50 protein-coding genes and 2 pseudogenes (1 of these 52 running past the window's edge) are annotated in these 57671 nt (G+C 59.5%); 26 read left to right on the top strand and 26 right to left on the bottom strand.

The annotated features are described in order from the left end of the window. The 3 genes in view from NBG89_RS24530 to NBG89_RS24520 are tightly spaced (at most 20 nt apart) and all read left to right on the top strand, a layout consistent with a single transcriptional unit that may run on beyond the window. On the top strand, positions 1-459 hold the 3' portion of the coding sequence (locus NBG89_RS24530; protein ID WP_431322934.1) for an amino acid ABC transporter ATP-binding protein. Its footprint begins 276 nt before the window's first position; the window shows 459 of its 735 coding nt (coding positions 277-735); its start codon lies off the left edge, out of view; its stop codon occupies positions 457-459. A gap of 9 nt (positions 460-468) precedes the next feature. Further along, positions 469-1386, top strand: coding sequence for a N(4)-(beta-N-acetylglucosaminyl)-L-asparaginase (locus tag NBG89_RS24525; RefSeq protein ID WP_431322933.1), 918 nt, complete (start codon positions 469-471; stop codon positions 1384-1386). A gap of 20 nt (positions 1387-1406) precedes the next feature. Continuing rightward, the gene (locus NBG89_RS24520; RefSeq protein WP_431322932.1) at positions 1407-2198 is read left to right on the top strand and encodes a transporter substrate-binding domain-containing protein; all 792 of its coding nucleotides are present in this window, start codon (positions 1407-1409) and stop codon (positions 2196-2198) included. A 35-nt stretch (positions 2199-2233) separates the two neighbouring features. Here NBG89_RS24520 and NBG89_RS24515 read toward each other — a convergent pair whose 3' ends face one another. Further along, entirely contained in the window at positions 2234-3235 is a 1002-nt protein-coding gene (locus NBG89_RS24515) for a LacI family DNA-binding transcriptional regulator (protein WP_431322931.1), read from the bottom strand. 150 nt (positions 3236-3385) lie between these two features. Between NBG89_RS24515 and NBG89_RS24510 the strand changes: the two are divergent. Then, a pseudogene (locus NBG89_RS24510) lies at positions 3386-4749 on the top strand (Xaa-Pro aminopeptidase). A 48-nt stretch (positions 4750-4797) separates the two neighbouring features. On the opposite strand, the gene NBG89_RS24505 reads toward NBG89_RS24510, so the two are convergent. From NBG89_RS24505 to istB, 5 genes and pseudogenes are all read right to left on the bottom strand, one after another. Beyond that, on the bottom strand, positions 4798-5052 hold the full coding sequence (locus NBG89_RS24505; RefSeq protein ID WP_431322930.1) for a DUF2934 domain-containing protein: 255 nt from the start codon (positions 5050-5052) through the stop codon (positions 4798-4800). 107 nt (positions 5053-5159) lie between these two features. Then, a complete protein-coding gene (locus NBG89_RS24500; RefSeq protein ID WP_431322929.1) occupies positions 5160-5573 on the bottom strand; it encodes a VOC family protein in 414 nt (137 codons plus the stop codon). A gap of 3 nt (positions 5574-5576) precedes the next feature. Continuing rightward, the gene (locus NBG89_RS24495) at positions 5577-6674 is read right to left on the bottom strand and encodes a Gfo/Idh/MocA family protein (protein WP_431322928.1); all 1098 of its coding nucleotides are present in this window, start codon (positions 6672-6674) and stop codon (positions 5577-5579) included. Positions 6675-6684: 10 nt separating this feature from the next. Further along, positions 6685-7695: a Gfo/Idh/MocA family protein gene (locus NBG89_RS24490; RefSeq protein ID WP_431322927.1), complete on the bottom strand. Its 1011-nt coding sequence runs from the start codon at positions 7693-7695 to the stop codon at positions 6685-6687. A 376-nt stretch (positions 7696-8071) separates the two neighbouring features. Beyond that, a pseudogene (gene istB / locus NBG89_RS24485) lies at positions 8072-8407 on the bottom strand (IS21-like element ISRel16 family helper ATPase IstB); the annotation flags it as partial. 93 nt (positions 8408-8500) lie between these two features. Here istB and NBG89_RS24480 point away from each other — a divergent pair. From NBG89_RS24480 to NBG89_RS24430, 11 genes are all read left to right on the top strand, one after another. Beyond that, a complete protein-coding gene (locus NBG89_RS24480; protein ID WP_431322926.1) occupies positions 8501-8725 on the top strand; it encodes an antitoxin VbhA family protein in 225 nt (74 codons plus the stop codon). A gap of 201 nt (positions 8726-8926) precedes the next feature. Continuing rightward, positions 8927-9460 (top strand): Fic family protein, encoded by a 534-nt coding sequence (locus NBG89_RS24475; protein ID WP_431322925.1) that lies wholly within the window; start codon positions 8927-8929, stop codon positions 9458-9460. A gap of 20 nt (positions 9461-9480) precedes the next feature. Further along, entirely contained in the window at positions 9481-9774 is a 294-nt protein-coding gene (locus tag NBG89_RS24470; RefSeq protein WP_431322924.1) for a hypothetical protein, read from the top strand. A gap of 801 nt (positions 9775-10575) precedes the next feature. Next, the gene (locus NBG89_RS24465) at positions 10576-11364 is read left to right on the top strand and encodes a hypothetical protein (protein WP_431322923.1); all 789 of its coding nucleotides are present in this window, start codon (positions 10576-10578) and stop codon (positions 11362-11364) included. Between the two features lie 42 nt (positions 11365-11406). Continuing rightward, positions 11407-11592 (top strand): hypothetical protein, encoded by a 186-nt coding sequence (locus tag NBG89_RS24460; protein ID WP_431322922.1) that lies wholly within the window; start codon positions 11407-11409, stop codon positions 11590-11592. A 17-nt stretch (positions 11593-11609) separates the two neighbouring features. Continuing rightward, positions 11610-12035 carry a helix-turn-helix domain-containing protein gene (locus NBG89_RS24455; protein ID WP_431322921.1) on the top strand — a complete coding sequence of 142 codons (426 nt, stop codon included), beginning with the start codon at positions 11610-11612 and terminating at the stop codon, positions 12033-12035. After that, positions 11959-12561, top strand: a complete 603-nt coding sequence (locus tag NBG89_RS24450; protein ID WP_431322920.1) for an IS630 family transposase — start codon at positions 11959-11961, stop codon at positions 12559-12561. The genes NBG89_RS24455 and NBG89_RS24450 overlap by 77 nt, the downstream gene beginning before the upstream one ends. Before the next feature lie 101 nt (positions 12562-12662). Beyond that, complete coding sequence (locus NBG89_RS24445; RefSeq protein ID WP_431322919.1) at positions 12663-14165, top strand: arylsulfatase B; 1503 nt, start codon at positions 12663-12665, stop codon at positions 14163-14165. A 461-nt stretch (positions 14166-14626) separates the two neighbouring features. Next, complete coding sequence (locus tag NBG89_RS24440; protein WP_431322918.1) at positions 14627-15289, top strand: hypothetical protein; 663 nt, start codon at positions 14627-14629, stop codon at positions 15287-15289. 49 nt (positions 15290-15338) lie between these two features. Next, positions 15339-16145, top strand: coding sequence for a hypothetical protein (locus NBG89_RS24435; RefSeq protein ID WP_431322917.1), 807 nt, complete (start codon positions 15339-15341; stop codon positions 16143-16145). A gap of 353 nt (positions 16146-16498) precedes the next feature. Then, positions 16499-18472: a mechanosensitive ion channel family protein gene (locus tag NBG89_RS24430; RefSeq protein ID WP_431322916.1), complete on the top strand. Its 1974-nt coding sequence runs from the start codon at positions 16499-16501 to the stop codon at positions 18470-18472. 519 nt (positions 18473-18991) lie between these two features. Here NBG89_RS24430 and NBG89_RS24425 read toward each other — a convergent pair. Next, positions 18992-20254: an alpha/beta hydrolase gene (locus tag NBG89_RS24425; protein ID WP_431324541.1), complete on the bottom strand. Its 1263-nt coding sequence runs from the start codon at positions 20252-20254 to the stop codon at positions 18992-18994. A 925-nt stretch (positions 20255-21179) separates the two neighbouring features. Here NBG89_RS24425 and NBG89_RS24420 point away from each other — a divergent pair. Further along, the gene (locus NBG89_RS24420; protein ID WP_431324540.1) at positions 21180-21620 is read left to right on the top strand and encodes a hypothetical protein; all 441 of its coding nucleotides are present in this window, start codon (positions 21180-21182) and stop codon (positions 21618-21620) included. 304 nt (positions 21621-21924) lie between these two features. Here NBG89_RS24420 and NBG89_RS24415 read toward each other — a convergent pair whose 3' ends face one another. Beyond that, positions 21925-24864 (bottom strand): DEAD/DEAH box helicase, encoded by a 2940-nt coding sequence (locus NBG89_RS24415; protein ID WP_431322915.1) that lies wholly within the window; start codon positions 24862-24864, stop codon positions 21925-21927. Between the two features lie 876 nt (positions 24865-25740). Between NBG89_RS24415 and NBG89_RS24410 the strand changes: the two genes are divergently transcribed. After that, the gene (locus tag NBG89_RS24410) at positions 25741-26052 is read left to right on the top strand and encodes a hypothetical protein (RefSeq protein WP_431322914.1); all 312 of its coding nucleotides are present in this window, start codon (positions 25741-25743) and stop codon (positions 26050-26052) included. Positions 26053-26082: 30 nt separating this feature from the next. Here the strand turns inward: NBG89_RS24410 and NBG89_RS24405 are convergent, their stop codons facing one another. The 6 genes from NBG89_RS24405 to NBG89_RS24380 all read right to left on the bottom strand — a co-directional run bounded on the left by NBG89_RS24405 (position 26083) and on the right by NBG89_RS24380 (position 32788). Then, entirely contained in the window at positions 26083-26421 is a 339-nt protein-coding gene (locus NBG89_RS24405) for a DUF2147 domain-containing protein (protein WP_431322913.1), read from the bottom strand. 171 nt (positions 26422-26592) lie between these two features. After that, a complete protein-coding gene (locus NBG89_RS24400) occupies positions 26593-28596 on the bottom strand; it encodes an aldo/keto reductase (protein WP_431322912.1) in 2004 nt (667 codons plus the stop codon). Positions 28597-28640: 44 nt separating this feature from the next. Then, positions 28641-29726, bottom strand: a complete 1086-nt coding sequence (locus NBG89_RS24395; RefSeq protein ID WP_431322911.1) for an ABC transporter ATP-binding protein — start codon at positions 29724-29726, stop codon at positions 28641-28643. Positions 29727-29740: 14 nt separating this feature from the next. Continuing rightward, on the bottom strand, positions 29741-30577 hold the full coding sequence (locus tag NBG89_RS24390) for a carbohydrate ABC transporter permease (RefSeq protein ID WP_431322910.1): 837 nt from the start codon (positions 30575-30577) through the stop codon (positions 29741-29743). Further along, positions 30574-31434, bottom strand: coding sequence for a carbohydrate ABC transporter permease (locus NBG89_RS24385; protein ID WP_431322909.1), 861 nt, complete (start codon positions 31432-31434; stop codon positions 30574-30576). The genes NBG89_RS24390 and NBG89_RS24385 overlap by 4 nt, the downstream gene beginning before the upstream one ends. 76 nt (positions 31435-31510) lie before the next feature. Then, the gene (locus tag NBG89_RS24380; protein WP_431322908.1) at positions 31511-32788 is read right to left on the bottom strand and encodes an ABC transporter substrate-binding protein; all 1278 of its coding nucleotides are present in this window, start codon (positions 32786-32788) and stop codon (positions 31511-31513) included. Between the two features lie 86 nt (positions 32789-32874). On the opposite strand from NBG89_RS24380, the gene NBG89_RS24375 reads away from it, so the two are divergent. Further along, entirely contained in the window at positions 32875-33783 is a 909-nt protein-coding gene (locus NBG89_RS24375; RefSeq protein WP_431322907.1) for a helix-turn-helix domain-containing protein, read from the top strand. A gap of 21 nt (positions 33784-33804) precedes the next feature. Here NBG89_RS24375 and NBG89_RS24370 read toward each other — a convergent pair whose 3' ends face one another. Then, the gene (locus NBG89_RS24370) at positions 33805-34713 is read right to left on the bottom strand and encodes a LysR family transcriptional regulator (protein WP_431322906.1); all 909 of its coding nucleotides are present in this window, start codon (positions 34711-34713) and stop codon (positions 33805-33807) included. 116 nt (positions 34714-34829) lie between these two features. Here NBG89_RS24370 and NBG89_RS24365 point away from each other — a divergent pair, with 116 nt between their 5' ends. The 4 genes from NBG89_RS24365 to NBG89_RS24350 all read left to right on the top strand — a co-directional run bounded on the left by NBG89_RS24365 (position 34830) and on the right by NBG89_RS24350 (position 39071). Beyond that, positions 34830-36665: an IlvD/Edd family dehydratase gene (locus NBG89_RS24365; RefSeq protein ID WP_431322905.1), complete on the top strand. Its 1836-nt coding sequence runs from the start codon at positions 34830-34832 to the stop codon at positions 36663-36665. A gap of 239 nt (positions 36666-36904) precedes the next feature. Further along, positions 36905-38065 (top strand): fumarylacetoacetate hydrolase family protein, encoded by a 1161-nt coding sequence (locus NBG89_RS24360; RefSeq protein WP_431322904.1) that lies wholly within the window; start codon positions 36905-36907, stop codon positions 38063-38065. Positions 38066-38181: 116 nt separating this feature from the next. Then, entirely contained in the window at positions 38182-38454 is a 273-nt protein-coding gene (locus tag NBG89_RS24355) for a hypothetical protein (protein WP_431322903.1), read from the top strand. Between the two features lie 164 nt (positions 38455-38618). Beyond that, on the top strand, positions 38619-39071 hold the full coding sequence (locus tag NBG89_RS24350) for a helix-turn-helix domain-containing protein (protein ID WP_431324539.1): 453 nt from the start codon (positions 38619-38621) through the stop codon (positions 39069-39071). Between the two features lie 61 nt (positions 39072-39132). On the opposite strand, the gene pepT is transcribed toward NBG89_RS24350, so the two are convergent. Further along, a complete protein-coding gene (pepT, locus tag NBG89_RS24345) occupies positions 39133-40365 on the bottom strand; it encodes a peptidase T (protein ID WP_431322902.1) in 1233 nt (410 codons plus the stop codon). 241 nt (positions 40366-40606) lie between these two features. Here pepT and NBG89_RS24340 point away from each other — a divergent pair, with 241 nt between their 5' ends. Continuing rightward, complete coding sequence (locus NBG89_RS24340) at positions 40607-40858, top strand: YMGG-like glycine zipper-containing protein (RefSeq protein WP_088702725.1); 252 nt, start codon at positions 40607-40609, stop codon at positions 40856-40858. 61 nt (positions 40859-40919) lie between these two features. Here NBG89_RS24340 and NBG89_RS24335 read toward each other — a convergent pair whose 3' ends face one another. The 4 genes from NBG89_RS24335 to NBG89_RS24320 are packed head-to-tail and all read right to left on the bottom strand — an operon-like array spanning position 40920 to position 44973. Next, on the bottom strand, positions 40920-41762 hold the full coding sequence (locus tag NBG89_RS24335) for an ABC transporter permease (protein ID WP_431322901.1): 843 nt from the start codon (positions 41760-41762) through the stop codon (positions 40920-40922). A gap of 2 nt (positions 41763-41764) precedes the next feature. Further along, positions 41765-42643: an ABC transporter permease gene (locus NBG89_RS24330; RefSeq protein ID WP_431322900.1), complete on the bottom strand. Its 879-nt coding sequence runs from the start codon at positions 42641-42643 to the stop codon at positions 41765-41767. Then, entirely contained in the window at positions 42640-43740 is a 1101-nt protein-coding gene (locus NBG89_RS24325) for an ABC transporter ATP-binding protein (protein ID WP_431324538.1), read from the bottom strand. Before NBG89_RS24325 ends, NBG89_RS24330 begins: the two co-directional genes overlap by 4 nt. A gap of 57 nt (positions 43741-43797) precedes the next feature. After that, positions 43798-44973, bottom strand: a complete 1176-nt coding sequence (locus tag NBG89_RS24320; protein WP_431322899.1) for an extracellular solute-binding protein — start codon at positions 44971-44973, stop codon at positions 43798-43800. A 209-nt stretch (positions 44974-45182) separates the two neighbouring features. Here NBG89_RS24320 and NBG89_RS24315 point away from each other — a divergent pair, with 209 nt between their 5' ends. The 3 genes from NBG89_RS24315 (at position 45183) to NBG89_RS24305 (ending at position 48427) form a co-directional block, all read left to right on the top strand. Then, positions 45183-45905 carry a GntR family transcriptional regulator gene (locus NBG89_RS24315; protein WP_431322898.1) on the top strand — a complete coding sequence of 241 codons (723 nt, stop codon included), beginning with the start codon at positions 45183-45185 and terminating at the stop codon, positions 45903-45905. Between the two features lie 41 nt (positions 45906-45946). Beyond that, positions 45947-47134 carry a mannonate dehydratase gene (gene uxuA, locus NBG89_RS24310; protein ID WP_431322897.1) on the top strand — a complete coding sequence of 396 codons (1188 nt, stop codon included), beginning with the start codon at positions 45947-45949 and terminating at the stop codon, positions 47132-47134. Between the two features lie 627 nt (positions 47135-47761). After that, positions 47762-48427, top strand: coding sequence for a GGDEF domain-containing protein (locus NBG89_RS24305; protein ID WP_431322896.1), 666 nt, complete (start codon positions 47762-47764; stop codon positions 48425-48427). A gap of 73 nt (positions 48428-48500) precedes the next feature. Here the strand turns inward: NBG89_RS24305 and NBG89_RS24300 are convergent, their stop codons facing one another. The 6 genes from NBG89_RS24300 to NBG89_RS24275 form a co-directional block, all read right to left on the bottom strand. Continuing rightward, positions 48501-49613, bottom strand: coding sequence for a glycoside hydrolase (locus NBG89_RS24300; RefSeq protein ID WP_431322895.1), 1113 nt, complete (start codon positions 49611-49613; stop codon positions 48501-48503). Positions 49614-49634: 21 nt separating this feature from the next. Then, a complete protein-coding gene (locus NBG89_RS24295) occupies positions 49635-50807 on the bottom strand; it encodes a polysaccharide pyruvyl transferase family protein (protein ID WP_431322894.1) in 1173 nt (390 codons plus the stop codon). Between the two features lie 39 nt (positions 50808-50846). Further along, positions 50847-52025, bottom strand: a complete 1179-nt coding sequence (locus NBG89_RS24290) for a polysaccharide pyruvyl transferase family protein (protein ID WP_431322893.1) — start codon at positions 52023-52025, stop codon at positions 50847-50849. Positions 52026-52064: 39 nt separating this feature from the next. After that, positions 52065-54743: a glycosyltransferase gene (locus NBG89_RS24285; RefSeq protein WP_431322892.1), complete on the bottom strand. Its 2679-nt coding sequence runs from the start codon at positions 54741-54743 to the stop codon at positions 52065-52067. Then, the gene (locus NBG89_RS24280) at positions 54733-56202 is read right to left on the bottom strand and encodes a DUF6212 domain-containing protein (protein ID WP_431322891.1); all 1470 of its coding nucleotides are present in this window, start codon (positions 56200-56202) and stop codon (positions 54733-54735) included. Before NBG89_RS24280 ends, NBG89_RS24285 begins: the two co-directional genes overlap by 11 nt. A gap of 204 nt (positions 56203-56406) precedes the next feature. Continuing rightward, positions 56407-57642, bottom strand: a complete 1236-nt coding sequence (locus NBG89_RS24275; RefSeq protein ID WP_431322890.1) for a glycosyltransferase family 4 protein — start codon at positions 57640-57642, stop codon at positions 56407-56409. Positions 57643-57671 lie beyond the last annotated feature (29 nt).

Below are 57671 nucleotides of genomic sequence, written 5' to 3'. Positions count from 1 at the left end.
GTTCTCGGCAACATCACGCTGGCGCCGATCGAGGTATTGAAACAGCCCCGCAGCGAGGCGGAGACTGTGGCCCGCGCCTTGCTGGAATCGGTCGGCCTGGGTGCCAGGGCGCACGCCTACCCGGCGCAACTGTCAGGCGGCCAACGCCAGCGCGTCGGAATCTGCCGCGCGCTTGCAATGCAGCCGCGTTACCTGTTGCTGGATGAAGTGACAAGCGCGCTTGATCCGGAGATGACGGCGGAGGTGCTGACAATCCTTGCCAAGCTCGCGCAGCAAGGCACGACAATGCTATTCGTCACGCACGAGGTCGAGTTCGCCAGGCAGATTTCCGATCGCATCGTCTTTCTCGATAAAGGCAGCTTGCTGGTCGACTTGCCGACCAAAGAGTTCTTCGCCGCCGACGGCGGCATGGGGCAGCCGCGGGTTGCCCAGTTTCTTTCCAGGATGCGCAAGGATTAGAGGTTCAAGATGCTCCTTTTGGCCAATAAAGAAGCCTGGCCGGGTTTTCCGACATCTGTCGAAATGCTGCGTGACGGTGCAAGCAGCCTCGATGCGATGGTCGCGGGGATCAGCAAGGTGGAAAGCGAAGTCAAGGTGCGCAGCGTCGGGTACGGCGGCTGGCCCAACATGCTCGGCAATATGGAGCTTGATGCCGCGGTCATGGACGGCAACACGCGCGAAGTCGGGGCGGTTGGCGCCGTTCCAAATACGCTTGCCGTGGCGCGCCTTGCGCATGAGGTCATGAGGCGCCTACCGCACGTCATGCTGACTGGCGAAGGCGCGCGCCGCTTTGCCAGTGAAATCGGTTTCGCAGAGGACGACGTCTTGTTCGAGGACAGCAAGCGGGTCTGGTGGGAGCGACTGGAAAGGGAACTCTCGCCCGAGGATCTGGCGAAATTTCCAAACATCCCGTTAGCCCCTCTCAGCCGCGCTATCACCGATCCAGAGCGCGTTCGCGACACGACCGTCTTCCTGTCGGCCGATCCCAAGCGTGGCATCCACGCGGCGACGTCGACCTCCGGCTGGGCGTGGAAATATCCCGGTCGGCTTGGCGATAGCCCCATCCCCGGCGCTGGCTTCTACGCCGACAGCCGCTACGGCGCGGCCGCGTGCACGCATACCGGCGAAATGACGATGCGCTGTTCGACGGCGCGCACGGTCGTTCTTGCGATGAAGCTTGGCTATGCGCTCTCAGACGCCGTGAAGCTCGCCGTCGATGAGCTCAATGAACTCTCCTGCGGATTTCTCGCCGGCGTCGTGATCCACGCTGTCGATGCCAAGGGGAACCACGAGGTCGTGAATTTCAGATGCGAGGGCGAAATTCGCTACTGGCTCTGGGAGGACCAGATGCCCGAACCGGAACTGCGGGCAGCGAAACTGGCATAATCAAAAGAGGGAATGAAACCATGAAACGCATTCTGACTGCCCTTGCCGCTTTGGCCATCACAGCCGGTTCGGCACTTCCGTCCTTTGCGGGAATGATCGACGACATCCGCTCACGCGGCACTGTTCGCATCGGAGTGTCGCTCGGTGGTGAGCCGATCGGTTTCCGCGATGCGCAGAACAACCCGGTCGGTTATGATGTCGATGTCGCAACGCAACTCGCCCAGAAGCTCGGCGTGCCGGTGGAATTCGTCGACGTCTCGGGCGATGCTCGTATCTCGATGCTCGTTTCGGGCCAGATTGACGTCGCTGTTGCCAATACTTCCGCAACGCTCGAGCGCGCCAAGACAGTAAACTTCACGATCCCCTACAATCGCGCTGGTCTGCGCGTCATCGTTCAGAAGGACGCGGGCATCAAGGAGCTGAAGGACCTCGCCGGCAAGAAGGTGGTCGTTGGTCGCGGTACGACGGGCGAGAGCTTCCTGAAGACCGCCGTTCCTGAGGCGCAACTCGTCTATGTCGATCAGTTTGCACCTGATGGTGTTCTTCAACTGCAACAGCAGCGAGTCGATGCGGCAATCGAGGATTCGTCGCTGCTTGATTATCTCGCGACAAAGACCCCATCTCTCGTGACATTGCCGGGCCTTTATTCCAACGATCCGATCGGGATCGCCGTCGCCAAGGGAGATCCGGAGTTCGTGCGCTGGCTCGACATGTTCGTTTCCGACTACATCCAGTCGGGCGCTTATGCGGCAAACTACAAGAAGTGGTGGGGATCAGAATCCAATCCCCCTGCCCTTAACCCTGAGTGGTAGGCTATTCGGGCCGTCTTCGGGCGGCCCGTTTCTCGTCAGGCGGTCAGACGTGGCACGAAACGGGTCGGCACCGTCACGGACGGCTGGCCCGGCCTGAAATTGCCGGGATTGGCAACTGAATCGACGATATGACGGACATAAAGTGCCTTGTCATAGCCGATCGACGAGATCGGATAGGCATCGAAATCGGTCAGCGACAGATTGTCGAAACCATAAAGCCGGAAGCATGAGGGACGGCCATCGGGAAAGTCGGCCCGGCAGACGTCCAGAATGCCCATCGCCATTGCATCGGATGTGCAAAATACTGCGTCGGGAAGACCAGCGCCCCTGAGTTCCGTGGCCGCAGCATGTCCGCTTTCATAGGAGTAGTCGCCCTGGATCGTTCGAAGGAGATTGATCCCGTAGTGCGCAAGGGCGGCCTGGTAGGAGCCAATACGTGCCTGCTCGACCGGAGAAGATGCGCGTCCGGTCATCAGAACCGCGCTGCGCACATCTTTCGATGCGGCATGAGCGACGGCTTCGGCAATGCCGGCGTGCTCGTCCGGAATGATCACGGGAGAAAACTGGTCATGAAGGCCGTTCAGCATGATGACATGGTCGGAGCGGAACATGCGGCGAACGGTCGGCGCGTCCGCAAAATCGGAAAACACCAGCGCAGCGTCGACATGGTAGGCGACGCCATTGCGCAGGAATTCCTCGACGCGCGCGACAGATCCGATGCGGATCAGGATGACCTGCTTGCCGATCATTTGGACCTGATCGATGAGGCGGTCAAAGAGATCGAGGTCGGAGAGATCATGGATGTGATTGACGACGACAGCGACGAGATTGACGGTCTTGGTCGTCAGGCTCTGGGCCAAGAGGTTCGGCTTGTAGCCCAAGCTTGCAGCGGCGGCGATGACGCGCTCTCGCTTCTCGGAAGACACCGGTCGCGGCTCGTTGGACAGCGCCCGGCTCGCAACCGCACGCGAGACACCCGCCATGCGCGCGACATCGGCAATCGTGGGGGGAGCTTCGCGGCTATTGTCGTGATTCATGATCGAGAGCTTTCCACATTTGCAACGTGATAACGCAACGTCGCGTGCTTCGGCTATGTTAATCTTTCGCCCCTTGAGGGTTTGCGAGCCGCTTCACACGGCTTTTCGTCTTTTATCCTTGCCTGACTTGCATCTGATTGGAGGAACTTCATGTCGATCAGTCTGGCACCTGTTGCATTACCGGATTTCGGGGGGCCGGTGCGCAACCGCAAATCCCTTCGGCGACCTATGCTGCGCGAGCCGACGCCGTCTTGAAAGACGCTCGCACCGACTGGCTGGTGGTCTATGCCGATCGCGAACACTTCGGAAACATCATGCATCTCTCCGGTTTCGAGCCGCGTTTCGAAGAAGCACTGTTGCTCCTTGGTCCCGGCGGTCGTCGTATCATCATCACGGGAAACGAATCCGTAAGCTATACGGCAATTGCCGGTCTTCCCGAAATAGAAGTGTTGCGGGCGCGGACCTTCAGCCTCATGGGACAGGACCGCAGCCAAAACCCACGGCTGAGCGATCGGCTGCGCGACGCAGGACTAAGGGCTGGGGATTGCGTCGGGCTGGTCGGATGGAAATATCTCGCGGCCGAAGAGGACGACGAATACGCTCAGAGTTTCTTCGTTCCACATTTCATCGTGAACGCGCTGCGCCGGGTGATCGGTCAGTCGGGCATACTGGTCGATGCGACACCAATCCTTATGCATCCGGAAACCGGCCATCGCGCGATCGTCGATGTCGATCAACTCGCGGCCTTCGAGTGGGCAGCGGTGCGGTGCTCGCAGGCACTCTTTAAGGTGGTCGCCGGCGCACGGGAAGGCGACACGGAGTTCGACGCACTTGCTCGTCTCGGTTACGAGGGGGATCCGGTAAACGTCCACACGATGTTTGCCTCCGGGGGCGCCGGCGAGACCATCATTGGTCTGAGAAGCCCGACCGCACGCCGCCTGAAAAAGGGAGATGGCGTGACGACAGCACTTGGCTACTGGGGAGCGTTATCGTCTCGCGCTGGCCTGCTCACCGACCAAGACGAGGCATTCCTGGCGCCGGCAAAAACCTATTTCGAGGCCTTGATCACATGGTACGAGACGGCGGATATCGGCGTGACCGGCGGCGATCTGTTGTCCGTTGTCACCGAGAATCTGCAGTCCGCGGGTCTCGACTCGGCGCTGAACCCCGGCCACCTTGGCGGCCACGAGGAATGGCTGCATTCGCCTGTGCGGCCCGGCTCGACCGAGCGCCTGCGATCGGGCATGCCGTTCCAGGTCGACGTCATACCGGTGCCGATGCCTGCCGGCTGGGCGCTCAACTGCGAAGACATGGTGGTCTTCGCTGATGCCAGGCTGCGCGAAGAGATACAGCAACGCTATCCCGACATGCATGGCCGCATTGCCGCACGGCGTGCCTTCTTGGCGGACAAGCTCGGCGTGACATTCGCAGACAGCATTTTGCCGCTCTCGTCGACGCCACTCTATCTGCCGCCGTTCTGGCTGCAGCCGGGCAGCGTTCTGGTGGGGGAGTAATGGGGCGGTCGGCGCCCAGGAAACCATCATCGAACGTCGACCTGTCGGTCACGCAGATGCCTTTTGCTCCTGCGCGCCGACATCGATGCCGTTTTCAGTGTCCTTCGCACGCATCAGGCGGCCCACTGCCCGCAGGCGCTCGATAAGATCGCTGCCGTCGGCGGAAGCGCGGGTCAGTTCGAGTTGTTGATATTCCCGTGTGGCCTGCTGCCAGTGCTCGCCACTGCGACCATCCGGCCGTCCCTCGGCTTCCCAAAGCGCGTAAGCGCGCTGATTGATCCAGTCGTCCTTGCAGCGTGACATGCCAACCCCCAGCCATGAAGGAATGTATCGTCACCTTCAACCTGGCAAATGGGCATTACAAAGTCGTTACCGCAGTGCAAAAAATCTGCGGCCGCTATGTTTTGCGATCAGTCGCGTTTCAGTTCATGGCGGCGTTCCGCGAGCTCGACGATGATACCGTCGGGGTCGCGAACAAAGGCTACCTGGTCAAGCACTTCAGAATTGACGGCAGGACGCGGCCTCTCCTTGATTACCACGCCGGCCGCTTCGAGCCTTGCGAAGCTTTCGGCGACGTTGTCGACAAGGAAGGTAATATGCAGCACGCCCGACGTTGCGGGTGGCAGATCCGAGGCAGATCCGGCGCCGCCGGGAGGCGTGAAGATCTCCAGCATGCCATTGCCGGTATCGAGGAATGCCACTTGCGTGCCGTTGGCCATGGTTTTGCGCAAATGAAGGCGCAGGCCCAAGAGGTCGCGGTAAAAGCCAAGCGACCGGTCCAGATCACCAGTCACCATGCCGACATGCTCGAAGCTCTTGATCATGGTTCAGGCTCCGGCGGCCAGCCGTCGCTCTTCTTCCGGCAACCAGGAATGATAGAGCGGATGATCGGGGAGGATCGGCAGTGGCGTCGGCTTGCCCGTGCGCTGCGAATGGTAGGCCGCCGTGACGAGCTCCAGCGAATTGCGTGCATCTTCCAACGTCACCGGCGGCTCGCCGCCGGTGGTCAGCGCATGGTGGAAGAGTTCGAACTGTCTGGTGTAACCGTCTTCCTTGACGACATAACCGGCCAGCGCCGCATCCACGCGCGTCTGGTGCTCCTCAGTCCCGGCAATAAAGCTCCAGGGGTCTCGACCCATTGTGTAGGGCTCGAGAATGCTTTCTGCGACGAGATCGGAGAAGCAGAAGCGCAGGCGAGAGATTTCCTTGCGCGAACCGAGTGTCATCGACAGCGTTGCCAGCGAACCGTTCTTCATTCTTACCGAGAGAGCTGCCGTATCCTCGACCTGGATCGGATTTACCAGCGTCGCGCCATAGGAGAAGATCTCAGCGCATGCGCCATGCACGTAGTTCAGCATATCGTGCGCGTGTATGGCATGTCCCAGCAGTCCGCCGCCTAGCTCCGTCACCCACTTTCCGCGCCACGGCACGGCATAGTAGTCCGGCCCGCGCCACCAGTGGGTCTCGATTGTGGTCAGGAATGGCATGCCCGTAAGCCCGAGATCAATCAGCATTTTGAGTTTCTGAAGGCCCGAGCCGTAGCGATACTGAAAGATCGGCATCAGTTGCGGACCTGCGGCGCGCGCAACGATGCGGGCCATCTCGTCGACTTCAGCTATGGAGCCGAACAGCGGCTTTTCGCAAATGACGTGCTTTCCGGTTTCGATCGCCAGACGGCACAGCTCGAAATGCGAACTCGGCGGGGTGCAGATGTCGATGATATCGAGATCGGAGCGAGCAATCATCGTCTCGGCATCCTGGGTATATTCGGGAATGCCGAATTCCTCGCAAAGCGCCCGGCCGCGGTCCTCGTCAAGCGAGCAAAGGACCACGACGTCAAATAGCTCCCTGTTCCAGGCAAAACCTGTCAAATGGCGCGAGGCGATGCCGGCTCCGATGACGCCGACGCGAAACGTCTTGGACATGATGGCTTCCTTAGCGATGACCCAGGCGCGCGGCCCTTGATTGTGCTTCCAGCGAAAGGCGGCAGACCTCGTAGACATGAGCCTGAGACATCGCCGTCTCGCTACGGTCGCGCACATCTGCGCAGAAGGCATCGAAATAGTCGAGCTTCTCGCTGCTGCAATCGATATGCGTCATCTCCTTGCCATTGACGAGGAAGAGGTGGTCCTTGCCAGGGCGCCCGGCGATGTCGATATATTTGCGTAGTTCGATATAGCCCTCCGTGCCAAGGATAGTCAGGCGGCCATCGCCCCAGGTCGGCAATGCCTCCGGCGTAAACCAGTCGACACGGACATAGCCTGAGGCCTTGTGCGAGCGCAGCAGAACCTCGCCGAAGTCCTGGAAGGCAGGCTTGTCGGGCATGCCGAAATTGCCGACCGAACTTGCCACGACTTCACCGCTCGTCGAGCCCGTATAAAAAAGGAACTGATCGACCTGGTGCGAGGCGATATCGACAATGATGCCGCCAAATTGCTCCGGATCGAAGAACCAATTCGGCCGTGTCGGCAGTTGCAGCCTGTGCGGCCCCATGCCGATCGTCTGGATCACCGTACCGATCGCCCCTTCCTTGACGAGCTTTCCCGCCTTGACGGCGCAACGAACGCAATGGCGTTCTGAAAAGCAGATCGAAAAAATGCGGCCGGTCTCGGCAGCCGTGCGTTTGACCTCTTCGAGCTGAGCGAATGTCGTCACCCCGGGCTTGTCGGTCATGACGTCCTTGCCGGCCTTCATGGCGCGGACCGCCAATCCTGCACGCTCGCTCGGGATCGCGGCGATGCAGATGACGTCGATCGACGGATCGGCGAAGATCGCGTCGCGATCGATCTGCGGGGCATTTGGATAAGTCTTCGTGAAGGTTTCCAACAGCGCAGGCACTGAGGTCTGCGGGCAATATCCGACGAACTCGGCACCCGCGGCAAGCAGGCCCTTCACGTGATCGAACGTGTGCCCATGATCGATCCCGACGACGGCAAATCTCAACATAACAGCAATGTCCTCCTGGAACTTCACGACGCCCCCAGTGACTCAAGCCTGGGCGGTCTCCTCAGCCTGAAACAGACAGTGAAACCCACGCACTGTCAAGGTTGGATAGATGGCGAGATTCCAGATAGCACCTATTAACATACGGAAATTACACGGGATTTTTGTATCTAAACAGTTATTTATTTATCCAACTCGCCTCTGCCAGGCTGACCACCGTCCTGGTCGAATGGTTAAACGTCAATGTTATTATTGCCGATTCCGATGAAGCCGCCCCTTTGTTCCGAGATGATTGCGCCCCCGGATTCTGGGATGATCTCGCCCCCTCGAGGCTGGGGTCCTGCTGGCTGTGATTGTTGTCAGTTGACGTCGTTAGGAGTCAAGATTTCCGGCGCTGATTTCGCCGCAAGCTTTCCCCGGATAGGTCTATGCGATGGGCATTGTGAACGAGCCTGTCGAGAATGGCATCGGCATAGGTCGGATTGCCGATGATCTCGTGCCAGGCCGATACTGGAAGCTGACTGGTAATGATTGTCGAGCGGCGGCCGTAACGATCCTCAAGGATCTCCAGAAGGTCGTGGCGCGCCTGTTCGTTGAGCGGCTCCAGACCCCAATCATCGAGGATCAAGAGCTGGACGTGCCCGAGGGTGCGTTGCAGCCTTGCATAGCGTCCGTCGCCATGGGCAAGAGCGAGATTGGCAAACAGCCGTGGCACCATATTTTCCCTGGCTAACGGTGTAAAATTGCTCGCTTCAATCGACCACAGACACCAATTCTGCTATCCCTACTGAGCATTGGAGTAATCTCTATGGCCCGAGCCGCTGAAGCACTGCGCATCGATACACTTCCCCTGCTGTCGGAGGTTGAAATGGATCGACGCCGTTTGATGGTCCGCAAGGCCCACCACACGAACCAACTCGAAGGCATAGAGCCCGATCCCGATATGGATCATGTATTTGAATCCTTCATCCGCGGGGAGATTGAGGTAACGGATCTCATACCGCGCATCCGGGCGCTTCAGGCACTTCGGTAGGAATGCCGGGCTACACTCTCGACGATTTCTTCACACTCAAGAACAGGCTAGGCGCTGGATCTCATAAAGAGCTGGAACGCCTCGAAGCTCCTCTTGTGGCGGCGCGCGACCTTGAGATCGCTTTTGGTGCCGGCCGGAAGGCCGTTTTGACACTGAACATCTTAAGGCGTTTCATCGGCATCTCTTTCAGGATGTGTTCGAATGGGCAGGGCATACGCGCGACGAGCCGGTTCTATTGGCAGATGGCACCATCGCCATCGAACAGACGTTGCGCAAGGTCGACGGGCAGCCCTTTGCCGTCGGCTCCATGATCTCCAGTCGGCTCGATGCTGCCTTTCGTCACCTTATCGAACAGGACTATTTTGTGGGCTCAACGACCAGGAATTTGCCGAACGAGTTGGTCTGCTCTTTGCGGAAATCAATTCGATCCATGCTTTCCGGGAAGGCAACGGACGCACACAACGTGCTTTCTTCACAGAGCTCGCGAAGGTTTCCGGGCATCGGCTCGAATTCGATGTCGTCTCGCGTGAGCGAATGACCAGCGTCAGCATCGCCGCACACGAACATGGCGACGCTTCCAGTCTTCAGAGGCTATTTCGGGAGATTTCCGATCCGGAGCGAGTGGCTGCCCTCCGCCATGCCCAAGGCTTCCTGGATCGCCATCGCGACGCCCTGGACTGGCGCGACCACTATATGACGACCACGTGGCCAGCAGTACAGCCTGACCCTTCGTAGGCCGGGCGGGCACTCGTTTTATGGCCCGGACCAGCAACAGCATTCTTATCGGTCACGCAGCGGATCTGCCCGACCCAACTCCCGACGCGGGTGAAAGTTTTCAGATGACAGCGGTGCATCCGGATTCCACGATCAGTGCCGAACGCATCGAACAGGCCGCTCTCACAATGATGGAGGCCACGGGCCGCCTCCGCAACAATCTTCAAGGAGAGCAAGCTGCACGCTTCAAAGAATTCTCTTCTCAGATTATCGAGCGCGAATTTGAACGTGCCTTCCATCGGAAGCTCAAAGAGAAAAGCGATCGCGGCGCATAACGCCTATTAGAAGCGCGGTCTTGCTGTTTCTTCTTTTCATTCTCAGGACGGCGGGAGGCCTCATCGCTTTCCAGCGACTTACCATAAAGAACTTCCCGACAATGACTTTCCTCGGCTTAGATTGCGGCCGCGTTGGAGTCTCAACGCCCTGCCTATAACGACGCCACCCGGCGCCGGGGCGCCATTCCCGCCTGTTTTTTAGGCTATTTTATCAGCGAAATTTCTTGCGGGGTTCCAGCGTGCGCGCCTTCGAAAAGCCCGAATTTCTGGGGCGTCCGGCGAACAACCTCAAAAAAGTTATCATCGAACTCCATGGTAAACCCGCGACGGTACTTTCCTGCAGGAGCAGGTGGTGCGTATGACCGCGTAAGAAATTTCGTTGACCCGAAATCCTTCATTTTTGTCACTTGCGACCATTAAACGGACGCTCTCTTCGAAGAGAGGACATAGATGCTTTGGTATCGATCTGAGCCTGGTGTGCTTCAGACACCCTGTTGCGCGCCTCGTGGTCGCGCCTGCGGATGCGCAAGCCCAAAATATGACGACCTGATCAGGCGGGCACCATTAACCGCAAAGCGGGGAGTCAGCGCTAGACAGCGGGAGTTCACACTAGGATTTCCGGTATATGGCCGGCAGCGTCGTGCGAAACCTGTGTTTTCCAACTACACGCTCTGCATGCGGACGTAACTCTAAGTTACTTATCGAACCAAGTGGTTTTGGGCATATTTCGGCATAGGGGAATCGGAGGCGGGATATCTGAGAGTTATTCCATCGCCGACGGATGAGGGAACCGAAGCGATCATGAAGACTATTCTGGTAAGTGCAGCCGTACTTTGCCTTGGCCTTGCGGCCGCATCGCCTGGCCGAACTGCGGATCTGACGCCGCTGGCGCCAGACGCAAAACCAGTCGAGAGTCCGAGCGGGTGGACGTTCACCTTTGCACCATATTTCTGGGCTGCCGGGATGTCAGGAGATATCGCCCAGTTTGGTTTGCCAGAGGTGCACGTCGACGCTGATTTCGGCAATCTCCTGGAGAACCTGGACTTCGCTTTCATGGGTGCCGGCGAGGCACGATATGACCGCTTCAGCATCTTCGGCGACGTCATTTACACCAAGCTCGGTGCCAGCGGTAACACGCCCCGCGGCATCGTCGTTGACAGCATTGACGTGACTTCGAAGACCTTTGCCGGACTGATGGGGGTCGGCTATTCGGTACTCGAAGACCAGTCGGGGCATCTCGACGTCGTTGGCGGCGTCAGGGTGTGGTCGGTCGAAACGGACTTGTCTTTTAATGGTGGAATTCTTGACGGAGTCGAGCGGAGCGATAGCGCCACCTGGGTCGACGGGTTGGTCGGCGTCAGAGGAAATTACTTCTTTTCGCCCGAAGTCTATCTCACCGGGTGGGGGTTAGTTGGCGGCGGCGGCGCCGATGTCGATTGGGATGTGGCGTTAGGGCTCGGTTACAAGTTCACCGACACCATCTCGGCCGTCGCGGGATATCGCGCATTGGGTGTGAACTACGACAGCGGCGGATTTGTCTTCGATGTCGTCCAGCAAGGTCCGATACTTGGCGTGGCCTTCCATTTCTAAGCAGTAAACGGCGAATACCGGCTCAGATACCAAGATTTTCAAGTGGCAGCGGCATGGGCGAAAGGAAAACGGCCCGGCCGCCAGCCGCTCGACATCACGAAAATGGAGGCCGCAATCAAACTCGTCGAAACCAACGTGCTGCCGGGCGAAGCTGCAAGGCAACTTAAAGCGCGTCGCCCGTTTTTTGATTCAGGTTCTCGAATCGACCGATTTGTGATTCCTTCGTAGCTGGAAGGAGACCGATCATGGGCAAATCACATCCGATCGAGTTGCGTTCCCGTGTTATTGCATTCGTTGAAGAGGGCAACACCCATCGCGAGGCGTCTCGTCATTTCCGGGTGTCGCCTCGATTTGTGAATAACCTTGTTATCTTGAAGCGTGAGACGGGCTCCCTGTCGCCGAGGCGACAGGGTCATATTGGCGGCGGCAAGTTAAGCGACCACGGTGCGTGGTTCCGTGAACGTATGGCTGAGAAGGGTGATTTGACGCTTGACGAATTGTGCCTCGAGCTTGCGGAGCGCGGCGTCATTGTGCATCGCTCGAGCGTCGGGCGCATGTTGCACCGGCTCGGGTTAAGCCACAAAAAAAAGCCTCATGGCAAGCGAGCAGCTTCGTCCGGAAATCGCTCGGGCGAGAAGTCTATGGATCGAAAGACGCAAGCCGTTTTTTGATAAGGCTCTGGCACGCCTTACTTTTATCGATGAGACGTCGACGAACACAAAGCTGACAAAACGCTCCGGTTGGTCGTTACGGGGCCACCGTTACCGCAGTCATGCGCCTTTCGGATCCTGGAAGACGCAGACGTTTATCGCTGGCCTCAGATCACATTCCATGGTCGCGCCATGGATCGTCAACGCACCAATGAATGCCGAGATATTCGAGACTTGGATCGAAACGCAACTCGTCCCAACTCTATCAAAGGGCGACATCGTCATTGCCGACAATGTCCGTTTCCACAAAAGCCAAAAGGCCGAAAAACTCATCAGACAAACCGGTGCCAGGCTGCTGTTCCTACCGGCCTATTCGCCCGACCTGAACCCGATCGAAATGGCCTTCTCGAAACTCAAGTCGCTCCTACGAAAGAAAGCCGCAAGGAGCTTCGACGCAATATCGAATGCCCTCAGTGACATCTGCGCACTGTTCTCCGTTGAGGAATGTCGAAACTACTTCAAGGCCGCAGGGTATGAGGCGATTTAGATGCGACAAGCTTTAGTTTCGGCCGCTCCACGGTTTATCGAGAAATGAGGCGATTGGGCATTAATTGCCCGGCATAGCCGGCAAGTCAACCAGGGGGAGAAATGAGCAATACCGACGCGGCTCCAACCCATGACAGCAAAGGCATGACCCGCCGCGAAGCGCTGGCGAGCGGCACCACGCTGGCTGTCTCCCGGCTTGCCGCACAGGTCAGTATTCCCGGAGCTCTAGCCGCTCTGGCAGCCGTCGGGGATGCCCGCGCCCAAGGCGCGGCCCCCAATATTGTCTACATCATATCGGACGATCTGGGTTGGAAAGATGTCGGTTACCATGGCTCCGACATCAAGACGCCAAACATCGACAGGCTAGCGGCCGGGGGGACTCGCCTGGAGCAGTTCTATGCGCAGCCCATGTGCACGCCAACCCGAGCGGCGCTTCTGACCGGACGCTACCCCTTCCGGTATGGCCTGCAAACCGCAGTTATTCCCCAATCCGGAACTTACGGCCTGGCGCTGGACGAATATCCCTTGCCACAAATGCTCAAGGACGCAGGGTACTACACCGCGATGAGCGGCAAGTGGCACCTCGGTCACTCAAAGACCGCATACTGGCCGCGCCAGCGCGGGTTCGATTCGTTCTATGGCGCGCTGCTCGGCGAGATCGACCATTTCACGCATAAAGCGGCAACCGGCAACAAGGATTGGTATCGGAACAACAAGGCTCTCAAGGAGGAGGGATTCGACAACATCCTGTTTGGCACCGAAGCGGTGCGGGTGATTAACAATCACGACCAGAAACAACCCTTGTTCCTCTATCTCGCCTTTACGGCACCGCATACACCATACCAAGGACCCCAGGAATATCTCGACCGCAACAGCCACATCGCCGACGAGAACCGGCGGAAGTATGCAGCGATGATTTCGGTGATGGACGACGAGATCGGCAAGGTCGTCGAGGCCCTCGAAAAGCGCGGCATGCGCGACAATACGCTGATCGTCTTCCAGAGTGACAATGGCGGCGTGGTCAACCCGTTTTTTGCGGGAGAAAGCGAAGTCAAGGGCAAGCTTCCCCCCGACAACGGTCCCTACCGTGAGGGCAAGGGAACGACCTACGAGGGAGGCACGCGTGTCGTCTGCCTCGTTAACTGGCCGGGAAAAATCAAGCCAGGCACGATCGATGGAGCAATGCACGTCGTCGACATGTATCCGACGCTCGCCGGATTGGCAGGCGCCAAGACGGCCAAGAACAAACCACTGGACGGAATGGATATGTGGCCGACACTGAGCGAAGGAAAGCCCTCACCGCGAACCGAAGTCGTCTACAATTTGGAACCGATGGTGGGTACAGTACGCGAAGGGGATTGGAAGCTCGTCTGGAAGGCCGCGCTGCCGCAGAAAATCGAGCTTTTCGATCTTTCCAAGGATGAATCGGAGACCATCAATCTGGCGGGCCAGAATCCCGAAATGGTCAGGAAGCTTCAAGCACGAATTACAGAACTCGCCACTGAGATGGCACCTCCCCTGATCATGCAGGATGCTGTGAAATTGCTGTTGCACGCGCCGACCTTGCTGCCTGACCCTTCCGAAATGTTCAATGTTCGAGACTGAGCAGACGGATCGCAACCCCTCCCCCGAAAGAGCCGTCCATAAATGGCGCTCCCTTGCTCGTAGCGGACGTCGTTGACTGCGTGTGGCCAGGTACCGTTAACAGCGCCCCCCAGAATCACCGTTTGTTCGCCCTCAGGCGTTGTCTTTGTACTTTCAACGCCATGCTCTCTCGCTGAGGCCGCCGAGCACCTACTTTGTGCTTAATTGCGCCAGGTCAAAGCGCGCGACTAGAATAATCGATAGTAGAGGATCGCGCGGCGGTTGAAGATAGCCGTGGCGTGTTTGGGAGAACGGCATGCCCTACTCCCGTGTGAACCGAAAGATGGGATCGGTGGACGGGTCAACTTCGCCCGCCGTGGTCCGTATTTGCGCACGAAGCTCGATCAGACTTTCCAACGCCTAGCAACTATCTCGCGACAGCCGCCACGGCCATTGCGTGAATCCAAGGGAGAAAGGACAGGATGTTTATCGGAGTTAAATCGCGAATTGCGCTGGCCGTGATTGTCGCCAGCCTCCTCGGCGCGGCAGCGTCGGCCGTTGCCGAAAATGCCATCAAGGCGCCCGCCCAGAAATCGATCGGCACGGCCAAGCAGGAGATCGTTCCGTCCCTGATCGTAATGAACTCCGATGGCGCAAGCCTGAAAGGGACGACCCTGACGCTAAACGGCATTTCACCCAACTCGATCATGTTCGCCGATCGTCCGGTGCGGTCGGCCGGTCACGGGTTGACCGCACATCTTTTGCAGGAGTGGGCGCCGGGTGGAAGCTTTGAGAAGGATCCGCCGAACGCGACAATTTCGGTCTTCGACAAGGAGGCGTCGGCCGTCGAAGACGCAGTCGTGGTCCTCAAGGATCCGAAGCTTTCCGGAGACACGCTGACCTTCACCGTCGACGTTCTCGAAAGCAACATCGAGAAAGCCGACGGCCCGGCTTCGATCTTCATCGACATCATCGGGCTGCCGCGCACCCCGCTATCGTTCGCGGGCGCGGCCCGCCGCACCGCCTATCGCGGCGCCTGGTATGCGGGTGCGGCTGCCGGTGCCGCCTACGGAGCTGCCCCCTACTATCGCCCGCCCTACCCGCCGCCAGCCTGCGGCTACTATCCCTATCCGCCCTGCTACTAGGACGGAGCGGCTGAGGTTGCGCATTCTCTGGATCATACGGGAGGAGAAAATGACCCTACGTAGAGGTACTCAGAACGCAACAATTGGGATCGTCGCTTCTGTTGCCGCGTTCCTGTCCAACACAGTTGTGGCTTCCTCACAGGAGGTCACCGGCACGCTCGGCGCGCCGAGCGCAACGACAACGATCGATGGACGGTATCTGCCCAACCCGCTGGCGTCGTTCGGCGGCGAGATCGGACTGAGCGCGAAGGATTCGAGGCCCTACCGGCAGCCGAACATCGTGCCGCCCAAGGGTGCACCATTCGATCAGTGGCCCGTCGGCATGGGCTTGGAATGCTTCTACGGGTTCATGGGAGGCGAAGCGGACCAACATCGTCCATTCCCGATACGAAACACCAGCCAGATTACGCCCCTGTCAAGCAATCCACCCAACGTTCTGGCGAGAGACTTCACGATTACCGCCGACATCGAGGCGCCAGCCGATGGTAGCGGGATGATCGTAACCAACGGCGGGAAGTTCGGAGGCTTTGGGCGCTACCTCGTGAACGGCAAGCCGATTTTCACGTACAATCTCCTGAGCCTGGCCAAATTCCGATGGGAAGGTGGCGCGGCAGTGAAGTATGATGGTCCGGGAATTGGGAAAGGCGGGACCGAAACACTGAGCGTCGATGGCCAGAGGTTGCCATGCAACAGATTCTGCACACCATTCCGGCCATCATGTACTTTGACGAGACCTTCGATGTTGGGGGTGGACACGCGCACGAGTGTGGATGACGGCGACTACCAGCTGCCGTTCCACTTCAACGGCAAGCTCGAAAAGGTCGCCGTCAAACTCGGGCAGTCACAGATGCAGTAAGCCGCAAGCCGCGGCTGCCTCCCTCCCGGCAGGGGTGGCCGTCGCTTTGCCGGAGGGATAATGATCCGAAATGCCTCTGGAGAAAAATACCAATGAGGACAGGCCTTCTAGAGAAGATAGCGCTTTGCCTATGCTTGTTGCCGCTGGTCGCACCAGTAGGCAGTTTGGCGCAGACTGTGCAGGACAATCCACCTTCCTCAACGGTCACACTCTCGAAAGAGCAGCTAGATCAGCTCGTCGACGAAGTTAGCAGCGCTGTGATCCGCCAGCTGGCAGAGAAGCCAGTTGCTCGGGCGCCGGAATCCCACCCTCCATCTGCCCTGCCGAAATCTGCAGGTGCTCTGGAGCAAGAATTGGGCACAGGAACAAGCCGGTTCTTCCACCGCCTGGTTGCGGTTGTCACCGCGCTTCCGCAACTGCCTCAGGCGTTTTCCAGCACTTTTGATCAACTCGATGAGGCGAACTGGGGTGGCCGTGATGCCGGGGACTTCGTGCTGCTGGTCCTGTTCACTGCAACGGCTGCCATCTTCCTGCAATTCGTGGTCATCAGGTTCGGTAATCGGATCTTGGGCCGCAGACTTGCCGCGGACGAAACTCCGACGCTTGCGACCATCGGCTTGGGTGCGCTCGTCAATATTTTGGCGTTTGGCACTGCATGGGTCGTCTGCGACCTTGCGAAGGGCATCTGGTTTGCACGACCGGGAGCTCAGGCGAACGTGGGTAGTCTCCTTCTCAACGTACTGCTCGAAGTGAGCTTCTATGTGCAGGCGATAACGATCTGGTTTCGGCCGCGAAGACCGGCGCTGCGGATCGTTGAACTTGATGACGAAACGAACCGCGCGGCATATCGCTTTCTGGTTATAAACATCACGGCGAACGCGCTGCGCAACTGGATCTTGGTGCCCACGGCCGCCGTGGGCGTTTCTCCCGACGCCATTGCGGCCGGTCTTCTGATCAACTCGCTGCTGTTTTCCGTGATCCTCATATGGTCGGCGATCCATTGGCGTCGGGCGATCGGGAAATTGATCGTGACGAGCCTTGGATGGTGGAAGAGCGGTCAGGAGCAGGAACGGGTCGTCGACGGCTGGCTGATTGTCGGTCTGCCACTGGTCGTCCTGCGGACCCTGATGGATATCTACGGTGCCGTGCAAGGCCACCATGTCGAGATGACCGCCATCAATGTGGTCGTCGGGGTCATTCTTGCCGAGTCCTTGTTCAAGTTTTCCCATCACGGCTTCGCGACGAGAACGGCTGCCGGCTCCAGGGAGGCGCCGTCACCGCGCATTTCCGGCATTCTGATGCGCGCCGCACGTCTTGTTATCATCACCAGTGCGATCATCTATCTCTTGCACATATGGTTCGGGGAGGCGCTCGGCATCTTTACGACGGCGCAGTGGGACAGTTGGAAGAATGCATTGGTCAGGGCCGGTGTCGTCGCGCTCGGTGCATATATCACCTGGGAGGTGATCAAGTACATTATCGGCAGATACATGGATACGGCAACGCTTCCCGCACAGACAGCGGACGCCAACATTTCGGCTTCGGAGCGCTCAAGGGCATCCCGCATACGCACGCTTATGCCTGTCGCGCGGGTGAGCCTGAGCGTGTTGATGATCGTTGTTACGGCGCTGATGATCCTTTCAGAACTTGGGATCAACACGGCGCCTCTTATTGCCAGCGCGTCGATCTTTGGTCTCGCACTTTCATTCGGGAGCCAGTCCCTGGTGCGCGATGTCGTTTCAGGCATTTTCTACCTTGCTGACGACGCTTTCCGAGTTGGGGAATATATCGATTGCAATAAGGTACGCGGGACCGTCGAGGGCTTCACCCTGCGCTCGGTTCGTCTCAGGCATCAAAGCGGCCAGCTCCATACCGTCCCCTTCGGGCAGCTTGGCCAGATCACCAATTTCAGCCGCGACTGGTCGACGGTCAAATTCCAGCTCAGTTTCGCCCGGCACACGGACCTGGAAAGACTGCGGAAGATCACCAAGAGCGTGGGCGTCGAACTGATGGACAGTCCTGACTACAAGGATGCCATCCTTGAACCCCTCAAGTTGAAAGGCATCTCCGACATTACCGAGAACGCCCTCGTCGTTAGTTTCAAACTTGTCATTCGCGTCGACACCGCGAGTGGTATCGATGCTGACGCCAAGTGGCGCATCCTCGAGGCCTGCCGCAGAGAGGGAATAGAACTATCCTCTGCTCTGCCGAGTTCGGCTCAACTCAAGCTCGATGTACTCGATGGCCGATCAACGGCTGCCGCGATCCAGCAGTCGGGCGAAACCGATGTGACCTCTGTGTCGGACCGACCGCGCGCGGCATCATAATCCCTCCTCGGAGGTTCTGTCTGTTTGAGCGTGAAAGGCGTTTGCCATCGCCTCTTCGCCAAGCAATTCTCGGCACATTGCCGGACCGAGTTGTGGGAGAGGAGGCGCGGGGGAAGAGACGAATCAACCGAAAGCCCGGCGACAACGCAAAGCGCGGCGCACACACCGCGCTTCCCCGGCGCCATCCTCGGAGTTGTCGGCTGTCAGCACAGCGGGCAGATGGAAGATCGCGATTGCGGCCACAGCAGCACTGATCGTCATCGCCGGCGGATTCACCTCCGGCTGGCGACGGGCGCCTCGACCACTTCGGCGTCCACTCTCGCGCAAAGACGGAAAGTTCATCGTCGAAACAGACGGCGCGGACGGCAAACTTGCCGAGGCTTTGAATTCTGCATCAGGAGAGCCGATAGCGCGCCCCCCGTACCCATTGGACGCCAATATCGCCAAGCTCCGCGAAAACTACGTTTCAGGTGCGTCTGCGCCATCGTCATCAACTCTTGGCCTGACCCTCAGCCATCATCACTGCGTCGCGGCACAGGCTTGTCCCTGCGATGCGGCTCGGTGCGAAACGCATCTTTGTGTCCCCTGCTGCTGGACGCTGGTCTGCCCGGTTATGCTAGCCAAGTGATCGGCGTAGTGGGCACGGGTGTCCGGGTCCACTGCCGCGACCGGCGCTGCGAGAATCAGACCCGCCGCACTGCCAGCAGCCGCGGCAACTCCAGTCGTTCCAGCAATAAGCTGGTCCCCGAACCCCATTCTGCTGTCGGTCAGTGTCTGACCTTCCGAAATGCGCGCACCGATGAGCCGGACGATCTCTGGCGATTCTGCGAACTTGCTATGGTGCAGACTGTCGCCGGCCTTCACCTTGGTCATGTCGATCACGGCGATCCTGTTGGCCTCGAGCTCCTCCTTATAGGGAGCCTGCTCCGGATCGATCGATCCAAGCCGTGGGATGTCGCCCCAGATCCTACGTGAGAAGGCAAGCGCGCGATCATCGCGCGACACGAACAATGTAAAGCGGGGATACTGCTTGCCCATATCGGCAATCTCAGAGCGGAACACGTCCACGTCGACGTCCGGAGCCGCAAGCATCACATTCTTGAATTTCGCCGGCAGACCGCCATTGCGTATCGCCATTTGGCGCAAGCCTTCGATGGCCAACCAGTTGCCCATCGAATGTGCAAGGATGGAAACTTCCTTTATCTCTTTATCGTTCGCCAGATACTGAAACAGTTTCTCAAGCGCATTGCGCGTATAATTGGTGCTTTCGCGATCGTATCCATAGGCGAGCAGGCTGCCCCGCGATGGCCATGTCACCAGGATGGGTGCGCTGTGGACGCCCGAATCGTGGACGATCTGCGCAAAGCGATAGACGGAGTCCTCAAATCGGTTGTTGAACCCGTGAATGAACACGAACGCGCTGCGGTCGGGACTCTTGCGGACCGCGGCGTTGAGCCAGGCCTTTGCCTGCTCCTGGCCGATCTCATCCGCCTTAAGGGTGGCGAAATCCGTCGCCGGGTTTGACGGCAGCCGTTTCGGCCACGCGACGTCGCCGACCTTGCGCGCGCTCGCAGGCGGTATTGAAACGGTAATGTCGGCAAAGGCTGGAGCGAGGGCTCTTTCGCCTGTGAACATCTCGCCACGATTGGCGGAGCGCCCACGCGTCGTCGCAATCAGCATGTCCACGCGGCTGGAGGCGGGCGAGGTGTCCGCGACAGGCAGCAGCACGTCCTTCGGATGTCCGCCGCATCCGGAAGGCAAAACCAGCGCGACGCATAGAATGAGCCGACGGCACCCATGGAATAACGGACGTAGACGATAGTTACTGACGCTTTGCGGAAAGTTCACTGCGCTTCCTCTCGCGGCCCCGGAAGCACATCTAAACCGTTCAACCCAATGTTTGCAAATGTCCGATAAGATTATATGCAATTGTGAACGACGCTCCCTAATATAAATCCTATTTATGCGGTAGACGTTCCTGCCAACTTTAGGGAATTGTGACGATAGTAGTATTCGTTTTTTTCCGATTTCTCGGCTATATTGTTTTGATTGGGCCCCGGTTACCGTTCCCGTTCCCACCCGTGCTCATTGTTGTGCCGCTGCTACCAAGGAGAGTTGGTCTCCTCCAAAAGTTATTGGGAGCGGCGATCCGAAATGGTGATGTGCCCGAAACCCACATCGAGGCTGTGCCATAACGGATGACATTTCCATGCCTTCCGCCTCGCCAGGCATCGAACTTTCCAACAAGCTGATTGTTCTTGGCGTCAATCTTGATAACACGGGCCACTCATGCGAGGTGACCCATGTATAGCCGCCGCCAACCGCGATATCTCCACCGCCGCCTGCTGCGCCGATTTCAATCGTCGTATCAGTTCATTGCCCTTGGCGTCGATCCGCTGCACCGTGCCGTCACCCTGGTTGAAGACCCAGACTGACCCCGCTTTGCGACCTCCTCAAGCATCATTGTCACGTTGTGGAGAGGGGACGACAGATGGTCTCGCATATCCCGCGCCGCCTCTCTCGATAATTACCCAAGAGCCCACTAGGCTTCACGTAGCGCCACATCCGCCTCGTTTCGTGCCGGTCTTTTCACTAAGTGCGCATGCCTTGGAACCAATGACGTGCGAGACTGTTCAGCTATAGATTCGATACGATGCTGACACACCTGTCCGGTTGGGCAAGCGGCGATCTTGAGGAGTCTCTCGTCATGAAGGTTTCGTCCAGATTTCGTTCAATTGTGGTTGCCGTCATCGCCGTCGCGGGAGTTAGCTTTGCCAGCGCCGCGCATGCAGACAGCGGCACGATCCGCTTTGCCATCTACAAGGCGGCCTTCTTCGTTGGTGGCGCCGGAGGCGACGGCACACTGACTTTCCACGGTCGCCGATATCCCATCTCGGTCGGCGGCATCTCGGGCGGCCTCGCCTTCGGTGCCTCCAAGACCTATTTCCATGGTACCGTGCGCCACATACGCCGGGCCCAAGATGTGACAGGGGTGTACGGTGCTGCGGGCGGTGGCGGCGCCGTCGGCGAAGGAGCCCAGGTGATCGTCATGACCAACGGCAAGGGCGCCCAACTCGAGCTCTCAGGCAGGCAGGTAGGCCTGCAGATAAACGCCGATATCAGCGGCATGAGCATCACGGTGCAGTAAGGGCCCTCACTCGGTTCGTGGAGGTCCGACTTCCTTCTACCGAGCTTGAACTGGTAGGCCAGCCATTTTCGTTAAAGGCAGCCGTGTTTCGAGGGATCTGTTCGGCTCCCGATGCGCCATGCCCCAAGTGCTCCAAACACGCGCAGGGCGTCCGGCATACGGGATCGTACCTTGGTCGAAGGGGGCTCGGTCGGCTTCGTTGGGACTATCGGCGCACAATCAGCAGTGCTTGAGTGGACATTTCCCGTCGCCGCCACCTTCAACACGGCCCGCCGGGTAGGAGTTTGACATTTGCCAATGCCTGTCATTTGACGACGCGAAGCATTGGTTTTCGGCTCGCGCTGGAGTCGAACATCTGCCTCGCCTCACCTTCCTCCATCAACCAGTCGACCTCGGTTCCGAGCATCCATGCGTCGCGAACGGGGTCGCGGTACCAATTGGCCCGGTTGCCGATGATGTAGAGGCGCCTGCGGGCGCGGGTGACGGCGACGTTCATGATGTTCGGTTTGGCAAGCACCCAATCAATGCTATCGGGGCGCGTCGCCCCCAGGATCAAAATAACTGTGTCAGCTTCCTTCCCCTGAAAGCTGTGCACCGTCCCCACGGATCGCTCGATCCATTCCTCAGCTGTCCCTGCAGCTGTTTCGCCAAACACGGCAGGAGCATTATCGCGCAAGTGTTGCTTGAAGCCTTCGGCAACCTTTCTGAAAGGAGAGATGATAAGAATGTCGGGTAATTCGATCGCCGGTTGTAACGGGCTCGTACGTGCGACGCATCGCGACATTATGTGCGCTGCTACCGCACCCTCCTGCGGAATGTAGAAATCATTTGCTGTTTCGGCAGCGCCGACAACATTGATCCATGCACTGGGTCCGAAGCTCGGCCGCCGAACATCTTTCGATGCATTGTGGAGGATTTCGTCTGCCAGGATCATCGAGCGATCATAGGCAAGGCCGTTTGAAATCGAAAACATCGGTTCGAGACAACGACGATGGACACGCAAGGGAGCGCCGACCCACGTCCCTTTTCGCTTCGCACCAAACGGGTTGATCCGATCCGCGAGTGTCTGCAGAGAGGTGTGTTTCGTCCGGAATTGCGGCGCGATGCCAAATTTGGTCGCCAGCGCAGTTTCGACCGCGTGGCTGATCGTGGAGATCGGTTCGAGCTGAAATGGATCACCGACGACGATTGCGCGCTTGGCTCGTGACAAAGCGTCAATCGCGTGCTGGCTGGAAGCCTGTCCTGCCTCGTCGACAATCAGCCACGGAATCGAGCCACGTCCCATGCTCCCGAAGACATTCGAAAAAGAGCAGAAGGTCGAAGATACGACCGGGACGAGGAGGCTGAATGTGCTCCACAGATCGCGAGCGGCTGCCTCTGACCAAGCTCGCGCTTTTGCCGATATGAGGTCGATCCAGGCCACGAGGTTGGGTCTAATTGATGCCCAGGCATGAGCCACAAATGACTGGTGCAACCGCATCGCTGCGATGAACATATCGCAACGTGCACGTTCGAACGCTGTTGATGTACCAGGAAGCATTTGAGCCTGGGCTTGATGGTCCGCTTCTGCGAACTCGCCAGGGAGAACGACGTCGCCAAGCTCTTCTCTCAGCCGCTCGATCTGTTCTCGCGCTTGGATAAGGACAGGATGCGTTGCCGAAAGGCCCGGTTCAAGTGCAATCGCGGCTGTGCCGGTTGTCGAGCGCACCGGCAGCGTCCATTTCTGATTTAAACTCGGGTAGAGAGCCTCGAAGTTCTTTGTCGCGTTCACGAGTTCGGACAGGCTCAGGTGCTTTGCCCTTATCTCATCCAACCTCGCTTTTGCCGCTCTATAATCCGTTTTGGCATCGTCCCAACTATCGGTTCCGCCTTCAAACAGCGTGTCATCGTCAATCGCTTCCGCCATTGCCGTCGAACAGCGGTCTCGATTTTGCCGATTTCCCAACGGAACTGATATTGCCCCCCAGGACTGAGAGGTAAGCTGATGCTGGGCCATCAGGCGCTCGGCAAGCTTCGGGAGGAAATTCACCGTATCGGAGTAAGCACGTCCTATCTTCGATCGCTTCGGAAGCTCGAGTGTCAGATTGGCCACAGCGCCGTTATTGGAGCTGGCGACAGCCACGAGGAAATCGTCGAGCTGCCGGTCGATCCTGAAATGCGTACAACCTTCTTCACCATAGACGGGGGTAAAAGCTGACAGGGGATCGTCATAATCCAGCAAGACTTCGGCACGACGGCCAAGAATTCCAGCGACAACATCCAGCAGGAGGGTCGTTTTCCCGGTTCCAGGCGGTCCATTGATCGAAAAGACCCCCTCCTTCGACAACCTGGCGAAAAGTTCGTTCACAGCGACTTGCTGTTGGGGGGACAAGGAAAAGTCCGACGGCCACCGGGCCGAGGGATAGCGGTCTGTTTCGAGGCTATTTAAAACGGCTGCGTCACTCGTGGCATCGAAGTCGGATGCTGCCGACGGTAGCGTCAGCAGATCCCAGGCCGCTCCGATAACCACACCATTCACAACGTCGCTACGCAACTCACGCAACAGGCCCGGGTAGACGTTGTTGAACGGTTTTGCGTCCCTGGGCTTGCGGCTTGCCTTGCCCTTTATGATCGGCTTGCCAGACGTGACGACGACACACTTCACCTTGGCTCGAACCTTTGCAGGCAGCCCCAGAGTGGAAAAAGCCAAGTCGGCCAGGGCTTCTGCAATAGCGACAGGTTTTAAACGTGCCTTCACTCGCGCTTTGTATTCCGTCGCCAACGCTTCTGCGTAGTCGGCGAAGCTTATCTGCGTGCGCTCGGTCGCTACCGCAAGATCGTAGAGAAAGCGGTTGATGACCAGCGAGCCAGGTTCCGCGGTTTTCTTGTCGGACACAGCGAATGCGCCTGCGAAGGTAAACTGTGTCTCCTCGCAAGTCCGATCATCAGGGGCGTTCGCGCCAGTAGACCAGCGACGGATCAGGAGATCGTCGCATTCCCGGACGGGCGCCACGCCAAAGCGTATGAAATGGCGAATTGCGTTGCCGTTTTCTTCGGTTTGCGGCCAGGGATCATGGTCGTTGACGATGTGTGCAACTGAAACGGAAGCGCTTTTATCGCCATCGCTTTCCAGAATAGGTGGACTGTAGTGCTCAATGTGTTCCCAATAGCTGAGGATACGCGCGACCTGTTGGTGCATTTCGCTGCCGTGCAAGGGAACATCAGGTGGTCGCTTGATATCCGAAGGAGACGGGGTGGCTTTCATTTACAAAAATGCCTTCGCGATTGCTGCGGTGGTCCCGACCCTGACTGTCTTCTGCTGTCCGTTGAGACGCGAGAATCGTTAACAGTGCCTCAACAGCAAGGCTCGGCCACAATGGTTAACAAATCGTTAACGCGATCCCGTCCGCCCTGACCTCGAGTACCTTCGTCCGGCATGGCGCGGCCGGATTGGCCTGATTGTCAGCTTGACTGCCCGCCGCCTTCCTGCTGTGTCCGCAACGGCCAAGCTCGCCGCAGCCGGCACGCTGGCGGGAGGTGTCACCGCCCTCCGTGGCGACGGTACTAAGAGGTATGGAGCAACAGCGCTCGACGGCGCCTTGCTCGTGGACTGTTCCTGGCCCTTAGCGAAGATAGCGCAGGCCGATGATTACGGCTGCGGCGGGTCTCTCGAAGGCCCGCGGCTCTCGACGGCTTGCATCCGAACATGCTTGAGCCAAGCAGCGCACCTGAGATTTAATAGCTACAGGGGCGATCATTGCCGAACCCACCGCTGCACGCCGGCCGCAGCGCAAAGTCGGCGTTATGGGCGCCGTATCCAACCGACCCCGTTGTTCGAGGGGCGCCCGAGTTTGTCGAACACGCCGTTGCGATACCCACGAATGCAACAACCATCCCGAGGCAGATCGTCTTTCCCACCGTTTTCATTTCGTCCTCCCAACAAAGCCAGCCGCTCACTACGACTGAAACTAGTTCGCGGTGGCACGGGGAGAATATCGTTCGCCATCAAGACTTCGTCATCGATCGCTGCCAGGAGAACTCTTCTGCTGCCAACCAACTTTGGTCACCAGAGTGACTGCTCACCAGTTTGGCACGAGGAATGCATGGCATCTTCCAGGGGTTCCTTTGTCAGGAGGGAAGAGTGACGGCCTTGGTTACCGATATCGTCAGCGCCACTGGACAGCTCGAAGCAGCCATTCTCGATGTTACTGCTGCAGATCCCAGCGTCCTCATATGCTCCAAGTCTATGAAGGAGAAGGCAAAACTACTTCCGCATGTGCTCGTAGAGCGATACCCGGAACTCTCGTCGATCGAGCGTGAACTGCGCGGTGTATTCGAAGCCTGCTCGCACGCCATTGACCGCAAATCAGTCAATCCGGTGGTCGCAAAAGCGGCAATCTCCATCGCCGAGGAATATCGGCAGGTGATCGACGGGCTGAAACGCAGGAACTAGCCGCCAACCCAACATGGTTCGGCACGATTGTCACAACCGGGTCCAGATCAGCGAAACGCAGATCACCTTCATCGTGCAGCCGCGCATGTGCACCGTGTCGCCGCTGAGCGTGAGCACGCCCGTGAAGGTCTTCCTGCTCTCCGGCTCAACGATGGTTCCGGTGAAATTGCCGTTGCTGCCCTGGAACGAGCCGATGCGCTTGCCCGCACTGTTGCCCGTCTTCATCGTGATGCAGTAACCTTGGGCGCATTCGTCGATCGCGGCGGTGGTGCCGACTTGTGTCTTCCAGGTGCCGACGACAGGCTCTTGAGCCAAAACAGAGAAGGCCACGAGCGCCATCGACGCCGCGGTCAATACCAGCCGTTTCATGGTTTTCGCTCCCCTATTGACACTCAGGGTGAGGCCGCTGGTCCGACCTAAAGCGTTGAACTATACGCCCCGGGGGCGTCGTCTTCCAGCGCTCAGTGTCCCTTGGCGCTGGAAGACGTGTCAGGCACCCGGGACTGTCACCTCACAGCCCCGGGCGGTCGGGCCACCGCGTCACGCTTCCAGCCACGTCACCTGTTCCGGCGTCAGGCGGATGTCGAGCGCCGAAAGGCTGTCTTCGAGTTCGGCGATGGTGCGCGGTCCGATCAGCGGAATAACGGGGAACGGCTGAGCGATGACATAGGCGAGTGCTATGTGAATAGGGCTGCGGCCGAGCTTGTTTGCCAACTCGATTGCCCGGTCACGACGCTCGAAATTGCGATCCGAATACCAGCAACGAACAATTTCCTCATCGTCACGCTTGTCGCGTCCGGCGCGGTCGGTAAAGAAGCCGCGTCCCTGACTAGACCATGCAAAGTTCGGGACCTGCTTGGCATTCAGCCAATTCTTCCAGTCGCCGTCGGACGCCGCAACGCATCCAGCCCAGATCGGCTCGAGCATCTCGGCAAGCGAGAAGTTGTTGGAAAGGGCGGCCGGCGCCGTCTTGCCGTTCCTGGCGGCGTAGGCTGCAGCTTCGTCCATGCGCTCGCGCGTCCAGTTCGACCCGCCGAAAATGCCACGGATTCGACCACGCTTGACCTCTGCGTCCATGGCATCGACGAACTCGCCGACCGGAATATCGGTGTTGTCGCGATGCATGAAGTAGATGTCGACATAGTCGGTCTTCAGCCGGTTCAGTGACTGATCGAGCTGCTTGGCGATGACATCGGGGTAGCAAAGTGGCGAATGGACGCCCTTGCCGATCAGCACGATTTCCTCGCGCGGCACATTTCGGCTGGTATGCCAGTCGCCGAAGATGCTCTCGGTCTTGCCACCGCCGTAGACAAAGGCCGTATCGAAGACATTGCCGCCGGCCTCATAGAACGCGTCGAGGGTAAGGGATGCAGCAGCGAAATTCGGGAAGAATTCGAAGCCGAGCGTCACGACCGAGGCCGGCTTGGAAATGCCGGGGATCTGGCGCTGCGGAATGCTGTCACCGCGACGGACTGTAGCGCCTGCAAGATTTGCGGTTCGCTTTTCCGCCTTCTCGACCCCATATTCCAGACCAATCGAGGCACGCCACTGATCGAGAACCCGGAGGTTTCCAACAGAATCAGCCCAGCTCATGCCGGGTGAGCGGAATTCCTTCTCGCCGGCGCGCATTGCATCGCCTGCGGCATCGACCTCGAAGGAGTAGAGCCAGCGATCTTCCTTGACCTCGATCGTTTGCTGCTCATTGCCCTTGAAGATCTCGATTTTGCCGACACCGCCCTTATGGCCGGAGGCAAACCAGAAATCCTTGACCTCGATGCGTCCTTCCGAACCGATGATGCGCAGCGTATTGTCCTGCTGCGCCATGATCGAGCATGACACTTCGGCGATGATGCCGTTCGGAAATTTCAAAACGGCAGAAGCCCACTCGTCGACACCCGATTGACCGAGGTGACCGACGCCGGAGACCTTTTCCGGTTCGAGGAACGGCTTACCTTCGCCAGCCCCGGCGATCAACCGCGCCATGGAGACCGGATAACCACCGACATCGAGGATACCGCCGCCGGCCGTCTCGTTGGCAAAGAGCCGATGCTCCGGCTTGAACGAGCCCATGTTGAAGCCGAAGCTCGAACGGATGATGCGCACGCTGCCAATGACACCGCCTTTGACAAGTTCGACGATCTTGGCAGTTTGCGGGTGAAGGCGATACATGAAGGCCTCTCCGGCAAAGACACCGGCCTTCTTCGCTTCATGATAAATTGCATCGGCGTCGAAAGCGGAAAGCGCGATCGGTTTTTCGACAAGAACGTGCTTGCCGGCGCGGATAGCCTTGATTGCCCATTCGGCATGACCGGTATGAGGGGTTGCGATATAGATCGCGTCAACCTCTGCATCCGCCAGCAGCGCGTCATATCCCTTGACGATGCGGGCGCCGGGAAAGTTGTCGCCGAGCCCTGGCTTTTGCGGGTTGCGGGTGGCAATGGCCACGAGCTTCCCAGTGCGCGAATGCGCGATGCCGTCCGCAAAGGTGCGGGCGATCGTGCCCGGGCCGATGATGCCCCAACGGATCGGTTGGTCTGTGCTCATAGGGAATTCCTCTTCATTGCATAAGTCTTGGGATGAAGGTGCAGTCAGCGCAGCCGCTTGCCGTCGCTGTCGAACAGAAAAATGTGGCTGACGCTCAGACCGACGCTCAGCGTGTCGCGGTTACCGGCAGCGCGCGATTCCGGGCGCTCGATAATGAGCGGCTCGCCGCCCGCCATTGTCGCGTAGACGTAGCTGGTGTTGCCGAGGTGCTCTGCGACATCGATCGTGACGGTGAGATCCGCCTGCCCCTGCCCGGCGTCGACAAAATGCTCCGGCCGAATGCCGAGCGTGACCTCAGCACCAGGCACGATCGGGCCGCTGATCGGCATGCTCAGGCGGACGTTGCGGTCGCCGGCAAGTGCAACGGTTGCGCTCGCACCATCCTTCTCGATGATCTCGGCCCTGAGGAAGTTCATCTTCGGTGAGCCGACGAAGCCGGCAACGAACTGGTTGGCAGGATCGTCATAAAGGTCGAGCGGTGCGCCGACCTGCTCGATATTACCGGCGCGCAAGACGACAATCTTGTCGGCCAGCGTCATCGCTTCGGTCTGGTCGTGGGTGACATAGATCATCGTCGTGCCAAGCTGCTTGTGCAGCCGCGAGATCTCGACGCGCATCTGTACGCGCAGTTCCGCATCGAGGTTCGACAACGGCTCATCGAAGAGGAAGACCTGTGGCTCGCGCACGATGGCGCGACCAATGGCGACGCGCTGGCGCTGGCCGCCCGAAAGCTGTTTGGGACGGCGCTGCATCAGTTCGTTGATCTGCAGGATATTGGCGGCGTGCTTGACGCGCTTTTCGGTGTCCTGTTTCGGGTTGCCGTTCATGCGCAGACCGAAACTCAGGTTCTCCTCGACCGTCATGTGCGGGTAGAGCGCGTAGGATTGGAAGACCATCGCAATGCCGCGGTCGGCAGGTTCCACGTCGTTGACGACCTTGCCACCGATATTGATCTCGCCGCCCGAAATATCCTCGAGACCGGCGATCATGCGAAGCAGTGTCGACTTGCCACAGCCGGACGGACCGACGAAGACGACAAACTCGCCGTCCCTGACTTCAAGATTGGCGCCATGGATGATTTCCAGCGCGCCGAAGCGCTTGACGACATTTTTCAACGAAAGTTCGGACATCAGGCGTTCCCCGATTATTTGACGGCGCCGGCCGAAATGCCGGCGATGAAGTGGCGCTGCAGGAACACGAAGACAACCAGGATCGGCGCCGTCAGCATGATCGCGCCCGCCATGATTCCTCCCCAGGATACCTTGGTGAGACCGATCAGCGTGCCAAGCGCCACCGGTGCTGTCATCATCCCCGGCTTGGAGTTGATAAGCAGCGGCCAGAGGTAATTGTTCCACGAGTGCAGGAAGAGAATGATGGCCAGCGCCGCCATCGTCGGCCTTGCAAGTGGCAGGGCGATCCGAAGGAAGATCTGCCATTCCTTGACGCCTTCCACACGCGCCGCATCAAAAAGCTCTCCGGGCATCATCGAGAAGGCCTGGCGCATGAACAGCACGCCGAGCGAGTTGAAGAGCGGCGGGACGATCAAGGCGATCCAGGTGTTTGCCAGCTTGAACTCGCGGGCCACCATGATGAACTGCGGGATGACGACGACAGCAAAGGGCAGCGTAATCGTGCCGAGGATGATGGCGATGACGATCGAGCGTCCGACGAAGCGGTAGCGGGCCAGCGCCCAACCGGCCATCGAGGTGAGCAGCACCGACAGGAACGTGTAGATCACCGCAACGCCGATGGAGATGAACATCGCGCGAATGAAGTCGGTATCAGCCTGCAGGTTCTTGAAATTCTCGACGAAGTTGGTCGAGGGCCAGAGCACGATCTCGGGGCTGAAAATGCCGAAGTCCGACATTGTCGAGAAGACGAACATCATCCACAGCGGGAACAGCCAGATGATGGCCAGCGGCGTCAGGATTGCGTGGAGGGCAATCTGCCTGAGCAGCAGCGATTGAGACTTCGATCTCATTTTGGCTCCCTTCCGATCCAGAGGTTGAAGAGCGAGATCGCGACCGCCAGCGCCGCCATCGTATAGGCTACAGCCGAGGCATAGCCGAAATTGAGCGAGCGGAAGCCTTCGCGATAAAGCAGAAGGCCAAGCGTTTCTGTTCCACCGCCCGGACCGCCGCGATTGGTGATGAGAAATGGCTCGGTGAAGAGCTGCATCGTGCCGATGACCGACAAGATGACGCAAAACAGGATGATCGGTTTCAAGAGCGGCAGGGTGATATGGAAGAATTGCTGTGTCTTGCTGACGCGATCGAGCGTTGCCGCCTCGTAGACATCGTCGGGAATGGACTGCAGGCCCGCGAGAATGATGATCGCGTTGTAGCCGGCCCAGCGCCATGTCACGGCGATGATGATCAGGGTCATGGCAGCATTGGCATTGTCGAACCAGGAAACGGCTGGAAGGCCGGCCAGGGTAATGATCTTGTTGACGATCCCGAAATCGAAGCTGAACATCAGGCGGAAAACCGCAGAATAGGCCACCTCGCCGACGACGACAGGCGCGAAGAAGGCAAAGCGGAACAGCGGCCGCACCCTTAGAAGCGGCGAGTTCAAGAGCACCGCCATCACAGTGGCGATGGCGATCATCACCGGGACCTGGATGACCAGGATGATCAGCGTGTTGTAGAGCGCGTTGTAGAAGGCCGGATCGCCGATGAGACGACCCCAGTTGACGGAAAGGCTGAATTTCCATGGATTGACGCGGGTATTCTGAAACGAGGTCAGAAACGAACTGATGATCGGCCATATCCAGAAGGTGGCAAAGATCAGAAGATAGGGCGCAAGAAAAGCGTAGGCGTTCCGGTTCCGGATCGGCATTCTATTCTCCTCACAGACGAGACGAGCCATCTCTCAAGATGGAGGCCGGGCGCAACATGACGCCCGGCACCGTTACTCATTTCGCAAGCGGAAGGCCTGTCGCCGTGGCGATCTGGTTTGCGGCGTCATCGAGCGCTGCCTTCGCGTCAGGATAACCGCCGGCAAAGTACTTGGTCTGCGCTGCCCTGTAGATGGAGTCGGCATCCGTCTGGAAAGCCGTGCCGCGGCTCGGAACGATCTTCGGCAGGGTCGAAAGGATGTCGACCCAGACCTTCTGCCCGCCCCAGAAGGGTTGCGGTTCGTTGACGAACGGATCCTGAACGGCACTCAAAAGCGACGGAACGAGACCAAAGGACTTCAGCATCGTCACCTGGCCCTCATTGGTGCCAAGAGCATAGTTGATGTAGGTCCAGGCGGCTTCCTTGTTCTGCGAGTTGGCGGCGATTGCGAGCGACGAACCGCCGAGGTTTGCCGCATGCGGGCCATCGGCCGTCAGGCTTGGCATCGTATAGACGCCCCACTTGCCGGCAAGATCGGGCGAGCCGGATCTGATCGTGCCTTCGTACCAGCCGCCATACATCTGGCTGGCGACCTTGCCTGCGGTATTGGCCTGGATCTTTTCATCCCAGATGGCTGCCGTCAGCGTGCCGGCGTCCTTCATCTGCTTGACCTTTTCGAGCGTCGCAACGCAGGCCGGCTGATTGATGGTGATCGTCTGGCCATCCGTCGAGAAGTAGCCGCAGCCCTGCTCGTTGGAAATCATACGGAACCATTCGCTGTCGCCGTTGAAGTCGGCTTGCGCCATGACGACGCCCGGATTGGCCGCCGAAATCTTCTTGCCGGCCGCAATGAAGTCGTCCCAGGTCTTGATGGTCGAGGGATCAACGCCGGCCTTCTCATAAAAGTCGCGACGATAGAAGACGGCGACCGGGCCGGAGTCCCAGGGCATGGCATAGGCGACATCGCCGACCTCAAGCTCGGTGCGCTTGAAGTCCGGGAATTTTGCCTGGATTTCCGGCGTGTAGCCGAGCTCTTTGAGGTTGGCGAAGCAGTCCGGGAAGCGGCTCCAGAAGATTTCCGCCTCGAAATTCTCGACGCTGACGATGTCAGGCAGACCCTCGCCGCCGGCCGCACAAGCTGCCAGCATCTTGTCGAAGACCTGCTGGTTGCCGAGATCCTCGACCGTGACCTTGATATCCGGATGCTGTTTGTTGAAGCCCTCGAGCGTGGACTTCAGCGCCGATGCAGCGATGTTCCAGCTCCAGATGGTGAGATTGCCCGACTGCTGCGCGAATGCAGAACCGGAAGCAAGCAGTGCGACTGCAAAGGTCGCACCGATAAGTTTGAAGCGCATTGAAAATCCTCCCTTTTCAATTGCCGTCCCTTAGCGAACGCGGCTAGACTATCTGGAAGGGAGCCGCTGTCTCCTAAAAAGGGAACATGGATTTGGCGGAAAGTAAGATCGTAAAGCGGGCAGTCTACCAGCCGGGAGCGAGCAGTATCGAAGGGTTGCCGACGGCCCTTCAGATGTTTCATAACCACCCGCCAGTAATGCTGATGCCACATTGGCATGTGCAGGTTGAAGTCAACTATATCATGCAAGGTAGCGTGCACTACCGCGTGAATGGTTGCGAAATCACCATGCGGGCGGGCGACATGTGCCTGTTCTGGGGCGGACAGCCCCACCAGATGGACGATTGTTCCGAGGACGCGATCTATGCCGGCGGACACCTTCCGCTCGTCTACTTCTTCCGCATGCGCCTGCCGATCAATATCTCCAGCCGCCTGATGAAAGGCGAGATCCTGTTCACCTCGGCAACGGACGCTGCCGACCGGGAGAACTTTCCCCGCTGGGTGCGCTATGCCAGGTCGGGTGATCCGGCCAAGGCACAGCACGCCGTCGACGAGATGCTGTTGCGGGTGGAGCGAATCGCGCTTGAACCCTATTCGATGCTGCCGACACTCGGGCCGACAGACGCTGACGATATCGAGCAGTGCTATCCGCAATCGTCGCGCAGCGTTGCGCGCATGTGCGACTTCATCGCCGTCAACTTCCTGCAGGAGATTGATTCGGTCGATATAGCGCGCGCCGCTGACCTTCATCCGAAATATGCGATGAACCTCTTTAAGAAGACGACCGGCATGACACTCAACAAATATGTCAATCTGCTACGTCTGTCGCGCGCCCAGGCCATGCTGATGAACGATGAGGCAAACGTGTTGCAGGTCGCCATGGACAGCGGATTCGGCTCGATCAGCGCCTTCAACAAGTCGTTTCGTCATATCGCCGGCATGTCGCCTTCCGACTTTCGCCGCGACGCACGCATGGTCACGCAATATGCGCCTTAAGCGGTCGGCAACGGCGCTGTCTCACGGGTTTCGGGTTGTGGCGAAGACATTGTAGACAAGCTCGGCGGAGGCAGACAGCTCGCGGTCCTTGAGTTTGATGAGACCGAAACCCGGGACAGAGATGTCTCCCTCGATCTGCAATGCCTTGACGAGACCATGTCGTTCGAGAAGCGCGGCCACTGGCTCTGCGAAGATACCGAGCCGTTGGCTCTGTAGCATCAGCAGCATGGTGAGCAGCGCATCGGAGGTTGAAACGACACTTGCCGGAACGATGCCGTGGCGGCGTATGAAGTCATCGACGACCTGGCGCAGGAACGAACCGTGGGGTTGGAGCACCCAGCTCTGGTGTCTGAGGTCATCCTCGGTGACCACTGGCTTGGCCGATAGAGGATGGTCCACGGCCACGATGACGCGCAGCGTCTCCTGGCCGACGGGCAGATAGTCAAACCAGAGCGGGTTCATGCCGCTTGGGACGCGGCACACGGCGAAGTCGAGCCTTCGGCTCAAGACGTCTTCCAGAAGCACGTCGCTGCTGCCGACGGAGATGCTGATGTCGATCGTCGGGTGGGTTTCGAAGATCCGTTTCAGCGCAGGGGCAACGTAATCGGCTGCCGGCGTCATGATCGTCCCGAACGCAACGCTGCCGCCCTGCCCGGCGGCAGCAACCACCATTTCATATTCTGCGCGCTGCGCTTCGGAAATCAGCATCTTCGCATGGCGAACGATCACCTCGCCCTCGGGGGTCGGTATGAGACCCCGATTGTGGCGCTCAAAGAGCTGGTGGCCGGACATCTGCTCCAACTCGTTCAAGGTTCTGGACAGCGCCGGTTGCGAGACGCCAAACATTTCCGCAACCACCCCAAGCTTTCCGTGTTCGCTGAGCGCCACAAGCATCTTCAAGTGCCGCAGTCTGAAGCCGTCCAATCCCATATTGCCTCACCCGATATAAGAGTTTTGCATATCAAAATGCGAAAGACTGATTATACATTCCTGTATCGATCAGCTAAGTGCATGACAACAACCGCGTCAACGCAAGGAAATTCATCGTGGCAGAGAAGACCCCCTCCCCGAATCAGAACGCAGTTCAAGCGCAGGACGGTTCGCGCCAGCTTCGCTCCAAGGCGTGGTTCGACAATCTCGCAAACCCTGACATGACCGCGCTCTACCTCGAGCGTTACATGAACTTCGGTCTCAGTCAGGAAGAGCTGCAATCGGGACGGCCGATCATTGGCATCGCACAAACCGGTTCGGATCTGTCGCCGTGCAACCGTCACCACATTGAGCTCGCCAAGCGCGTCCGCGAAGGTATCCGTGACGCTGGCGGTATTGCGATCGAATTTCCGGTGCATCCGATCCAGGAAACCGGCAAGCGCCCGACCGCGGGTCTCGACCGCAACCTGTCCTATCTTGGGCTTGTCGAGGTCCTCTACGGCTATCCGCTGGACGGCGTTGTCCTGACGATCGGTTGCGACAAGACGACACCGGCCTGTCTGATGGCCGCGGCAACCGTCAACATTCCGGCAATCGCGCTTTCGGTCGGCCCGATGCTGAACGGCTGGTTCCGTGGTGAACGCACGGGCTCCGGCACGATTGTGTGGAAGGCTCGCGAGATGATGGCGCGCGGCGAAATCGACTATCAGGGCTTCGTCAAGCTCGTCGCATCGTCCGCACCCTCGACCGGTTATTGCAATACCATGGGGACTGCGACCACGATGAACTCGCTTGCCGAAGCGCTTGGCATGCAGCTGCCGGGCGGCGCGGCAATTCCGGCGCCCTACCGCGACCGTCAGGAAGTTTCCTACGAGACCGGCCTGCGTATCGTCGAAATGGTTCGCGAAGACCTGAAGCCTTCCGACATCTTGACCAAGGAAGCCTTCATCAACGCGATCAAGGTCAACTCTGCGATCGGCGGCTCCACCAATGCGCCGATCCATCTCAACGCGCTTGCGCGCCATGTCGGTGTCGAGCTGACAGTCGACGACTGGCAGACCTACGGTGAAGAAATCCCGCTGCTCGTCAACCTGCAGCCGGCCGGCGAATATCTCGGCGAGGACTATTATCATGCCGGTGGCGTTCCCGCCGTCATGGGCGAACTGATCAAGCATGACCTCCTCCATACTGGTGCGATGACCGTCAACGGCAAGACCGTCGGCGAGAACTACACCACGGCAACGATCGAAGACGACAAGGTCATCCGCCCGTTCGAGCGTCCGCTCAAGGAGCGCGCCGGGTTCCGCGTGCTGCGCGGCAACCTCTTCTCGTCGGCAATCATGAAGACCAGCGTGATCTCGCCGGAGTTCCGCGAGCGTTATCTCTCGAACCCGAACGACCCGGAAGCCTTCGTCGGCCGCGCGGTCGTCTTCGACGGACCGGAAGATTACCATCATCGCATCGACGATCCGTCGCTGGCGATCGACGCTTCAACGGTCCTGTTCATGCGCGGTGCCGGCCCGATCGGCTATCCGGGTGCTGCCGAGGTCGTCAACATGCGCGCGCCGGATTACCTGTTGAAGCAGGGCATCAGCTCCCTGCCCTGCATCGGCGACGGTCGCCAGTCCGGCACGTCTGGTTCCCCCTCGATCCTCAACGCTTCGCCGGAAGCGGCAGCCGGCGGCGGGCTTGCGTTGCTGAGGACCGGTGACCAGGTTCGTATCGACCTCAAGAAGGGCACTGCCGACATCCTTATCAGCGACGAGGAGCTTGCAGAACGACGCAAGGCGCTCGAGGCAGCCGGCGGGTATGTCTATCCGGAGAGCCAGACGCCCTGGCAGGAAATCCAGCGCACCTATGTCGGCCAGATGGAAACAGGCGCCGTGCTCGAGCCTGCCGTCAAATACCAGCGCATTGCCCAGACCAAGGGCATTCCGCGCGACAACCACTAAGTCATTGGCACGCTGGCAGCAGCGAGCGTTCGCCAAGATAGTCTGATGACCTACCATGGGCGCGATGCCATCTGCAGCATCGCGCCCTTTTTCGGTTTCGAAACAAGGGCGAGATTGCCTGGATTTGACCTTGCCGACCCGCGTCTATTGTGGTCGATTTTGCCGTGCCGCCGGGTTGGAGGGCGGCCGGTTCGTTTTGATTTTGAGCGCCTCCATCGCTCGCGTGACGGAAGATATCGATGTCTTACACTCTTCTGGATTTTGCCGCCGGCGGCGGATTGTTCGTCGGTCGTGCCTGGAACCCCGCTGTAAAGGGCCCGAGCGTCGTGGTGGTTCGGGACGATCAGCTGGTCGACATCACCTCCAAAGCTGTGCCGACGCTGAGTGCGCTCCTCGAGCAAGCCGACCCCGCTGGTTTCGTGCGCGCCGCCCAGGGTCCTGCGCTCGCCACGCTTAAGGATGTCGGGGCAATCGGGATGGGAACGGCTGACCCATCCCGCGTCCATCTGCTTGCTCCCGCCGACCTTCAGGTGATCAAGGCCTGTGGCGTGACGTTTGCCCAGTCGATGATCGAACGCGTGATCGAAGAGAAGGCTGCAGGCAATCCGGATCGCGCTGCCGCGATCCGCGAACGCGTCAGCACCCTGATTGGCGGTAGCCTCAACAATCTGAAGGCAGGTTCGCCGGAAGCCTCGAAGGTCAAGCAGGCGCTGATCGAAGAAGGCATGTGGTCCCAATATCTCGAGGTCGGCATCGGGCCGGACGCCGAGGTGTTCACGAAGTCGCCGGTGCTGTCGTCCGTCGGCTGGGGTAGAGATGTCGGCCTCCACCCGATCTCGACCTGGAACAACCCGGAACCGGAGATCGTGCTTGCCGTCAACAGCCGTGGCGAGATCAAGGGCGCGACACTCGGCAACGACGTCAATCTGCGCGACGTCGAAGGCCGCTCTGCACTCTTGCTCGGCAAGGCAAAGGATAACAATGCGTCCTGCTCGATAGGTCCATTCATCCGCCTCTTTGACGAAGGCTATGGCCTCGATCACATGCGCAGGGCCGAACTCGATCTAAAAGTCACGGGGACAGACGGTTTCGTTCTTCGCGGGAAGAGTTCGATGTCGAAGATCAGCCGTGATCCGACGGATCTCGTCAAGCAGACCTGCGGACCCCACCACCAGTACCCGGATGGTTTCATGCTGTTCCTCGGGACGCTGTTTGCGCCGACACAGGATCGTGACGCCCCGAACCAGGGTTTCACTCACAAGGTGGGCGATGTCGTCGAAATTTCGTCGGCCGGCCTCGGCTCGCTCGTCAATACCGTGCGGCTTTCGACCGAGTGCCCTCCCTGGACGTTCGGTATCACCGCCCTGATGGCAAATCTTGCAAAGCGCGGCCTCATATAGGCGTTGGCGGGCAATGGGGAGGACCTGCTTAATTCTTGTGCCGGACCGCAGCATCTTTTCCGGCGCAATTGATCGCATATATGCCTTTGTGAATGAAGCGGAACGGTTTGGGTGCCATGAAAAAGGCCCTTGCATTGATAGGTGTGCTCGCGCTTGTCGGGTGCACCACGAAGGACTTTTCCTCGCCAGGTCTCGATCCGATCCCCGGCAGCGTCACTTATGGCGGCCAGCCGCGCACCAAGCTGACAAAATCCCCGCCCGGGTCGACCTTCCCTCACAACTTCATCGACGAGTGGGGCCGGCAAGTCGATGAGACCTACATGATCCAACCCGATCGGTCGCTGAAGATCGTGCACAGGGAAATCCGGCCAATTCGCTTCAACCGCTGACCGCCGCGCTGTTCTTCGTCAACGTCTTGTCAGATGATATTATTTGAGCCGTACGAACTAACAATTGAATTTGGTCGACGGCTAATACACATTTCACAGGAGTGCTGTATACCGGAGGTCGAGCGATGACCGCGACGCCAGCCCGGCACATGGAAACATTGACGATGAATGCAAAGACGCCGAATGCCATCGATACCTATGTCGGTTCTCGCGTGAGGATGCGCAGACAACTGCTCGGTCTTAGCCAAGAACGACTGGCCGATCAGATAGGTGTTACATTCCAGCAGGTGCAGAAATATGAGAAGGGCCTGAACCGGATCGGTGCCAGCCGACTGCAACGGATTGCCGACGTGCTGAGCACGTCTCCAAGCTTCTTCTTTCAACAGGACGACTCCGAGCCACAAAGCTTGGCTGGATCCGAGATGACGGTCGCGGCCGACCCTGTTGCCGAATTCCTGCATTCGAAGGAAGGCCTCGCCCTCAACCGCGCCTTCCTGCAAATCACCGATACGCAACTGCGCGAGAAGATCGTCGCCTTGATCAAGGCGATGGCCCAGGCCCAGGAGGGACGTGACGTTGTGACCGGGCGATCGAAGCCGGGCGAGACGTTCGCCTGAGTGAATACTGCCGCAATGCGCGAGACGAACACGCGCCCCGGTCGTGGCAAGCGGACCCTGCCTAGGCTCGCTCTTCCCATACCTTTGCCAGTTCGACGAGGGTGGCGACGGCCTTTTCCATGTCCTGCCTGCTGATCCATTCGCGTGGCGAGTGGAAGGCGTGCCCTCCGGCGAAAATGTTCGGGCACGGCAATCCCATGAAGGAAAGACGCGATCCATCCGTTCCACCTCGGATGCTGCCACGAACGGGCGCCATGCCGGCTCGCCGGATGGCTTCAACTGCATTCTCGACGATCTGAGGGTAGCGATCGAGCACGACCTTCATATTGCGATACTGTTGCTTGACGACGAAAATGTAGGAAGAACCGGGATAGTCGGCCATCACCTCTTGGACCAGGGCTTCAAGACGCTTTTCCTTGTCGCTGAGACCTGCCTCCTCGAAGTCGCGGACAATGAGGCTGATAGCCGCCTTTTCCATCGATCCGGTCACGCCGGTCGGATGAATGAACCCTTCTCGACCTTCGGTCGTCTCGGGTGCGGTGTTCTTCGGCAACCGGTCGATGATGGCGCCTGCGATCTTGATCGCATTTTCCATTTTGCCCTTGGCAAAGCCCGGATGGATGGCGACGCCTTCGATGGTAATCTCGACGCCATCGGCCGAAAACGTCTCGTCTTCGATGTGCCCGGCTGTTTCGCCATCCATCGTATAGGCAAACTGGGCTCCAAGTTTCGCCAGATCCACCTTGTCGACGCCGCGGCCGATCTCCTCGTCCGGCGTAAAAAGCAACTTGATGGTTCCGTGTTTAATGTCCGGATTGCTCACGAGAAAGTGCGCTGCCGTCATGATCTCGGCAATGCCTGCCTTGTCGTCGGCGCCAAGCAGCGTCGTTCCGTCGGTGGTGACGATGTCATTGCCAATCTGGTCGTTGAGCGCCGGGTTGTCGCTGACCCGAATGACCTGCTTGTTGTCACCGGAAAGCTGAATGTCGCCGCCCTGATAGTTGTGGACGATCTGAGGCTTGACGTTTCTTCCGGTGAAGTCGGGTGCAGTATCCATGTGCGAGCAGAAGCATATGACCGGAACCGCTTTGTCGGTGTTTGAGGCAACGGTCGCATAGACGTAGCCGTGTTCATCCAGATGAGCATCGGATAGGCCTGTCGCCAAGAGTTCGTCGACCAGCAAACGAGCGAGCTCCTTCTGCTTCATGGTCGACGGCTGCGTCGACGATGCCGAATCCGATTGGGTATCAATGACGACATAGCGAAGAAAGCGATCGAGGACGGTATCGGTCATGGCAGGTCCATTCGATGTTTGAGCGTTGCCCCGGTATAGCCTTCGGGGAGACGTTGTGAACAGAGGTATTCCGCGTTGAGGAGGTTATCTGACAACAAATGGTTGTCTGCCGCGAAATCGTGTGAGACTAAAGTAGACAGATGCAGAGAAACGGTGCGTCGGACTTAAGTCCGATGGACCCTGAGGACGGCGGACTTAGTTCTAGTGCGGTAAACCAAAGACATAATGGTAGGAGTGTCGGATGAGAAAAATTATTCTGGTTGGCGCATTTATGGGTGCATTGGCGTCGTGCACGGCCACAGAAAAGGGAACCGCAATCGGCGCGGGCACTGGCGCCATCATCGGCGGTGCCGTCAGCCACAGTTGGGGCGGCGCAGCCATTGGCGCTGTGGCAGGCGGCGTGGCCGGCGCCTTGATTGGGCGCTCGACCGAGCGTCGCGGCTACTGTGTTTACCGTGACCGCTACGGCCGCAGGTACGAGGCGCGCTGCTAGCAGCGCGCTGGAGGGCCGCCTCCTTAGCGGAGGCGGCGCCCTGTCTTTCGCAGGATCCGAACTAGTGGGCGCTTTGCTGTTTTGCCCTTGCAACGATCTGCGTCGGGTTCACGAACTGCAAGGCGAGAATCAGCCAGAACAATGTCGTGACCATATAGACCACCGCCATCGCATCGATGGACTGCCCGGCACGAACGCCGGAGGCAAAGACTGCGTAGTAGAGCGACACCACCAGCGTTTGCGTCGTCGGCCCGGCAATCAGGAAGGTCAACTCGAACATTGCAATCGTGCGCACCAGCACAAGCAGCAGTGCGGCGAGCATTCCCGGCAGAAGCAGCGGCAACAGGATGCGGAGGAAAAGGTTCGTCGTTCCTGCACCAAAGACCCGTGCGGCCGCTTCGATACGCGGGTCGATCTGTTCGATGAAGGGGATCATGACGAGCACGACAAAGGGTAGCGACGGCACGATGTTGATCAACACGACGCCCCAGAAGGTCCCGCCAAGCCCAAGCTGGTAAAGGACTGTTGCCAGCGGAATGCCGTAGGTCAGCGGCGGAATGAGCAACGGCAACAGGAAGAGCAGGACGACCAGACGTTTTCCAGGAAAGTCGCGGCGTGCCAGCGCATAAGCGGTCGTCACCCCGAGAATTCCGGAGATAATGACGACAGTAAAGACGATCTCGAAGGTAACAAGAACGACGCTCGACAGCTGAAATTCCTTCCAGGCGCTGAAATACCAGCGTGTCGTCCAGCCGGCCGGCAGCCAGGTGCCAAGCCAGCGCGTCGCGAAGGAGTTGACGATGACGGCGGCGATGACGGCAAGCAGATTGAGGACAAAGAGGATCGCCAGCGCCCAAATTGCAAAGCGCCAGATCTTCGAGGTGAGGCCCTGATCTCGGATCATGACTAGCCTTTCGTTCCGCCGGCCGGGCCGCGGTAAAAGAGTGAGCGTGTAGCCAAAACGGCAAGCACGACGACCAGCTCCACGCCGCCCATGATCAGCGCGATCGCCGAACCGAGCGAATGATCATATTGCTCGAAGGCTGCCTGATAGGCGGCAATCGAGATGACGCGGGTCGGACCGGCGGGCGCTCCCAAGAGCACGGCTGATGGAAAGACTGCGAAGGCCTGAACAAAGGCCAGGCAGAAGGTGACGGCGAGCCCCGGGACGAGAAGCGGCAGAAACACGCGCAAGAAGCGTTGTCGCGGTCCGGCACCCAGCGTCGCTGCGGCCTGCTCGATCGCCGGATCGATGCCGGTGACGTAGGATAGCGTCAGAAGGAACGCGAAGGGAAAGCCGGTGATCAGCAGCGAGGCGAAGACGCCCCAGTAATTGTTGGTGAGCTTCACTGGGGCTTCGAGAATGCCGAGCATCAATAGCGTATGATTGAACCAGCCCCGCGGCCCGAGAAACGTCAACAGGCCATCGGCGACGAAGACAGTGCCGAGCGTAATGGGCAAGACGAGGATGGTGGTCAGCAGCCGCTGCCTGCGCATCAGGCGCACGCGGAGCGCGACCGGCACCGCGAATGCCAGATTGATCACGGTGACCGGCAGCGCCAGCCACATTGTCGCGGCGATGGTCTGGTATTGGAATGGGTCGCTGAAGAACTTCGTGTAGTTGTTATACCACGCGCCCTCCTTCGGCATGAGGGAATCGGCCACCCCGTAAAGAAACGGGTAGACAAAGAGCGCGAGCATGAAGATCAGCCCTGGCAGCAGCAGGAGCGTCGTGCCGTCGAGACCTCGGGCTGCAAGCCGTGTTTGTAGCGAAGGGCCGCTCATCCCGCCGCTCCTGCAAAGACGAGCGCCCGGCCGGCGGCCGGCTGCAGCCTGGTCGAGGCGCCGCGCACCAGCGGCTCATCAGCCCGGAAATAGAGTTCCGAACCGTCAGCAGCCCGCGCCATGCCGAAGAACGCGCGGCCGCGATACTCCATGCTTGTGACCGTGGCGGCGATCCCATCGCCGCTCGAAGCGACAAGATCTTCCGGGCGGACGGACAGGATGGCTGCGTCACCGACCCTAAGCGGCTGGCGCATCGTGCCGACAAGCCTCGTGCCGGCAACCTCGATCTCGGCCTCTTCGCTCGACACGCGCGTAATGCGGCCCGCAACGCGCGTCCTGAAGCCCATGAAGTCTGCAACTTCGACATTGACGGGACGCTGGTAGAGATCCTGCGGCGAGCCGATCTGTTCGATGTTGCCCTGGCTCATGACGACGATGCGGTCGGCAAGCGACAGCGCCTCGTCCTGGTCATGAGTAACATAAATGGTCGTGGAGCCGATCTGGTCGTGAATGCCGCGAATTTCGGCGCGCATCTCGAGCCGCAGTTTCGCGTCGAGGTTCGATAGCGGCTCGTCCATGAGCACGATCGGGGGGCGAATGACGATGGCGCGGGCGATCGCGACGCGCTGCTGTTGGCCACCGGAGAGTTGGCCCGGCAACTTGTCGGCCTGGCTTTCAAGGCGTACCAGCGCCAGGGCATCGCGGATGCGCTGATCGGCCTGCGCCCCCTTGATACCCTGCATGGCAAGGCCGAATCCGACGTTCTTGCGCACGCTCATATGTGGAAACAGCGCGTAGCTCTGGAAGACCATGCCAAAGCCACGACGCTCGGGTTCGAGCTGGTCGATGCGTGTGCCGCCAAGGCGAATTTCGCCGCCGGTCAGCGCCAGCAAGCCGGCAATGCAGTTGAGCGCCGTCGACTTGCCGCAGCCGGATGGGCCAAGCAGGGCCACGAATTCTCCCGGCTCGATTGCAAGATCGATACCGTTCAAGGCATTGAACGCCCCGAACGCGCGACGCATCCCATCGAGTTCCAGGCGTGCGTTCTTGCGCGTCGGCGCGGTGGCATTCGAAACCGAGGTCAAACCAATCTCCATCTGCACAATGAGGTCGTCGGCCCGGGACGCAAGCCCGGGCCGGTCGATGTCCTTCGATCAGCCCTTCTTGGCGCCGATCTTCTCGTCCCAGATGCGGAAGGCTTCAACGAGCTGTTTCGGTTCCAGCGGAACCTCCAGGGGATTGTTGGCGATCCAGTCGGCATATTCGGGCCGGCCGAATTCCTTGATCGTGTCCTGGCTTTCCTGCGGTGCCATATCAAGGGTGACGTCCCTGACGGCCGGGCCCGGATAGAAATAGCCGGCGTCGTAGGCGATTGCCTGCTGCTTGGGCTGCAGGATGTAGTTGAGGACATCGATCAGAACGCCGATCTTCTCGTCCGAAACACCCTTCGGGATTACGGCGTAGTGCGCATCGGTAACCCAATGGAAGCCCTCGAGCTTTTGTACCTTCGCCTCGGCTGGAACGATGCCGAGTGCACGCGGATTGATGTCCCAGCCTGTCGTCGAAACCACGATATCGCGCGTGCCTTCGCCAAGCTCCTTCATCACCTGGCCGGTTCCAGTCGGATAGTACTCGATGTGTTCGCCGAGTGCGGCGAGATAGTCCCACGTCTTTGCCCAGCCCTTGGCAGGATCGCGCGGGTTGCTGTCACCAAGGAGATAGGGCAGCCCCATGAGGAAGGTACGGCCAGGGCCGGAATTGGCTGGCCGGGCATAGATGAAGCGGTTCTTGTTGGCCTTTGCCCAGTCAAGCAGTTCTTGCGCCGACTTCGGCGGCGTGGGCACCTTGTCGGGCATATATTCGATGAGCGGGCCGGACGGGTAATAGGTGATGACGACGCCCTGATCCTTGGCAAGAGCCTGCATCTTGAAAGCCTGCGGCTGCAGGATCTGCTCGAGGTTGGGAAGTTCCGACTTATGTGCTGCAAGATCGATCCAAAGGCCCTGATCAAGACCCGCCGAAAGCGCGTCCGTGCCGGTCAGAACAAGATCGATATCGACCTTGCCGGCCGCCTGCTGGGCCTTGATCTTGCCGGGCAGCTCCGGTGCCGGCGCCTTTGTGAAGGCAAAGCTGGAGACCCAGTCGGCCTTTTCGCCAGCATAGGCTTCGAACATTCCCTGCGTCAGCGCCAGGTTGCCGGCAACGTCCGCAATCGTGATGGTGACCGGGGTTGCCGGTTTCTTCGCCTGGGCAAAGACCTTCAAGGGCAACATGGTCGCGACGGCGGCGCCCGCCGCGGTACCGACAAATGTTCTGCGGGTGACTTTCATTCTGTTTCTCCTCCTCTTGTTGCCGGACGCCGCCAATTCAGTGCCGTGCGTCTTCGACCCGATCGCTGCAGGGGACCGGAACCTTGCCTCAAACTGTGTGAAACCTCCTGAAATGATTGCCAAAAACACCATTCCTCCACGGCGCTTCTTGGCAGTCGCGATAAATTGATATACTAGTATGCATGATCAAGTCAACGTCAGGGCACCTTATGCAGGCAGCAGTTGTTCCCGTTCCGGCAGCCATGGCTCCCGAAGCCGAAAGGCCAGCGAAGCTTCGCCGCGTGACAACGGCCGGCGCGATCTTCGATCGGCTCTACGCGGATATTCTTGCTCTGCGGATACCGCCCGGAATGCAGTTGCAGGAAAAGCGGATTGCCGAAGAGTTTGCCGTCAGCCGCACACCGGTGCGCGAAGCGTTGCTGCGGCTGTCGGAAGGCGGACTCGTCGATATCTACCCGCAATCCGGTACCGTCGTGTCGCGGGTGCCGGTCTCGGCAATTCCCGAGGCAGTGGTGGTCCGCAAGTCGCTTGAGGGCACAACGGTCGAGCGCGCGGCCGAGATCGCGACGGCAGCCGATATCGGCCGCCTCGATTCCATCATTGCCCGGCAGAAATCGCTTGCCGCCCTCGGCGACACCTCGGCATTTCACGAAGAGGATGAGTCCTTCCACGAGGCCATTGCCGGTATTGCTGGGTATCCCGGCATCTGGACGATCCTCAAGACGGTCAAGGTGCAGATCGACAGGGCGCGGCGCCTGACGCTGCCGGTGCTTGGCCGCATGGACAATGTTGTGCACGAGCACGAGCTCATTCGCGACGCGATCGCCGCCCATGACGCGGAGACAGCGCACACGGCGATGATGCACCATCTGAGCGCCGTCATCCCTGATGTCGCCGAGCTTCGCACCCGATATCCAGATTATTTCTGCTGAGCCGATCAGCAAACAACGACAAACACCCCAAGGAGGAATACATGCGCCAAGGTTGGAGATGGTTCGGGCCGGAGGCACCGGTAACGCTTGACGAGGTGCGCCAGACCGGAGCCACCAATATCGTTTCGTCGCTGCACCAGGTCCCCATCGGGCGCGCCTGGACTGAAGGCGAAGTGCGTGAGCGTCAGGCGATGATCGAAACGACGCCGCCCGGGCGTTCGCGCCTGACCTGGTCGGTCGTCGAAAGCATCCCTATCCCCGATGCGGTCAAGCGCAATGGCGCACGCGCCAAAGCGGAAATCGAGGCCTGGATCGCCAGCCTTGAGGCTGTCGCTGCCTGCGGGATACCGATCGTCTGCTACAACTTCATGCCCGTGGTCGACTGGACGCGCACGGAACTTGACCATGTGATCGATAGCGGTGCGACAGCCATGCGTTTCGATCACGAGAAGTTCGCCGCCTTCGATCTTTTCGTGTTGAAGCGTGCCGGCGCCGAACAGCAATACTCTTCCAAGGACATGGCACGTGCGCGCGACGTGTTTGATGCGATGAGCGAAGCCGAGGTTGAGGACGTCACGCGGATCATAACCTCCGCCCTACCCGGCTCGACAACCGAACCGCTGACGCTCCCGCAGTTTCGTGAAAGGCTTGCCGCCTATACCGGTATCGACGCTGCCAAGCTGCGCCAGCATCTGATCGAATTTCTGCAGGCCGTGACGCCGGCCGCCGAAGCCCGCGGTGTCAAACTGACATTGCATCCAGACGATCCGCCGCGCTCCCTCTTCGGTCTGCCACGCATCGCTTCGACGGCCGATGACTATGCCGCCCTGTTCGAAGCGGTCCCTTCTGAAGCAAACGGCATGTGCTACTGCACCGGCAGCCTTGGCGTGCGCGCCGACAACGACCTGCCGGCAATCGCCCGTCGCTTTGCGTCGAGGATCCATTTTGCGCATCTGCGCGCAACCAAGCGCGAGGGCGATGGTCGCACCTTCCACGAAAGCGCGCATCTGGAGGGCGACGTCGACATGGTTGCGGTTCTCAAAGAGCTTGTCGCCGAAGACCGCCGGCGTCAGGCAAACGAGACAATCGTATTCCGCTCCGACCACGGCCACCGGATGCTCGATGATCTCAACAAGAACGTGACGCCAGGCTATCCTGCGATTGGGCGTTTGCGCGGCCTGGCGGAGCTTCGCGGCATACTCTACGCGTTGGGCGCGCAGCCGACGTGAATGCGCCCCTATCGCTTGGGAGGCACAAAGATCTTTGCAGATAACAGCGCCTCCTGCTGTCCGTGACATAGGCTGCCGACCGACGTCGGTCGGACGCGGTAAACCGCCCGAAGCAAGCACTTCAGGCGGTTTACAAAATCCCTGGAAGTCCCGGAATATTGGGCGCCGCCCGCGCAATCGCAAAAATATGAACGGGATGCCCATCCTTGTAAAAAATCCGCTTGCGTCTTCCGGCCTGAACGCCTTCGGCCGTTGCGGCCGACAACCGAACGGCCCTTAAAAGCAAACTTTGCATGCAAAATATCGCTGCCTGTCGCAGGCCAATGCCATTGCTGACCTTCAAGGCGTGCGTGATGAGGATGGTGCGAATGGGTTCTTAAACAAGCGCATAGGCGCCTTGGCCTTACAGGCCGGCGATCTGGTCTGCGTGACGCTGAAATTCCGCGTGGCCCATCGCTAAAATGCCATCAGATTTATTCACCTGCTATTTTCGCCGGATCGGTCAAAGATAGCGACCACCGCAAAAGCTCCGTTTGACCGATGACTCTGCAATTTCGTTTTCGCCAAGCCGCAATCGTCGCGCATATCAAGAGTGCAATGCTCGGCGCCCTTTCCTGGGCGATTGGGATGACCGCAATTGTTTTCTTGTTAAGCCTGCTTGTTCCCGAACGTCCGTTTTGGGTCGAATTGACCGCTGCGGCGTTGATATCTGCGGCTGTTGCATTTCCGCTGCAATTTGCGCTTCGCCGACGCAAACAAGCGGTTGGTGATCTCCAAAAAGAACGCGCGCTCGATCATCATGCCGGCACAGGAACACTGTGCGCCGACGCATTTGCGACCTCGCTCGAGCATGCGATAGACCGCAGGCGCGAAAGCACCGCGGAAAGTCCGGATGGCGTCGTGCTCGTTCTCAGGGTCGGCAATTTCGATGAGATCGGTCGTCGTTATGGACCACAATGGGCAGATACACTGCTTCAATCGATTGCTCAGATCGTGCATTCTTGCGTACGCTATGGTGATCTCGTCGCCCGCCTTGCCTCCGACGAACTCGGGATCTATCTACCAAGCGCAACAACGGAAAATGTCAGCGACATCTGCGAGCGCATCCGCGCAAGGGTATACGAAACCACCTTCGTAGCCGGGCAAGAGCGGCAGATATCCGTGACGGTGCGGTTTGGCGGTACCAGGGTCGGGGACCAATCCGCCTTCCAGGCACTCCGCGAGGCTGCCAACAGCGCCGCCCTTGCGGAGGAAGAGGCTGGCCCCCTCCTTTTTCGGGAGTTGTTTTCGTGAGAGGGCCGTTCGGGCCTGCCGGGAATATTCGGCTTTACAGTTCGGATATACGGGAGCGGCCAGATTAGACCCGTCATCTCGCCACCCTACCGCCTGTATCCGTTTCTGTGGCCGCGACGCCGGCCGGGCTTAAGACGCCGCAGCGCCAGACGCTGTACACCGGTTGCGTATCCCAGTCGTAGTAGTAGGCCGCTTCCAGCCTCCCTCCCTCCATCATCTCCGAGAAGCCGCGGCGCACGGCGCGGACTGCCTCTTTGCGCTCACGGTCGTCGAGCGGGCAGGAATGCGCGGTGTTGGCAATGCCCCACTCGCTCACCCAGCACGGCTTGCCCTGCCCTTCGGGCCGGCAAAAATCGAGGAGCGTCGTCAGGTAGCGCGCGAGCGCTGCGTCCCTTTTACGCCCTGGGTAGACATGGATGCCGTAGCCATCGACCAGCGCATCAATTCCCCGCTCTCGCAGGAGCGAAATAACCGCCCCGGGAGCGAGCCGTTCCATGCCGCGGCGATCGGCCTCGCCAGTGCCGACATCGGAAAGCCCGGCTGAAACCAAAAGCGCGTTACCGCTGTACACTGTCGTTCGCAATTCTTCCCGGGTGACGCGTACGATGGCGACATAGGCGTCGAGGCCGCGCTCGAACGCTGGGCGATTTGCGATTTCCGAAACCTTGCGCGGCGTCCGCCGCCCAGGGTTTTCGTAGACGACGAGGTCGCCATTGTAGGCGCTGTAATTTATCTCGTTTCCCGGCTCGACAGCGTCGATGCGGATGCCCATGCCGTCGATACGGCGAAGCGCGGCACGCAGGTGCTCACGGTAAAGATCGAGATCGAGGTCCGAAAGCCGTTGAGCGTCCAAGACGCGACCGAAACCGGTACGAGGGCGCGTCCCCGCAGGATAGTAGTCCTTGTTCCCGAGCTGGATCTCGAGGAGGATCTTCAGTCCGAGCCGGTTCGCCATTTCGAGCGCTTCGATGCTCTTGTCCACCGGCCTCGATAGCGAAAGTCGGACATGGGTGATGCCGCTTGCCGCTATCTCCTTCAGCACGCGCTCCTGATCGGCGCGGGAAAGCCAGGCGAGGTTTACCCGGTTAATGCCAATGCGATCGGGGAGCACATTGCCCGCGTCCGCCGGCGGCGCCGGAGCCAGGGCCCAGAGCGCTGAGAGCGCGCAGGCCGATAGCGCGCGCATTCGCGGTCTCGCCCCCATCCGCTACAGTCCGATCTGCCCCAGAGCATTTCGGAAATTCGCCTCGCAGGCGCTATAGCGGTCGATCACGGCCTGCGTGTCGATCTTGCCGAGGAAATTGGCGAGATAGGCGCGCTTGTCCGCCTCCCTGTTCCAGGTGGCCGCCTCGATATAGGGGAAGCCGATGAACTCCAGCATTTCCCGCATGCGGTCGTCGACCGCGATCATGAGCGCCGGCGTGCCGGCCTGCATGCCGATAATGCAGCCGTGGAAGCGACGGCCGAAGCAGAGGTCGCGCGCCGACATCGCGGTGCGCCACTGGTTCGTGTCGAAATACACCAAAAGCTCGTATTTCCGCTGCCATTTCTCGGAGTGCTTGTATTCGGTCCCCCCGGTGATCCGCCCGCTCGCCCGATCATAGACGATGTCGTTATCATTGCCGGTCAGGGAGAGATTGTAGGCAACCACTTCGTCCTGGACGACATAGCTTGCAAGGCTGTCGGGTTTGAGCAGCGCGTGGGCATCAACGATCGTATCGGCAACGCTGCCGAGATAGCCGCCGAAGGCGATTTTCTGGGCTTCCGCCAGTCCCGGATTGGCAAGCGCCGAAAGCGAGCGCTTCATGTCGTTCGGCGAGAAGTAGAGCGACGGGCAGCCGGTCGGCTTGACGAACTTCATCCCCTGCTCCCTGAGGAACTCGGCGGTGAAATAGCCGCGTGTGAGGAAGAAGCTTTCCTTGCTTCTCAAGACCTCCAGGAATTTTAGCGTCCCAGCCGGCAGCTGCTCCTTGAGACCCTCCTTCCGCTGGATGCCGATGCCCATCACGACAACCGGCATCTTCAGCTTGGCGAAGATCTCCGCTTCGAGGTCGGCGGAATAGCCAGGCCGCAGGAGATTGGCGGAGGCGAAGACGCACAAGTCGAATTCGCGGTTCACGCGTTCGTAGAGCTCGTTCGAATCCCGATTGTTGGCGAGATGCCAGAACGGCAGATAGGTGACGTCATGGCCGCGCAGGCTTTCGGCCGCCCCTTCGCCGATCAGGTAGTTGCCGGTGTTGGCGATCCTCCTGACTTGCGAGATCAGGTCCTTTCTGGTCTTGGCCTCGTCGAAATAGGGTCGGTGGATGACGGTCGTGCCGGAGACGTCCGCAATCGTCCGCTGCAGATAGGATGGGATTCCCGTGAGCAAGATACGCATAACTGTCCTTTGAACCGAAAAGAGATGACCCTGGGGCCGCTAGTGTCCGATGCCGATTTCACGAAGCGTGGTGCGGAAGGCGCGCTCGCGGTCGGAATACCGGTCGACAAGTTCGCTCGCATTGAGCTTTGCCAGATGATCGGCGACGAATTCGGCGCGGTTCTCTGCCTTGTCGATATCGGTGATGTCGACGGCGGGCAGGCCGGTGAAGCCGAGCATCTCGCGCATGCGGTCGTCCACCGCCACCATCAGGCTCGGCACCGCCGCCTGCATGGCGATGATCGATCCGTGGAAGCGACGGCCGAGATTGAAGTCCATCGACGAGGCCCAGGCGCGCCACTGGTTAGTGTCGTAGAACGTGCGAACCTCGAACCGCTGCTTCTCCCGCTCCGTGCCGGGATAGGCCAGGTCGCCGATCATCAGCCCCGATGCCGAATCATAGACGCGCCCCTCGTCGTTGGGCTCCACCTTCATGTCGAAGTGGAGAAACTCGTCCTGCACGACGTATTGCGGAACGGTGTCCTGTGGGGCCAGCGCATTGGCGTCGAGGATCGCATCCTGATTGCCGCCGAGGTAACCTGAAAAGATCGTCCGCGCCTTGCCGATTTTTACGCTCGACAGCTTCGTCATGGACCGGCGCATGTTGTCCGGCATGAAATAGACGGAAGGGCAACCGGTCGGGCGCACGAAGGAGAACCCCTGGTCCTTCAGGAAGCCGGCCGACTCGTGGCCGCGCGTCAGGAAGTAGTGTTCACGCTCCTTCAAGATGGCCAGGAGCCGCTTCGTTCCCTCCGGAAGATTGTTCTCCAGGTCCTTGCGGTTTTGCAGGCCGATGCCCAGCATGACGATCGGCATGTTGAGCCGGCTGAGGACCTCAGCCTCGGCGTCGGCGGAGAGCCCCTTGCGCAACAGGTTTGCGCAGGTGAAGACGCAGATGTCGAAGTTGGCGTTGAACTCGTCGAACCCGCCGCCGTTCTTGCTCAAATTGTAGAGATGCCAGAAGGGAACCTGCTTCGCATGCGGCGCAAGCGCGCGCAGGGCGCCCTCACCGATGAGGTAGTTGCCGGTGTTGCTGATGTTGCGCAGCTCCTGCAGGAAATCCTCTTTCGATTCCGGCTGCTTTTGCCGCTCGGCATAGGAGACGGACAGGCCGTGGGCGCCGTTGGCAAGGCGCGTGTAGTGACCAGGAATACCCGTCACGAGAATTCGTGGACGCATTCGACTAGACCTTTCTGTTTCAGGGGAGCGGCCCGGCAATCAGCCGATCGCCGCGACCACGGGATTTGCCACTGGCTGCTCGCGAAAGACTGCGGCGCGCGCCAGTGATGAATTATTCACGGAGCGGTCGCTCCACGCGATGAAATCCGAGAAGGACGAGGCCCATGACCGGCGCGCGGCGGTCCGCAGGCAGCCCTCCATCAGCGGAGCGAGCTTCTCGCGATTGCGCGCGACCTCTTCGATGATCCGCGCCATCTCCCTCACCACCTGAGGATCGGAAGCCGCGCTGACGAGAATGCCGTCCTCGCCGTCGGAAATGAGTTCGTCCACGGCGCCGACCGCCGTCGCTATGGGCACGCAGCCGAGCTGCTGCGCCTCGGCGATCATCAACGGCGCGCCCTCCCAGCGTGACGGCATGACGAGAACGTCGGCCCAGCCCAGCGCCTTGATCAGATCCTTGCTGGCGAAGACGGGGGGGCGCACGTCGACGCCGAGGTCCTTCAATCGTTCGCTCCAAGACAAGCTGGAATCGGCAAGGATTTCCCCTCCGATCGCCCGGACGTCGAAGGAGACATTGGAGGCTCGCAGTTCCGCGAGCGTCGCCGCCAGTCGATCGATGCCCTTCTGCTGATCGAGCCGCCCCATGTAGAGAAGTCGCAAGCGGTCGTCCTTGCGCTCGATCCGCCTGACGGCCAGAACCTCGGCCAGGGCCTTGGGCGGCACCGTGAAACTCGCACCATTGGCAACGGCGAAAACTTTCTCGTGCGGGACGCCATAGCTGTGCAGATAGATCTTGAGCTGTTCGGAGCAGGTCAGGAAGGCATCGTAGCAATGCTCGTGGGCAATCGCAGCAAAGGGCTGCCCGGCGGGCCTCTTGAACGCCGTGTTGTCGACGACGTGAAGATAGCAAGCGGTGCGCGTGCCTTCGGAGCGCAGTCGCGCGATGATGGGATGGACGGCCATCACGTGGTTGTTGATGACGAGGTCGAAGCCGGAAAGCAGTCCCTTCAGCGCCTCCCAGTCGACCGAATGCCCCTCGGCGATAAAGTCCTGCCCCAGGAAGGAACCCGACCCTCCCCAGGCCGGAATTCCCGCGTCCCAGAAGTGAATGTAGTCGAAGCTGGAATCGAATTCATCGATCACGTCCATCCGGGACGTGCCGAGCACGAAGAGATGGGTTTCATAACCCGCCGCCTTCAATTCCCGGGCGGCCGCGTAGACGACTTTCTCGGCCCCCCCGAACGACGCGTTCGGCACGAGTAGTGCTACGGTGCGCTTACCTTCGCTGTGCCCGAGCGGCAGAACCGGGAAGCCCCCAACTTCCTTGCGCAGGGCCTTGTGCAGATCGGCGTAGGGCACGAGTCGTGCCGGACGCCAGGTCCACCGCCTGCCCGCCGTCTCACGTAAGGGACTGACGGCAATCGCGTTGACGCAATTGATCATCACCTGCTGAGGCGTAATGAGTGAGCGGCGCGGAAGGCTTCTTGGAAAAGGGAAGCGCACTTTCAGAACAGTCGATGTCGGCCATACTTGCTGGCTGCCAATCGAAGCGAACCAGTCCACCGCATTGTTCTGGACCACGTCCTGGATGAGCCGGGTCGAAAGGAAAATAAGATCGGCGGAGCCTATTCGTTCTCCACCCGCCCCATGAACGATCGGCTCGATCTTGCGCTGGGCGGCATCGTTGGCGAGTTGGACGAAGACGACGTTGCTGCTCTCGCTCAAGCGCTCAAGGTGGGCAAGCACGTTCGGCAGCATGCGCGAACGCCGGAGCAGGTCGAGCGCAGCGCCGCTTCCGGCGACCATGAACGGCGGGAAGTGTTCATTGTCGGGTTCGCCTATGTTGGCCCAGAATGCCGGGATGATGTCGTCGAGACGAAGCATCGTCGGTGGCTTGGTGGGATCGGTGAAGAAGGAGATCGCCGTATCTTCCGTTCGCGCAAACAGGTAGCGCGGGCACTCCTCATGCTCGAAATCGACCAGCATCGGTCGCTGGAACAAGGTTTTGTGGCGCTTGCGCAGGAAGCTTACCGACGTGGCGCGGTCCCGGTTCGCCTCCTTGAAGCGGCTCTCCGCCCGCAGCCTGTATTCAAAGACCGTGTCATGGCAGGGCGTGCCGACGAAGCCATGCTCGATGCAGGACAGCCAGAACTCCCAATCCTCGAAGCCGTTCTGCCTGTCGTCGTTGAAGCGCACACCCGTCCGGAAAACGTCGATCGAGATCATCGATCCCGTGTCGCAGATATTGTCGGTGATGCAGTGGACCAGCCGCGAATAGCGGTTGCCGTAGTGGGCGCGCCAGCTGACCGAAAACGTATCGATATTGGTGTAGACCCACCCGCAACCACTGGATTGGAGCTGCCGGTAAAGCGTCTGGATGGTGCCGGGAAGGACGCGATTGTCGGCATCCAGGAAATAGACAGCCTTCGTCTCGGGAAAACGCTCGAGAACGTATTCGATGGCGCGATTGCGTGCGCCGCCCGGCCCGGCGTTCTGGCCGATCACGACATGGACGGAAGGATGGGCCGCGGCGTAGAGCAGCAGTTGATCGAAGGTCTCATGCCGCGGATCGCCATCGACGGAGATGACAATGACGACCTGGCAGCCACTGAGATTCGAGGCAAGTACGGACTCGATCGCCTCGAGGGCGAGTGCTGCGTGACCATAGAGGGGCATAGCCACTGCGATCAGATCGGGGAGCTCCCTATTAGCGGACATTGGCGGCCTCCGTCGATTGCTTGACCAACCTGAAGCCGGACACCTTGAGCCAGGAGAAATCGACCGAATCCGTCACTGCGCGGCTGAGGATCATCAGATCCATCGGGCCGCGTACCGGCTCCTCCAGCTGGATGTTGATGTTGACGACCTGATTTGAGGTGACTTCGCGCCATCCGCTGAAGAATGCTGATGGCCTGGCCGCGCCCTTTCGCGCGAGCTCGGCCACTTCGGAACGCGCGTTCGAATTCGCCGGAGCGAGCAGGAAGCTGACCGCCGCGGGCTGACCTTCCGGATGATCAATAACGGCGCTTGCCGAGAAGGATATCGTTCCGGGCTCGATGGCGCGACTGACGGCGCCCGCGGATATGCCGCTCGGTAACGGATGGCAGACGATGGCATGCTCATGCTGAAGAAACCGCACTGTTTGGAATTCCGGCACGATGGGCGTGACCGAAACGTCCGCGATCTGGCTCAACGTGTCGACCGCCAAACGATAATCGACGAGGAACTGGCCTTCGAGCAGGTTGCTTGGCGCAATCATGTTGGGTGCGCTGACGGGCTTGACCCCTGGCAGTCCCGTGAACACCTTGAACGCCAGCGGCCGCAGGTCGAGATCCGGATGGGGAAGTTCCGACCGCGCCGAATAGCGCTCGCCGGCGATCGGAAAGCCGAGCGAAACGCCGGCGGTCTCGGGTCCGGTGGCGGAGATCCGCAGCCGAAGCGTGCGCGCCGCCCCACCGCAGGCACGGGGCAACGAAAAGAAATTCCAGGTCGGCACGAGCTGTGCATAGGGTACGGTCCACTCGGCCACCCCTTCGCCGCTCTCGAGATAGCTCAGTGCGACGACAAGCTCGCCACTGCCCCTGGGCACCGAATGCAGGTGAAGCGCGAACCCGGCCACGCCAAGGCTGGATACCGGCAGCAGTTGCTCGACAAAGGCGGTGGCAAGTAACTGCCCGATCCCGTCGTCCTTGGGATCGGCATAGGGATCGTGGGAGAAAATCTCGGAAACCGGCTCCCAGTTTCGCGCCTGAAACGCGTCTTCAAGGACCCGGTAGTTTTCCAGCAGCGTTTCGCGCTCCCGGCGCAAGATCGCGAGCTCCGAGGTGATCGAGGCGCTGTACTTTGCGAGCCGGCCGACGCCACCCTCGGCCAGCGCCCGCAGAAGCGCGAAACTGTCCGACGTGTTGACAGGATCAAGCCGCTGGAGGGGAACCGCGGGAACCGTCCCCAACGATCCAAGCAGCGCCAGGCACTCCTGCAGATCCGCCTCACCCTCGTCGGAAAAGGCGACGGCGATCAATGGAAATGCATTCTGCAATGTCGCTGAAGGGCGGCCATTGTCCTCGAGCCAAACGATGAGATGCTCGATATCGCTCCCTTCGAAGCATGAGCGATCCCGATCCGATGCCGCTATCAGCTTTCTCGTCGCCAGTCGTTTCCCAATGCCGGAGGACATCAACTCTCGCACTTACGGCCTCTGAAGAATTAATTCGGAACAAACCCAAAGACGCCAGACAATCAGTTCGCTGCTCAAATCATCGCGGCGTCAGCAAGAATCTAACAACTAAGATTGCGGTGCACAATAATAAAATTCGATGGCATGCAAGAAAAGAACTTAGGATATACTTTGAAAATCAAAGTATTAATTGATTATTTTCGTTCAACCCTGACGAAGAAGCGATTTTCCGACCAACCCCTCGAGAATATCCCGTTGACGATCGAGGCAGTCCGTCAGCCGGAAACGAGATTCGACCGTCCGGCGCGCCGCTGCGCGCATCCGGAAATAGCGTTCGGGCTCGTTCAGGGCGCCGAGAATGGCCTTCGCGAGTGCGTCCGTGTCAAAAAAAGGCACCAAAAGGCCGTTCCGGCCGTCGCGTATAACTTCCTGGACAGGGGCGGTATCCGATCCGATGACCAGGGCGCCGCACGCCATCGCCTCCAGCACCGACCAGGACAAAACGAACGGATAGGTCAAGTAGAGGTGCGCGGACGAGATCTGGTAGAGTCGCCGCAAAACGGAATGCGGCACCACGCCTGGGAAGAGGATGTTCTCGCGCGGCATATCCAGCGTCTTAAGGAGATGGTCCTTCCAAGCCCCGCCGCCGGGCGGCGGCACGCCATAGCTGACGCCATTTCCGCCGACGAAAACGAACAGGGCATCGCGACACTGCCGCGCAACCTTGGCGGCGGCCTCCAAAACCTGTGGAAATCCACGGTACGGCTCGAGGTCGCGCGCGACAAAGGTGACAATGGGAGGCCCGCCAGCAGTGAGCATACGCCCATCCGGCAGCGTGACCGAAGCGGTCGGATCCGGTCGAAACCGCGCTGTATCGATACCCTCGTGGCACACTGAAATGCGCCCCTGGGCGTCGGCGGGATACAGGCTTTTCTGCCAATGGGTGGGGCTGATACCCGCCTCAATGGCCTCGAGGGACAAGAGCTGCGCGATGTTGCGCAGGCGCAGCCTCTTGCGCGTCTCCAGATCAGGCCGATCGTCGAGGGAGAACCCGATGTCGGCGCCTTCCGACCGGTAGAAGAACTCGCAGTATCCCAATGCGGGCACCTGTGGCAGCACGTCTTTCAAGAACATCATGCTGCCCCAGCCGATATGGCCGACGACAACATCGGGCGCCAGGCCCTGCCGCACCATTGCGTCGAGCGTTTCGGCAACACGATGGCCGATTCGCGCGTGGTGATCGGGAATGCCCATGTGCCTGGCCATGTGCGGATTTGCGCGCGGGCCCGATTCCGTTCGATGTCGAACGACTCGAACGGATGGGATCTTCCGGTCTATGGTCTCGGTGATAAGGCTGACCTCATTGCCCGCCTGCGCGAGTTGAGCGGCCAAGGCAGCGAACTGGCCGAAGCCCCTACGATGAACAAACGCCACATGCATCGCGTCTAGTCCGCCCCTGCCGAGCCCAC

The sequence above is a fragment of the Rhizobium sp. YTU87027 genome, assembly GCF_050644135.1.
In the GTDB taxonomy this organism is placed as follows: Bacteria; Pseudomonadota; Alphaproteobacteria; order Rhizobiales; family Rhizobiaceae; genus Rhizobium.
This window is presented reverse-complemented; position numbering and strand designations above follow the sequence as displayed.

What these genes read in the sequence shown, in the direction of transcription:
- pepT (WP_431322902.1), bottom strand. Translation starts at nt 40,365, where the DNA reads ATGACCGATACCGTCCTCGATCGCTTTCTTCGCTATGTCGTCATTGAT.
- NBG89_RS24300 (WP_431322895.1), bottom strand. Translation starts at nt 49,613, where the DNA reads ATGCGCGCGCTATCGGCCTGCGCGCTCTCAGCGCTCTGGGCCCTGGCT.
- NBG89_RS24445 (WP_431322919.1), top strand. Translation starts at nt 12,663, where the DNA reads ATGAGCAATACCGACGCGGCTCCAACCCATGACAGCAAAGGCATGACC.
- NBG89_RS24330 (WP_431322900.1), bottom strand. Translation starts at nt 42,643, where the DNA reads ATGAGCGGCCCTTCGCTACAAACACGGCTTGCAGCCCGAGGTCTCGAC.
- NBG89_RS24385 (WP_431322909.1), bottom strand. Translation starts at nt 31,434, where the DNA reads ATGCCGATCCGGAACCGGAACGCCTACGCTTTTCTTGCGCCCTATCTT.
- NBG89_RS24305 (WP_431322896.1), top strand. Translation starts at nt 47,762, where the DNA reads ATGACCGCAATTGTTTTCTTGTTAAGCCTGCTTGTTCCCGAACGTCCG.
- NBG89_RS24395 (WP_431322911.1), bottom strand. Translation starts at nt 29,726, where the DNA reads ATGTCCGAACTTTCGTTGAAAAATGTCGTCAAGCGCTTCGGCGCGCTG.
- NBG89_RS24325 (WP_431324538.1), bottom strand. Translation starts at nt 43,740, where the DNA reads ATGGAGATTGGTTTGACCTCGGTTTCGAATGCCACCGCGCCGACGCGC.
- NBG89_RS24320 (WP_431322899.1), bottom strand. Translation starts at nt 44,973, where the DNA reads ATGAAAGTCACCCGCAGAACATTTGTCGGTACCGCGGCGGGCGCCGCC.
- NBG89_RS24505 (WP_431322930.1), bottom strand. Translation starts at nt 5,052, where the DNA reads ATGTCACGCTGCAAGGACGACTGGATCAATCAGCGCGCTTACGCGCTT.
- NBG89_RS24470 (WP_431322924.1), top strand. Translation starts at nt 9,481, where the DNA reads ATGGCCCGGACCAGCAACAGCATTCTTATCGGTCACGCAGCGGATCTG.
- NBG89_RS24495 (WP_431322928.1), bottom strand. Translation starts at nt 6,674, where the DNA reads ATGTCCAAGACGTTTCGCGTCGGCGTCATCGGAGCCGGCATCGCCTCG.
- NBG89_RS24280 (WP_431322891.1), bottom strand. Translation starts at nt 56,202, where the DNA reads ATGTCCTCCGGCATTGGGAAACGACTGGCGACGAGAAAGCTGATAGCG.
- NBG89_RS24520 (WP_431322932.1), top strand. Translation starts at nt 1,407, where the DNA reads ATGAAACGCATTCTGACTGCCCTTGCCGCTTTGGCCATCACAGCCGGT.
- NBG89_RS24455 (WP_431322921.1), top strand. Translation starts at nt 11,610, where the DNA reads ATGGGCAAATCACATCCGATCGAGTTGCGTTCCCGTGTTATTGCATTC.
- NBG89_RS24275 (WP_431322890.1), bottom strand. Translation starts at nt 57,642, where the DNA reads ATGCATGTGGCGTTTGTTCATCGTAGGGGCTTCGGCCAGTTCGCTGCC.
- NBG89_RS24295 (WP_431322894.1), bottom strand. Translation starts at nt 50,807, where the DNA reads ATGCGTATCTTGCTCACGGGAATCCCATCCTATCTGCAGCGGACGATT.
- NBG89_RS24340 (WP_088702725.1), top strand. Translation starts at nt 40,607, where the DNA reads ATGAGAAAAATTATTCTGGTTGGCGCATTTATGGGTGCATTGGCGTCG.
- uxuA (WP_431322897.1), top strand. Translation starts at nt 45,947, where the DNA reads ATGCGCCAAGGTTGGAGATGGTTCGGGCCGGAGGCACCGGTAACGCTT.
- NBG89_RS24285 (WP_431322892.1), bottom strand. Translation starts at nt 54,743, where the DNA reads ATGTCCGCTAATAGGGAGCTCCCCGATCTGATCGCAGTGGCTATGCCC.
- NBG89_RS24350 (WP_431324539.1), top strand. Translation starts at nt 38,619, where the DNA reads ATGAATGCAAAGACGCCGAATGCCATCGATACCTATGTCGGTTCTCGC.
- NBG89_RS24440 (WP_431322918.1), top strand. Translation starts at nt 14,627, where the DNA reads ATGTTTATCGGAGTTAAATCGCGAATTGCGCTGGCCGTGATTGTCGCC.
- NBG89_RS24435 (WP_431322917.1), top strand. Translation starts at nt 15,339, where the DNA reads ATGACCCTACGTAGAGGTACTCAGAACGCAACAATTGGGATCGTCGCT.
- NBG89_RS24315 (WP_431322898.1), top strand. Translation starts at nt 45,183, where the DNA reads ATGCAGGCAGCAGTTGTTCCCGTTCCGGCAGCCATGGCTCCCGAAGCC.
- NBG89_RS24290 (WP_431322893.1), bottom strand. Translation starts at nt 52,025, where the DNA reads ATGCGTCCACGAATTCTCGTGACGGGTATTCCTGGTCACTACACGCGC.
- NBG89_RS24525 (WP_431322933.1), top strand. Translation starts at nt 469, where the DNA reads ATGCTCCTTTTGGCCAATAAAGAAGCCTGGCCGGGTTTTCCGACATCT.
- NBG89_RS24370 (WP_431322906.1), bottom strand. Translation starts at nt 34,713, where the DNA reads ATGGGATTGGACGGCTTCAGACTGCGGCACTTGAAGATGCTTGTGGCG.
- NBG89_RS24480 (WP_431322926.1), top strand. Translation starts at nt 8,501, where the DNA reads ATGGCCCGAGCCGCTGAAGCACTGCGCATCGATACACTTCCCCTGCTG.
- NBG89_RS24405 (WP_431322913.1), bottom strand. Translation starts at nt 26,421, where the DNA reads ATGAAACGGCTGGTATTGACCGCGGCGTCGATGGCGCTCGTGGCCTTC.
- NBG89_RS24465 (WP_431322923.1), top strand. Translation starts at nt 10,576, where the DNA reads ATGAAGACTATTCTGGTAAGTGCAGCCGTACTTTGCCTTGGCCTTGCG.
- NBG89_RS24450 (WP_431322920.1), top strand. Translation starts at nt 11,959, where the DNA reads ATGGCAAGCGAGCAGCTTCGTCCGGAAATCGCTCGGGCGAGAAGTCTA.
- NBG89_RS24375 (WP_431322907.1), top strand. Translation starts at nt 32,875, where the DNA reads ATGGATTTGGCGGAAAGTAAGATCGTAAAGCGGGCAGTCTACCAGCCG.
- NBG89_RS24475 (WP_431322925.1), top strand. Translation starts at nt 8,927, where the DNA reads ATGGGCAGGGCATACGCGCGACGAGCCGGTTCTATTGGCAGATGGCAC.
- NBG89_RS24415 (WP_431322915.1), bottom strand. Translation starts at nt 24,864, where the DNA reads ATGAAAGCCACCCCGTCTCCTTCGGATATCAAGCGACCACCTGATGTT.
- NBG89_RS24360 (WP_431322904.1), top strand. Translation starts at nt 36,905, where the DNA reads ATGTCTTACACTCTTCTGGATTTTGCCGCCGGCGGCGGATTGTTCGTC.
- NBG89_RS24355 (WP_431322903.1), top strand. Translation starts at nt 38,182, where the DNA reads ATGAAAAAGGCCCTTGCATTGATAGGTGTGCTCGCGCTTGTCGGGTGC.
- NBG89_RS24420 (WP_431324540.1), top strand. Translation starts at nt 21,180, where the DNA reads ATGAAGGTTTCGTCCAGATTTCGTTCAATTGTGGTTGCCGTCATCGCC.
- NBG89_RS24335 (WP_431322901.1), bottom strand. Translation starts at nt 41,762, where the DNA reads ATGATCCGAGATCAGGGCCTCACCTCGAAGATCTGGCGCTTTGCAATT.
- NBG89_RS24400 (WP_431322912.1), bottom strand. Translation starts at nt 28,596, where the DNA reads ATGAGCACAGACCAACCGATCCGTTGGGGCATCATCGGCCCGGGCACG.
- NBG89_RS24490 (WP_431322927.1), bottom strand. Translation starts at nt 7,695, where the DNA reads ATGTTGAGATTTGCCGTCGTCGGGATCGATCATGGGCACACGTTCGAT.
- NBG89_RS24380 (WP_431322908.1), bottom strand. Translation starts at nt 32,788, where the DNA reads ATGCGCTTCAAACTTATCGGTGCGACCTTTGCAGTCGCACTGCTTGCT.
- NBG89_RS24390 (WP_431322910.1), bottom strand. Translation starts at nt 30,577, where the DNA reads ATGAGATCGAAGTCTCAATCGCTGCTGCTCAGGCAGATTGCCCTCCAC.
- NBG89_RS24515 (WP_431322931.1), bottom strand. Translation starts at nt 3,235, where the DNA reads ATGAATCACGACAATAGCCGCGAAGCTCCCCCCACGATTGCCGATGTC.
- NBG89_RS24500 (WP_431322929.1), bottom strand. Translation starts at nt 5,573, where the DNA reads ATGATCAAGAGCTTCGAGCATGTCGGCATGGTGACTGGTGATCTGGAC.